Below are 40900 nucleotides of genomic sequence, written 5' to 3'. Positions count from 1 at the left end.
GCACCGCGACCGGCACATCCAACGGGTCCGGCAGGAACGTTCCCAACCAGCGCACCGTCACCAGTTGTAGGCCGTACCCGAGTTTCGAATAGTCACTGCGGCGCCGACTGATCAGCTCCAGATCGGCGTCATCCAGAAAGGCGAATCGGTCCAGGTCCTCACGGGTCGGAATCCCGGTGAACCGCCCAAACGCCCGCGCCTGTTCATCGGATAGGAACTCCACCGGCACAGCCGCACACCGTACGCCCAGCAATCAGGTCCTGGCGTGACTTTTCGTTCCGTTGTTCCTCACGGGCCGGGACGACACGAAGCGGCCCCGTTATCCGGGGCAAGCACCGACGAGGGGGATCCGATGGCCGCGACCGTCACCCGCCTGCGCGCCACACCGGCGCGCACCCTGCGCTCGGCCGCCGAGGCGTACCTGGACACCATCGCCTCGCCGAACACGCGCCGCTCCTACGGCATCGCGATCGTCAAGACCGTCGACCAGCTCGACGGCCGCGGCCCGAACGGGGCGACCGGTGCCAGTCGCGCCCTGGACTCGGTCGGCGACGACGAGGTCGGCGCCGCGCTCGAATCCCTGTGGGGCAGCGCGGCGGTCAACACCTGGAACGCGCGCCGCGCCGCCGTCGCGAAATGGTTGTCCTGGTGCGCCGAGCAGGGCTGGACCGCGCCGAGGGTGCCCGCGTCGGCGGGGCGGTCGACGCCGCCGGACTCCGACACCCCGGTCCGCTCGCGGACCGCGATCGACCGGCTCATCGGCCGCCGCGACGTCCACCTGCGGGAGAAGACGTTGTGGCGGATGCTGTACGAGACCTGCGCGCGCACCGAGGAACTGCTGCAACTCAACATCGAGGACCTCGACCTCGCGGGCCGGTGCGCGCCGGTGAAGTCCAAGGGCGCCAAACCCCGCACCCGCCGACGCGGCGCCGCCCACCACGAGCACGTCCTCGAGAACGTGTATTGGGACGCGGGCACCGCCCGGCTCCTGCCGCGGCTGATCCGCGACCGCACCCGCGGCCCGGTCTTCGTGGGCCACCGGCGTCCCGGGCCCGGCAAGTACCTCGCCGACCGCGACGTCTGCCCCGACACCGGCCTGGCCCGGCTGTCCTACGACCAGGCCCTCGACCTGCTCGACGCCGCCACCGCCGTCGACGGGCCCGGAACCGGCTGGGATCTGCACGAACTGCGCCACTCCGGCTTAACCCACCTCGGGGAATCCGGGGCCAGCCTGCTGGAACTGATGGCCAAGTCCCGCCACCGCAAGGCCGAGAACCTGCGCCGCTACTTCAAACCATCCCCGAAGGCGATGCGCGAGCTCACCGCGCTACTCGGCCCGGATGCCAACCGGCGCTGACCAGCAGCTACGCCATATCCGTTGATTTTTCGGCGGTTACTACCGGAACCCCAACCCCCCGCAAACACCTCGAGTCTGACCGCGCCCAGTTCACGCGCCAAAAGGTCGATTGGGTCGTCGATCGCCGCCAGGAGAGCACTTTGGGAACCTGCCGGCCCAGATAAAGCGACAGCGTCCAAGTAATCCTCGTCATCTGTAATCGCCGAATCAGTCTCTGCAGCTGCGAAGTCAGTGCCATCGACAATTCCGAGGAATTGTTTCCAGGCCCTTCGTTGATCACGGTGGCGCCGGATCCGCTGTTGCTTGCGCTGATCGGCCTCGATGGTGGTTTCGCCAAGCTGGCGAACATTGCGCCGGGTTCGGGCGGCCCAGCCGTGTCCTGCATCGACGAGTCCATGTTCGTTGAGGGCCGCCAACGCGTTGTCTACTGTGCTGAGACTTATTCGTGCGGCGGCCGCGATGACTCGCCGGGTCAGGCGGGCCCCAGGCTGCGGTTCGATCACTCGCATGGTTTCCCATACGTGCCATGCACTGCGTCCGATCTTCGCCCAAACTGGGTCAATCGCGTCCAAGCGACTCGCGTAGGCCTCCCATTCGAACGGCCGTACTGGTCGACCTCCGATTGTTGGCGTGACGAGTGCATATTCGTCACCGAGTTCGGCGGTGTGCCCTCGCACGAACTGAACTGGAGATCCTGGGATAGACCTCAGTTTCTGCAACATCGTCCACACCGATTCCTCGGCGATCATTCCGCCCGCCACCGATAGCCATCGCCCTCCCATCGCCGCAGTTGATCCGGTGTTGATCGCGACACCGTAAGCCAGAGCGGTGATCACGGCCAAGGCGGTGAATACCTCGTCTCGACTGAACTGGTCGCATAGGTGAACCCATTTCCGCGCGGCAGCTAATTTCCAGCGCAGTCCCCGTATCCCCCCCGTGTGGGTTAGTACGGGTTGATGCTCGGAATAGTGGGATTTCGCGACTCTTCTGGCTGATCGGTGCCAGGCATGGCTGTGCGCGAGTTCCCATTCGTGGGCGAACAGGCGGTGGCGGTCTTTACGTTCGGCGTAGGCCGCCCACATTGCGGGCCATTGCCGCTGCATGACGTTCCAGATCTTTTGGCCACTCCATCCGCGGAGGGCTAACTGTTCGAAGGTGCTCAGTCGTGCTTCGCTGGCGGTCCAGACACGCCCGTCCGGTCGCCGCTTCTTCGGCACGATTCCGTCTTTCTGGAATCGCGCGACCCACGCGGGCAGCGGCGCGGCAGAGATCCTGGTTTTCGGCAGCGTTGTGTCGAGTGACACCACCTGTACCGCGGCAGCTGGGGTGGGCGGGGTGTCGGAGCCTGTGCGGGGGAGTGGTTGTTGCGGGCCTAGGTATTCGATGAGCCGGGCGATGAGTCCTGGTTCGGATCGGAGCGCGAAAGCGTCTCGCGCCTCGTCGAGTGTGGTGCCGACGAGTTGTCGGTGCCCCCCGTTCTTGCAGACTGAGCCGGGCGGGGTGATGCAGGCTACGGCCGGGTGTGTCAGCATCGGCGCGGTATCGAGTGTGGGTAGGCGGGACGCCAACAGCTCGAGCAGCGGTCGCAAATTGGCCTGCCGGATGGGCGTCTGTGGTGCCAACGGCACCAGAACGTGCATTCCACCCGATGTCGATCGGTCGATGACGACTCGGCCGCCGGCGGCCTCGATCCACTCGACGGCCCGCTCTACGTCGCGTTCGACCTCGCCCGGAAATCCAGTCGCGGCGTCGAAGTCGAGCGCAAGGAGGGTGGTAGTGCCGTCGCGTCGAAAGATGGGAACCGCAGCGGGAAGGGTTGGAACTATGGCGGTTAACCGTGGTTGCGCGATGTCAAATTTGCGGGTGTGAGGTGACCGCAGCCGCATGGATTGTCGGGCTGCAACGCGGGGAGCCAACTGTCGCCAGATGAGCAACGGATCTGGGGTTGGCGGTTGGTGACGAGCGATGCGCGTGTCTGCGTGTGGCACATTTGGATATGCGCTACTGTGAGACCTGTCCACCAAGACAGTCCCTTCGGGATCTTGAAGCCCCCTAGCCGCCCGCTGGGGGGTTTCATAATTTTGTGGGCCTGTCGGATCCGGATACGCCGCCCGCGAACCGATCCGTTATGTGTTAGCTGTTGCTATGCAGCAGTGCCTTTCTGGTGGTCGCGATCTGTAATGACCGGCAACTCTGTTTGATTGAACCCCGACAACGCCGGTGCTTCTATTCCGAGCTCTTGACAAACTGCACGTTCGAAGAACGCGCGCTTGGTGCACCCCCGCTCTCGGACTGCGTTGTCGATTGCTTCGATCAACTCGAGAGACAAGTTCACACCAACCAACTTCGCCGGTGGTTTAGAAACTGGTCGCGCCATGCGTTTATTACTAACTCGAGCATCACGAGTAACGGGCGCGACACGCCGAGGTCTCGCTGAGGACTCGAGTCTTTCTGGGGAACTTCCGACCGGTGTACCAAGATGCGCTTCCTGGGGGCAGTCGCTTTGTGTCGGTATCAGTGCTGGTTGAGGATGAATTGGTGAAAGCCGGGGACGGTGAAGGCCAGCACTCCTCGTTCCGGCGCGTACACCAGTCCCTTTTTGATCAGTTCGTCACGTGGGACCGACAGAACGGACGCGTTTGGCTTCTTCATCGCACGGGCCAACTCGCGCACCATGACGCCTTCACCGTGTCCCTTGTTCGCGAGGGCGCGGAGGAGCTCTCTTTGGGCGGGAGTGGCGCGGTCCCATCGTGATTGGTAAAGCCCGGCGTTGACCTCTTCTCTTGCGATTTCGGTGCCGACCTTGGCGTCTTCGACGGTGAATCGCGGTCCGTCAGCGAAGTTCCAGACGGCCTTGCCTACTTCTTGCAAGAAGTAGGGGTAGCCATTTGCGGCGGCCATCGCGACTTCGAGCGCATCCTCATCCCAGACTGCATCGCGTTCGATGACCGGCTGCATCAGTGCCGCACGTGAGTTGGCGGCGTCGAGAACGGACAGCGTGCGGTACTGATAGAGCCGCTCTGCATAGCTGTTTGCGGTGGCAAGTTGGGAGGGAAGGGACGGTAAACCGGCGCCGACGAAGAACAGCGGCAGCATGGGAGAGGTCTGGCTGATCTGGTGGATCGCCGTACTGATGGCGGCCATTTCCTCCGCAGTCGCATCTTGCAGTTCGTCGACCAAGATGAGCCCACCGACGCCCAGGCCGCGCGCAGCTTCGCCCAGAGCGACGAAAAGGTCGGTCAGATCCGTTGATAACCGCCCGGTGTCGGCATAGCCGGCGGCCGGGGTGATCTCTACGCCGAGGTTGATTACGCCGAGCTTCAGTGACGCCGTGAAGGACTTGAACACTCTCAGTAGCGACTCAAGCTTCTCCGGATCGAAGCGTCGTTGTGCACGACGCAAACTGGCCGCAAGTCGAGTAGCGAGCTCGTCGGCTAGACCGTGCCCTTTCCTGACCTCGACCTTTGCGACAAGCCATTCGGCATTGACGGCCACGCGCTCGAGCTCGCCGATCAGAACGGTTTTTCCGACGCCTCGCAGACCGGTGAGAATCCAACTGCGATCACCTTCGCCCAGCTCTGTGATTCGGCGTCGGACGATGTCGAAGTCGTGGAGTAAGGCATCACGCCCAGCGAGAATGGGAGGCCGCTGGCCCGCTCCGGGTTTGAATGGGTTCAGGACCGGATCCATCCATCAGACTTTATCAGGATTTATAAGACGCTCTCTTATAGATCCTGATAAACGCGCCGGCAGGCGGTTCTATACGTTCCCAGCAAGTCGAGCCAGATACAGGCGCGTGGCGACGGCTTCGAAGGATTCGGTTCGCGGGTCGGTATAGGTTTGCGCGCCTGGCAGTTCCGCCGCGGCGGCGCGCGCGGCATCGGCGAGTGCGGCGAAGAGCCCGCTGCTGCGCTGGATTGGAGATTTCCGAGTCCAGGCGAGGTATGCGGCATCGGCGGGCAGCAACGCTTCACAGGCGATCCGCAACGCGGCTTTGTCGCACACATCCCCGTCCCGAGGGACGAACAAGGCTGGGGGAGCTAGCTGTTCACCGAGCTCCCAGAAGCGCTCGGTTTGGAAGACATGAATCAGTTTGTCGGCCTTGTCGCCGAGGATTCGTTCGTAGAAGTCGGGGATGAGTCGGTCCCGGACGAAGTTCTTGCCAACTTCGTCGCGGACTAGCTTGTCGAGTTCTATTGTCGCGTCGAGGGAGTCGACCGGCGAGGTAACCGGTCTCCCGCCGGCGAAGATGGCGTCAGCGCCGCTGCCGGTCAGAATCGACACGGGCCCGGCTTGTTCGGCTTCATGCGCCTGAATCGCGGACTGGGCAGCGAGAATTGGCATTGCCGCAGCGATCTCCCAGAGCTCACTGGTGTCGAGAGCAGATACCGCCTGCTTGGCGACGCGCACGACATCGGCCGGGCCAAGCGTAATGACGTCGTGGGTTATGTTGAGCGCCTGCGCCGCTGCCCGGGCCGGGGTTTCGTCGTCGGTTTCGCCCTCGGTGACCACGGTGATGGCGTGCGGTCTCTTACCCAGGTGAACGGCGGTGGCGGCCACGAGAATCGAGTCGACTCCACCGGAAAGTAGGACGGTGGGTTGACCGGGGTAGGCGTCGAGTACTGCCGCGATGCGGTCAGTGATCTCGGCGGTGACGGCTTTTGCGGCTTGATGTGGGTCTGTGGCGGTTCGCCGCGCTGTGCCATCGATGTGGATGTCGCGGTGGTCGGCGACGTACTGGAGGGGCGTCGCGGTCTGGGCTGAGGTGGGTTCGAGCATGGGTGGTCCTCCTAGTTGGCGCATGGGGGCTGGTAGTCCTGGCCGGGTAGTTCGCGGTTCCAGACGGTCTTGGTCAGGATTGCGTGGGTGTCGTGGCAGATTCGTTGTTCGGCGGGGTCCGGGGATAGATCCCACATACGCACAGAACCGCCTTCACCGCCTGCGGCCAGTGCATTGTTGTCGCGGGGGTTGAAGGCGACGTACCAACGGGTGGCGGTGTCGCTGGCATCGTTGACGGTGACGGGCGTTGCTGTGTCGGCGGTGTCCCAGAGCGCGACGGTGCCGTCATCGCTGCCGGCGGCGAGGGTGTGGCCGTCGGGGGAGAACGCTAGAGATCTGATGGTGCTCGTTTGCGCGAGGAGCGGGCCACCTCGTAGGTGCGGCTGACTCGGGACGGTGACGTCCCACAGCCGGATTGTCTGGTCGTCGCCTGCGCTGGCAAGAGTTCCGTCGGGGGCGAATGCAAGTGCTTCCACAGCTCGGGTGTGACCGTGCAACGTGGCGATTGTCCTCGGGTGATCGCGGTTGGTGATGTCAATGAGAGTGATGCCGCTGGTTCCTGTTCCGGATACGGCGAGGGTGTGGCCGTCGGGGGAGAAGGCGGCGTCGGTGAGTGTGTCTGCCCCTGCCGGGATCGGCGCGGCTATCGGCGTGGGATCGGTGATAGTGGTGACGTCGTAGAGCTGGATGGAGTGGTCGTCGTTCGGGGCTGCCAGGGTGCGGCCGTCAGGGCTGATGGCCAGCGCGTAGGAGTACCTGGCGCCCACCGGTAGCGGAGCTCGCAGCAGTTTGATGGATTGCGGGTCGGTGGCGTCCCAGAGTCGGATGGAGTGGTCGTCTCCGCCGGTGGTCAAGATGGTGTGGCCATCATGGGTGAAGGTGAGGTTGTCGATCTGTCCGTTCGGCGAGGTAGTGCGGCCGAGCGCGATGGGGTGGTGCGGGTCTGTGGTGTCCCACAGTTGCAGGGTGCCGTCGACGGATCCGGTCACCATGCGTGTCCCGTCAAGGCTGAATCGCGGTGTCATGACGCGGTCGGTGTGGGCGTCGATGACGGCCGTGGGGCGGTTCCACAGGCGTAGGACGCCGTCTTCGCTGCCCGTGATGAGACTGTGTCCGTCGGGGGCTATCGCGACGGTGATCACGCCTCCGTTGCTGCCGGCGAAGGGTTGTCCGAGGGCGCGTGGGTGCGCTGGATCGATGATGTTCCACATTCGGGCGGTGCCGTCCCAGCTGCCGGTGGCCAGCGTTGTGTTGTTGGGGCCGAACGCGATCGACCAGACGGCACCGCCGTCGACGACGACAGGCGGTCCGTAGGGGGTAGGCCGGCGTGGGTCGGTGACGTTCCACAAATGCATGGTTCGGTCGTCGCTGGCAGCGGCGAGCATGGTGCCGTCGGGGGAGAAGGCGACGCTATGCGCCGCACGGGTAAATCCCGGCAGTGGATCTGCTGCAAGGGTCGGATTGCGGGGGTCGCTGATGTCCCACAGCCACACGTTCTTGTCATCACTGCCAACGGCGAGCAGGCGGCCGTCGGGGCTGATCGCTGTGGTGCGCACGGCCTTTGCTGGGCCTGTGAGGGTGGCGAGTTCGGCGGGGTGTGCCGGGTCGGCGATGTCCCAGAGCGCCGTTGTCCCGTCGTCGTGCGGCGCCGCGAGGAGTCGACCGTCAGGACTGATCGAGGTCACGTAGATGGTTCCGTGACTGTGCGGGGCTCGCAGCGGGTGACCGATCCGGCGCGCCGCGGCGGGATTGCGGACATCCCATAGGCCGATGGTGCCGTCTCCACTGGAGGTGGCGAGCAATGCGCCGTCCGGTGACCAGGTCACAGAGGTAAGGAAGTTGGTGTGTCCGGTCAGGGGTGCGCCGAGTTGTTTGGGGTGGCCGGAATCGGAGATGTCCCAGAGCCGGGCTGTGCGATCACCGCTCGCGGTGGCAACGACTTTGCCGTCGGGCCGGTAGGCGGCGGTGTAGATAGGACCGGAATGCCCGATGGCTGGAGTAGCCATGGGCGCATCTTCGGTGCTAAGGAGTCGTGAAATGGAACTGGAGTCGCTTGGGCGCTGCTCATGTGCAACTAGCGCGAGCTGGGCAGACAGAGAGGGATCGGACGATCGAAGCCGGTCGGCAGTAGCGATGACTGCGCGGTATTGCGCATCGCTGCGGCTATTCGCGGCCCTGATCCACTGAACTCCGGCAAATACCGCCAGCACCACGACCGCCAGAACAACGCTGTTTCGCGCTGCCTGTCGTTTGCGCCTGCTTGAGGTTGCGGCGGCGAGAAACGCCGTTACAAGAGCATTGTCTCGGGTGTTTCGTTCCTGGGCGGCGGCCAGTCGCGCACCTGTGTAGAGGTGTTCGCTGGGGCGTCCGGAGCTCTCCCACTCGCGGGCGTCGCGTTCGAGTCGTTGACGAAGGATGTTGCCCTCGCGGTCCTGGTCGATCCATTCGCGCAGGCGCGGCCAGGAGTCGATCACGGTTTCGTGGGCGTACTCGATGTCGCCGTTGTCGTCGACGCTGAGCAGCCGGGCGCCGAGCAGAGTTTCCAGCGCGGTGTCGGCGGCTCTGTTTCCCCCGCCGGCTCTGCCCACTTGCAGCAGCTCGGCCCGGGCGATTCGTCGTCGGGTGTCGCGATGGTCTTCGCCGATCTGGACGAGCTGTAGCAGCATGTTGCGGGCGGCGGCTTGCTGGTGGGTGTCGAGGCGTTTCCACGCCTGTTCGGCAGTGTCTTGCACTGATCCGCGAGCACCACCTGCGGCTTTGTAGGCAGCGATGGTCAGCTGTCCTCGCTGGTCGCGGTGGCGCCACACCACCTCGAGAACGTGCGACATCAAAGGCAGCACACCGGCGTTTTGGGTGGTGTCGATGTCGAGGTCGCGCAAGATTAGTTCGACGAGACCTTGCTCGAGTTTCAGGCCGTTGATTCGGGCCGGTTCAGTTATCGCGGTGCGCATTTCCTCGACGGTCATGGGACCCAGAGCCATTGCCCTGTCGGAAATCGCTTCGCTGAGTTCGCTGTGATCGAGGCAGGGTCGGATGAAGTCGACGCGTAGCCCGAGGACGACGCGAACTGTCTCGGCAGCAGCTAGGTCGTTGAGGAGAGTGATGAACCTTCTCCGGGTGTCCCGGTCGGTGCAACTGGTGAACACTTCTTCGAATTGATCGACGATGAGCAGCAGCGCACTGTCGCCGAAGTTTTCCGCGAGAGCCGCCGCGAGATCGTGCGTGGCGCCGTTGCGGATCCAGTCGCGAAATTCGGGGATGCGGGCGATCAGAGCCTTGATCGGCTCCGGACCCGGAGTGAACAACCGTGTGGTGCACGCCCGTTGGGGCATGCCCGGTAGGCCCTTCTGCGTGGCCTCGGCCATGAGGCCGGCTTGCAGCAGGGAGGATTTTCCGGCACCGGAGGGCCCGAACAGAACGTGGATTCCCCCTGGAGCGGCTAGCTTCTCGAAAAGTTGCTCGAGACTGCGCCCTCGGCCGAAGAACCGCATGGCATCTTGCACGCGAAACGACTCCAGGCCGCGGTAGGGGCATACGGCGTCGTCATCGGCAGCGATCGCTTGGCCGGCCGCCGAGCTGGTGCGGGCCGTGCTCCATTTACGCCGCCATGTTCTTGGGTCGTACAGGCCGGGCTGTGGTGGTTGTTGGTGGTGCTTGCGGGCCTCGGCGATGAGCAGGGCGAGAACGCGTTCGAAGGCCGGGTAGCTCTCTTCCGAGGGCAGCCGTGCACCGCTGCGCCATTCGCTGAGACGTTTGTGCAGATGCATGCGCCCCGATAGCGGCGGCCCGGCGTTGACGCGTGCCTCGACTCCTTTCAGGGTCGGGTTCCCGGCCGCGTTCCACAAGATCTCGAAGTCGTTCGCGAACTCCCGCCGCGGCGACGATTCTTCGGTGATCGACACGCTCCCCCTTTGTCCGGTTTCCGCGCACTCGCCGGTTCCGCTGCGGAAAACTCTGCTCATATCGGCTGACCTGCGACGATAACCGTGCGGAACGCCGAAGTCGTTGTTCGTGTGGCACCAATGCCGACAACCTCACGGTTGTGAGTCACGACGGCAACCGGCACCACTGGCCCTATGCCGGGGTGTTCGGCGGCCGCGTTCTGGTCCGTACAAATGCTTCACGTACTTCGCTCTCGGCAACACCGAGGGCGTCCGCCAGTCGTGCAGCCACCGTATCGCTGAGGTTGGCTTCGCCGCGTTCGAGCTCGCCTAGCGCGGTCGTCGAGATGCCGATGCGGCGGGCCAATTCCGTCTGCGGCAACAGCGCCAGCACCCGCAGGTCGCCGAGGTGGCGGTCACCGACGGGGATATCGATGACATCGGCGATGTGCAGGCCGAGCGCATCCAGGATCCGCGCGAGGTTGGCGACTTCCGGGGTCGTGCGGCCGGATTCCCAAGACTTCACTGCACCGGTCGTCAACCCGGCAAGCCTTGCCAGCTCGGCCTGGGTGAACCCCTTGTCTTTTCGGGCAGCCACCAGCCGATCCACGCGGAACCCGCGAGTGATGCGCCGGGTCATGTGGCGGACCTCATGGCCTGACACTTTGCCGCACCCCAATCGCAACACCAACACTGTACCGGTTTGCTGTACCGGTTTAATGTATACTTCTGGAAGCGTCCGGTCGAGTAGCTCTAGCCGACCGCCCGACGGCCTTGCACTCGGCCGGACGCTCCAGATCCATCCAAGGAGAGGGACGGGACTGCAATGACCCAAGCAAGACCACATCTGCGACAAGGCCGCCGCGTAGCCGTCGGCACGTTGATGAGTTCTGCGATCGGCTCGCTAGCGGTAGCTCTGGCCGCCCCCGCGGCGGCGGCACCTGGACTGGTCCTGGCCGCGTCGCCACAGCCGGGTTTGACCTCACCAGATCCGTCGACCCCGCAGCCGGGGCTGACCTCGCAGGCCCCCGCCGCGCCACCGGCCGTTCCGGCTCCGGCTGAGCCGGAAGGTGGATATGCGGTGCCGAATCTGCCGTATCCGGTGGCGCCGATCACCGACAACGAGGTCGGAGACGGCGGCGGTGATTCCGGGTATGTGTCGCCTGATTCATCGAGCGGCGGGCACTCCTCGATATCTCGTGAAGAGAATGTCCCGTCGACGAATCCGGCGCCGACGTGGCATGCGCCGACTCCGGTGAAACCTGTGACGCCGGTGATCCCGGCCGACCCCCACGTGGTGCGGGTTGGAGATTTCCAGACCGGCCAGCCCGGCTGGATGCCCGACAACGTCAAGAACTCGATCAACGTCAATTCCGCGATCGCCGAGGCAGATGTGGAGAACGGCTGGCGGTCGATCGGTGTGCCTACCGACAGCGCGCAGCGCATGGCCGCGGCCGGACTGGGCGCGGGACTGGCGGGTGCGGCACTGGGCGGTGCGGTGGCAGGAGCGCCGTTCGCAGCAGGCGGCGCTGTCGTCGGTGGTGTTCTGGGCGCGGGGGCGGGCAACATCCCGGCCCCGCTGGTCGGGACTCCGGCGGGAGCGGCGGCAGGCGCGGGCATCGGCGCGGCGGTGGCGGGGCTCCCGGCGGCCGCGGTCGGTGCGGCGATCGGCGGCGCCGCGGGTGCGGTGGTGGGCACCCTCTACGGCGCGGGCGATCACGAGTCAGACCCAGCAAAGCTGCCACCGCTGCCGGTACCGCCAGCCCCGCAGCTTCCGTCGTTGCCGGCTATCCAGCTCCCGGGTGTCGGCCCGGCCGCGCCGCGCCGCTGATCGGGTGAGCGCGATGGGCGCGACGGACATGCACCCGCAGGAGCGGGAGACCTCGGAGTGGGCCACCTGGTACGAGACCGCCCCGGACACAGCCCTGCATGCGGCGGGGTCGTGGCGGCGTTGGAAGCGCCGCCCGCCGCGGCGCTGGCTGCTGCTGGCGGCGGGTTCGGGGTGTGTGCTGCTGGGCGCTGTCGTGGTGGTGACCGGCAGCGGTGACGAGTCGCCTGTCCCGGCTCCGGCTGCCCCGGCGCCCCGAGCTACCGCGGGTGCGTCGTCGTGGTGTGCCGATGCGGTGGCGGCTGATGGTGCCGTGACGACGGCCGCGGCTGGGGACACGGCGTCGGGTCCGGGGGTGATCGCGGCGATCGAGCACGCCTACTACGACATGCGCAGCGGTGCGACGGCGGCAGCGCTGGCCGCGCCGGGATCGACGCTGCCGCCCGCGCAGGCAATTCAGGCCGGGATCGACGCGGTGCCGGTAGGGACCAAGCATTGCCTGCTGATCCGCCCGAAGGGGGACGGCGTGTACAGCCTGCACATCACCGAACGGCACCCGGACGGCTCCCAAACCGCCCACGACAACCTGGCCCGCGTCGCCGAGACCGACGGCCGCTACGGGGTGGTGTCGCTGACCGCCGACCCCGCCCACCCGTAAACGACTCACGACGCGACGCGACAGGGAAGGGATTGCGCGGCCATGACGAAACTGCTGGCCAGCCGAGTGGCGACGCTCGCGGTGTTGAGTGCGGTCGCGGTCACCTCGGGGACTGCGGTGGCGGCCGCCGACGTCCCCACGGCCGCCGACGTCCCCACGGCCGACGGCGGCGGGTGCCGCCCGTATCTGGCGGTGCTGGTGCCGGGCACGTGGGAGACCAGCGAGCATGCGGACCCGAACGTGCCGGTGGGGATGCTCGCCCCGGTCGGCAAGGGTCTGACCACCAAGTACGGCAGCGACGTGCGGGTGGTTTTTCCGGCGTATCCGGCCAGCGCGTTCGACAAGGGCAAGACCTACGCCCAGTCCGAGACAGCGGGAGTCGCCGCCGTGCGGCGGGTGCTGTCGGGGCTCTGCTCGAGTACCAAGGTGCTGCTGGGCGGCTACTCCCAGGGCGCGCAGGTCGCCGGCGATGTGGCCGCAGCGATAGGCCACGGCCAGGGCCCGATCCAGGCGTCGCAGGTCGCGGCGGTGGGGTTGCTGGCCGACCCCAAACGCTCCCCGGATCAGGCCGAATCGGTGGGCCCGACACCGCCAGGTGCCGGCATCGCGGGGGGCCGTCCGGAGGGTTTCGGCGAGCTGACGCCGGTAGTGCGCGAGATCTGCGCCCCCACCGACCTGTACTGCGCGACCTCGACCGGACAAGACGGCATTCTCGGGGCGCTCGGTCGCGTCCTGGGCAACAACACCACAGCGACAAGCGGCTCAACGAGCCAAGGACCATCCGGCCCTGCGACCGCAGGAGGGTCGGGCGTTTCCAGCCCGCCCACTGATGGTTCGTCGGCACCGAGCGAGTCGGCCACCACGACCGAACAGTCCACCACGACCGAGCAGTCCACCACGGCTGAGTCGCCCACCAACCCGGACAACAGCGACCAAGCCGCCGCCGATGCAACCGCTGCGCCGGGTGGGGCGGGTTCGGGACTGGTGTCGGATTTCTCGGGCGCGGACCTGGGCGGGTTGTCGGCGACACCGAAGGCGATGACCGCCCAGGTCAGCGACCTGGCCGCCTCGCCTGCGGTGGACTCGACGGGGCGGGCCGAGCAGGTAGCCGGGGTGGGCGCGGCCGCGTCCTCGGTGGCGCAGTCGCTGACGCCGCTGGCGGACGTGGCCCGCTTTGCGGCAGAGAATCCGTCGGCGCGCAAACTGCTGGACTTCGCACCTGCGGGCTCGCCGCAGGCCGCTGCCGGTGAGGTACTCGACGCAGCATCGAAAATGAATCTGCCGCAAGCGATTTCGGCGGCGAACACGGTGGCCTCGACCGCCGGGGGAATGCTGTCAGGCACCACGGCCCCGCGGGCGGCGGGTTCGGTGGCCGATGCCCTGACGGGTCCTGTGTCGAGCCTGACCAGTGCGTTGGGGCCGCTGACCGGGCTGCCGCCGGCGACGCTGCAGACCGCGCAGTCGGTGTTGTCGGTGCTGAAACCGTCGACGCTAATCGACCAGGTCGTCGGCGTCGGGTCGAACCTGGGGGCGCTGGCGGCGAACCTGCCCGCGATCGGGGCCGATCTGGCGGCGCTGCCGGCTCGCATCGCTGCCCTGGATGTGGACGGCGCGCACAAACTGGCCGGGGACCTGAACAACCTGCTGTCCCCGATCGTGAAGATGGCCGCCGCGATCGACCTGCATGAGGCCGCACGGGTGGTGGGGGTGCTGCCCGATCCGAGCGGGTACTGCCAGATTGCGGCGCTGGTGCTGAACATGCTCGGCAATGTCGATGTGATCCGATTGGCCAACGATGTCGGGCGCGCCCAAGAGGTGGCGTGGGCGGCGCTGCGCAACCCGGCCGCGCTGGCCGGACTGCTGCCGATCGGGCTGGATCTGGCCTCGGTCGCGGCCGGGGTGCTGACCGGCGGCCCGAAAACCGACCCATCCCAGCTAGGGGCGATGACGGCGGCGGCCGGTCAGTCCGGTGACCTCGTGCAAGCCGCCTCGGGCGGGAACCTGGCCGCGCTGAGTTCCCAGCTGGGGTCGCTGGCCACATCGCAGGGCGCCCAGGATCTGGCGCAACTGGCCAAGCAGGGCCTGGACGCCGCGACGTTTTTCGCCTCCGGCTCGCACCAGTCCTACGGCAGCTTCCTGGTCGACGGCGCCACTTCGGCGATCGGCTGGCTGTTGAGTTTTTTCACCAAGGCGCTGGCCGGTGGGGTGAACTGATGAGCGCCGCAAAACTGTTGGCGGGCCTCCCGCTGGTGACACTGGCCGGGCTGGCGTTGATGATGCTGGGGTCGCGCTCACTGCAACAGCCGGGACTGGCCTGCCCTGCCGCGGCGGGGATCGGTTTGGCCGCGGCGGTCAACCCACCCGACCCAGCGGCGGCCACGGCGGGGTGCGCGGCGGTGCCGGGGGCGACGGGGCTGAACTTGGCCGCGCTGCTGCACGACTATCCGGCAGCGGCGGCGTTTGTGCCGTGGATTCTTAAATTCGCCGGGCGCTGCCGGGAAACCACCGCCCCGATCATTGCTGCCCAGATCCGAAACGAATCGGGCGGATTTCAGGTACAAGTCACCAACCCATCCAGCGGCGCGCAGGGCCCGACCCAGTTCCTGCCCTCGACGTGGGCGACCCACGGGATCGACGGCGACGGGGACGGGAAAGCGGACCCGTTCGACATCGCCGACGCGGTCGCCTCGCAGGTGAAATACGACTGCGACCTGGCGGAGCTGGCGCACAAGGATCTCGCCAGCGGCGGTGTGCACGGCGACCCCAGCCAGTTGATGTTGTCCTACTACAACTGCGGCCCGGCGGCGTCGAAGGCCGCGGGCGGGATCTGCGGTAACAGCGAAACCCGCGCCTACGTCACCGACATCCCGCATTGGGCACTGGCCTGGTCGGTGCCCGCCGCCCCGCTGGGGGTGGGCGGTCCGGCCGGGGAGGCGATCCTGACCGCGGCACGGAGGGAGCTCGGCCTGCCGTATGCGTGGGGTGGGGGCAACCAGTTCGGCCCGACCCTCGGCCATGGCGACGGTGGTGGGGCGGCGACGATGGCAGGGGACGCCAACAAGGTCGGATTCGACTGCTCCGGGCTGGTGCAGTACGCGGTGTATCAGGGCACCGGAGGCGGGGTGCTGCTGCCTCATTTCACCGTCGATCAGCTGAATTCGCCGCTGCTCGAGCCGGTCCCGCTCGACCAGGCCGCCCCCGGCGACTTGATGTTCCCGGCCGGGTCCTCGCCGCAGCACGTGGTGCTCTACCTCGGCGGCGGCCAAATCATCCAGGCCCCGGAATCGGGACAGTTCATCGACATCGTGCCGATGGCCGCCGCGGTCGGTGACCATCCCTCGGTCCGGAGAGTGAAATGATCCCTGCTGTAGTTTCCCGTTCTTCTTTGCGGTTGTTCCATCAAGATTGCGGCGCGCTTGCGGGGGCGCAGAATCGGTCGGGAAACCCGCAGCACAGCCCGATGCCGTCGGGAATTCTCGACGTCGGAGAACGGAAGAAAACGCAAAACCGATCGGATCGCGCCGCCGCAAAACACGTGGGACGAACCACGATCCGTGCACGTCGCGGCGAGCGGGGACGCAAAGAATCCGCGGAACCTACACCTGCTTCTGCGGCCGTTTCCCGTTCTTCTTTGCGGCTTTCCCATCAACATTGCGTCGAGAACGCGCCCGCGCCGCGCCGGTCCGTACGACGTCTGGCCGCAGCCGCGGCCGGGTGCGTGCTGGCGGTAGGACTGACGGCGGGGTGCGCGACCCGCTCCGGTGAGACCACAGCGCCGCCGTCGACATCGGCGCTACCGGGGGCGCAGGGCTGGAGCCCGCCCACGGCGCCGGTGTCGGTGACCCCGTCGCCGGCCCCAGCCGCGGCGGCGGTGCTGCCTCCGCAGTACGCCGGGCTGGACCGCAGCGACCCCGACGCGGTCGCGCGGGCCGTGCTGACGTTGTGGTTCACCTGGGATCCGGCCATCGACACCGACTCGACGGTGGCGCAGCTTCGGGCGGCGCCGCTGCTAACCGCCGCTTTGACCAACAAACTGCGCATCCCGGTCGACGGACAGGGCCAAGGCGGCGATCTGCAGTGGCACGACTGGGCGGCGGCGGGCATGCGGCTGGTGCCGACGATCAGTCCCGGGGTCGAACCGGTCCCGCTGTCCACCGACACCGCCGCCTACCGGCAGTTCGTGGTGGATCAGGCCATCACGGGCCCGGACGGGCGAGTGAGCGGCACCCAGCATCAGGTAGTGGACGTGGTACTGACCCGGCCCGATGCGGGATCGGGATGGGCGCTGGCGCAGGTGGACCAGCAATGACACGAGGAGGCTTGTGGTGAGCGAAATGTTCTACCCCGGTGAGGCGCCGGTGGATTTGACTCGCACCCGCAAGATAATCATTTCCGCCGCCCCGCCCCCGGCCCAGCCGGACGTGCTGGGGGAAGGCTTCGACGCCGACGAGTTCACCCCACCCGCCATCGACGACGGCGAACGCGCCCTAGCCGCCGCCTCGACACCGGCGACGGGTGGGGCCGAGCAGCTGCTCGACGCCGCCGGGCAGGAGCCGGCCAAGCGCGCGCAGTGGGGGCATCGGGGCCGGATCAACCGGCTGCTGGGCCTGCGGCTGGCACCGTCACAGGCCGAGACCGCCGACCGGCTGGCACACGCGGCGCTGACCGCGCCGCTGCGCGGGCGGCAGGTGGTGATGGTCGCCAACGCCAAAGGCGGGCAAGGCAAAACCACGACCGCGCTGCTGCTGGCCAACACCTTCGCCACCACGCGCCGGGCCGGTGCGGCGCCCGTGGTGTGGGACAACGCCGAAGCCGAAGGCACCCTGGGCTACCGCGCCAACGCGACCGGGTCGGTGACGGTATGGGACCTGCTGGCCGCGGCGGAGTCGCTGACCGCCCCGGCCGCGCAGGCTTCGGCGCTGTCGCGGCTGGTGCGCACCGAACCGTCCGGGGTGGAGATCATCGCCTCCGACGACTGCGCGCGCCGCCTCGAGCAGATCACCGCCGAGCATTGCCGCAGCATCGACGCGGTGCTGCGGCGCTGGCGGGAACTGGTCATCGTCGACACCGGCAACAACCGCCGCCGCAGCAACTGGTTGTGGACCGCGTACGCCGCCGACGTGCTGGTGATCCCGCTGGTCTACGACGCCGCCGCCGGGATGACCGTGCTCAAGATGCTCGCCGCCCTGCGCGAACACGGCCTGGATCGGCTGGCGGGCTCGGCGGTCGCGGTGATCACCGGCTCGCCGGCTCCCACGGATGCGGGGTTGCGGGCGCATCTGCTGGCCGCGCTTGCCGAGCACGGTATCGACACCGTCGCCGAGATCCCCTATGACCCGGTACTGGCCCGCGGCGGGCGCATCGACTACCAGCAGCTGGGCGCCCCGACACGACGGGCGTGGACGGTTGCTGCCGGACACGTCGCGGCCCGCCTGGCCGCAGCCGCGACTCGAATCGAAACGACCTCTGCTGCAGCCGAACCCGTGCACGAGTATCCCGCCGCGGCCGCCGAGGATGCGGCGGCGCGGATCGCCGAACTGGAAGCCGAACTCGAACGCGTCCGCCGTGACCGCTATGACACCGCCACACGGCGCACCGGATGAGCACCGCCATGCTCCAGCACACACAGCACAACCAGACCTGCAACTACGCCCGATCAGAAAAGGAAGCGCCGATGCCCTCGACCCCAACCCCTAACCGCGACCGGTTCGCCGAGCGCTGGACCGCCCGCGCCGCCGCGGTAGTGGTGATCCTCGCCGCCGCGCTGCTGCTGGGTACCGCGGCCGCGGATGCGGCCACCGTCGGTGTGCTCGCCGACGATTCCCGTAACCCATTCAACAACGTGGTGCCGAACTTCGATCTGTTCGGCATCCAGTTCAAGGCCGCGTGGCAGAAACTGCTCGCCGGGGTGTGGGGGCTCGGGTTCGTGGTGACCGCGTTCTCGGCGGTGCGCGCGGTGGTGAGCCTGGCCCGCGCCAAGCGCGGTGGTTACGGGGTCGCGGTGGCCGAGCAGACCGAGGACGCCAAATGGGCGGGCATCGCGTTCGGCGGACTGACCATGCTCGGTGTCCTCGTCGGCGGCATCGTCGCCATCTTCCCCTCGCACTGAGTACACCGGCCAGGCCCCACACAGGTAAGGACATTTCCGATCATGGGCAAGAACTTTTCCTCCATCACCCCCGACAACCCCGCCGGCACCAGCGCCGGCGACAGGCCCACCCGCAGCTCCGCGAGCAGCACCAACGGCGCGACCGCCGCCCAAGGCCCGCGCAGTTCGGGTCGGCGGCAGTGGCTGGTGTGGGGGCTGGCCGGTTTGGTGGTCGTAGCGATGATCGGGCTGGCGGTGGGGCTGGCCACTCGCAGCGGCGGCGATGACACGTCGGCGAGCTCGAGTGTCCCGCACGCCCCGCACGGCCCGTCGCGCATCGTCGACGGGGTGCCCTTGGGCTACACCCGTGACGCTTCTGGCGCCGCCACCGCCGCAGTGAACTTCATCCAGGCCTACGACCTTGCGTGGGGAGGGAAGCTGCCGCTGGCGGCGGTGCAGAACCACATGGTCGCCGCGCACCCCGGGGCAGGGCTGGTATCGGCGCTGAACGACGCCAAGGACCGCAAGGACACCGGGGAGGCGTTCGCGGACCTGCCGGCGATGACCACCGTGCTCTCCTCGACCCTCGACACCGCCGACATCTCGATCTGGGCCGTGACGGCCGGCAAGTCGACAATCGACAAGTCCGCGAACGGGGCAACCATCGCCACCTGGGGCACCAGCACCCTGCACCTGGTGTGGGAGGACGGGGACTGGAAGGTGGCCGACCAGTCGTTCCACGTCGGGCCGCAGCCGGGCCAGCCCGGTGCGGCCGACACCCCGGGCGCCCAAGTGCAGTCCGGCTACTACAGCTTCTTCGTCAACTAACAAGAAAGAGACTCAAGTGCTGCGCCGGGTGGTCGTGACCGTGCTGTTGTGGCTGGTGGGCTTGCTGGCCGGCGCGGGGATCGCGGCCGCGGACTGCGCGACACCGGCTGCCCCGCACGCCGGTACCGCCGCCGCGCCGGTGGACGCGTCGGGCCTGCCGCACGGGTTCCCCGCCGATCTGCGCCAGTTCGTCGCTGGGACCGAGGAATTCCGCAAGGGATCGTGGTTCACCGGGGCCTGTGCGGGCAAGGGCGGTGACCTCGGGGCCTACATCAATGCCGAACTGGCCCAGGAGAACCGGCTGATCTACTGGCGCCTGCCCGACGACAAGAAACTGTCGTTCCTGTCGTTCCACCAGTTCGGCGAGCTGGCACCGGGGGAGCAGACGAAGATCGCGCAGGCGATCAAGGACGGGGTCGAACCCGGCTCCGATGTGCTGCCGAAGGTGTTCCCCGCCGGTGACCCGGCGTATGCGATGCCGACCGGCATGTGCGCCAACGACCTGAAGGCCTGGGGCTCGCCCGCGGACAACCCGTGGGGATTCACGTGGTCAGCGGCCCCGGACTCGGACTCGCTGTCGGGCATGCAGGCCGCGGCCGCGGCGCACGGCACCGTTCCCGGCGAGGCCTGGTCGCGGCCGTGCTCGGCGGGCGCCCCCTACTGCATGCACGCCTTTTTCCTCGACTGCACCCACGCCGATGGGCACCTTTCAGCCGAAACCTGCGCGAAGTGGAATCAGGCGGTGGGCGCGATGTTCGGCGGCACCGCGAACTGGCTTGAGAAGAACAAAAGTTTCAGCGACCGTTTTTCCGGGTTGGTACAGGCGCTGCCGGCGTTTCAGGCGGGCAAGTTCGCGCTGGAAGGCATGAGTGCGGTGGCGAAAACCGAGGTCAAGGCCGCGAAGGCGATGGTCGATTTTGTGGCGAATCCGGGCGGCAGCCTCGCGGCGTCGTGGGCGAACGACATGAAAAAGGGCGCGGTGGACGTGTCCACTTCGACCCTGCAATCGATCACGTGCAGTCACCGCTTCGACCCGCTGGCACCGGATTTCCTGAAGGAGTATCAGGCGGCGGTGACGCTCGGGTTCGTCGTGATGGCGTTCCTGCTGGTGCACACGGTGGTGCGCTCGGGCACCCACGGCTCCCCGCGGGAGCTGGCGCAGTCACTGTTCCTGTACGCCCCGGCGGGGATCTTCGTGTCGATGTTCGCGCCGCTGTTCGCCTCGTTCGTGCTGGGGGTGACCGAGCCGTTGAGCGAGGGCGCGGCGAAACTGACCGGCCAATCGGTCGGCCAACTCGTCTCCGACGTGACCGGGTTCGGGTCGGCGACCTCGGACAACTTCCTCGGTGGCGCGATCGGCGGGCTGGTGCTGTTCTTCGTGCTGCTGCTCGCCTCGCTGATCTTGTGGGTCGGGATGATGTTTCACCAGTACGGGCTGCCGTTGAGTGCGTTCGTGGCCGGGATTTCGCTGCTGATGCTGGTCTCCCCGCGCTGGCGGCGCAAGGCACTGACCCCGGTGGCGGTGTTTTTGGGGATCGCGTTGAGTGTGCCGCTGCTGATCCTGCTGCTCGGGGTGGTGTACCGGGTGGCCGACGCCGGCTGGGTCGATCCCGCCGCGGGCACGGCCAGCAAGGTGCTGTTCGTGGCGGTGGGGTTCGTCATCGCCGCGGCGGCGCCGTGGTCGCTGCTGAAATGGGCGCCGATCCTGCCCGACCGCAACTCCTTCGACACCGGCGGTGGCGGTGGTGTGGGCGCGGTGACCCTCGGCGCGGCAGGGAACTATCTGATGTACGGCCGCGGCGGGCGCAGCGGCGGTGACATCGGGGTCGGCTCCGCCCAGCCGACGGTACGTGCCGACACTGCCACTGCCGCGCTGAGTCCCCCGGCCGCGGGCGCAGCGGCACCCGGCGGTCTCGCCGCCGCGACACCGCAGATGGGGCCGCTGCAAGCCGCCTACCTGCAGCGCCAGCGCGGCGACCTCGCCACCATCGGCGGCAGGTCCGGTGGTGAGCCGGTCGGTGCGCGCCCGCTTGTGCACGGCTCCGGCGAATCCGCGGCCCGTAGCGGGCAGGCCGGTGCCCAAGCGGGGGCCGGCGCAGCCAGCGGCGGTGTCGCCGTCGCTGCTGGGGTGGCCGCCAGCGCCGCCTCGGCCGCGATCACGAAAGCCAAAGCCGCCGCCGACGGCGCGGCCCCCGACCTGGACATCTGACACCCACACCCAACCGCTTAGGGACAACCGATGAGACTCACCCGCACAATCGCGCGCATCGCCGCAACAGCCGGGCTGGCCGTCGCTGGCGGCGCGGGCATGGCGGTGACTGGTCATGCCGGTACGGCGGCCGCTGCCACGTGCGGACTTCCCGACGCGCACAACGTGATTCAGTGCGACGACGGATCGAGCGAGTTCGTCGACACCCGTGGGCACCGCGTCATCGTCGACGCTCAGGGCGCCGTCGTGCGCGACGACCCACCGGGCACCGCCTGGTACTGACCGGGCCCAGTACACGCAGCGAGCGGACGACCCAGAGGAGGCGGGTATGAGCAGCACGGACAGCGGACTGGTCGGCGCAGGCGGCGGTGTGTGGTGAGCGGTCCGGCGCGCACGGCGACCCTGGCCGGAGAAGGTGTGGCCCGGCGCGGGCTGCTGGGAGTGGATCCGCTGCTCGCCGGGGTGTGGTCGCTTGCCGCAGCGCTGGCGGTGCTGTGCTGGTGGAGCGTGCAGGGCTGGGCTGGTGCTGTGGCGGGGGTGCTGGTGGGCGCGGCGGTCGCGGCCACAACGGTGTCGTGGGACGGGCGGGAGTCGTGGGCGCAGCGGCGGCTGCACACCATCCGAGAATGGTCGCGGCGCCGCAACGGTGAGCACGTGTTCTGGTCGGTCACCGATCGCGGTGAGCGCAGCGGTGTCCCGGCACCTGACTATGACCCGGGCGCGGACCCGGCGTGGTGCCGGCCGGTGTTCTGCGGGCGGGTGGAGCCGCTGCCGCTGGCCGGGACCGGGTTCGACCCACTGTTCGTGCTGCGCCATTCCAACCCGGGCGACAGGTTCGCCTACCTGTCGGTGGTGCTGGCCGTGCAAGGCGTGCAGTCCGGGCTGGGATCGGACGCCGACTACGCCGCGGCGTGGCGGGAATGGGGGTGGGTGCAGGCCGAGTTGGCGAAACGGTCCTCGTTCATCCGCGGGTTGCAGCTGTTGCACCGGTCGGTGCCCGCCGACATCACCCCGCATGTGCGCTGGTACCGCGACAAGCTCGCACCGGACGAGGACGGGCGACTGGAAATGCTGGTCGCCAACTACGACCAGTTGCTGACCGAGATCGCCCCGCTGGCCGAGGAGCACCGCACGTTCGTGGTGGTGAAGGTCCCGCTCACCCCGGAGTTTCACGCAGAAGCCGCGACCCGCGACGAGTTCGGCGGCACCCGCCGCGTCGAGGTGGGATGGGCGTCGGTGGTCAAAGACGAACTGGAACGCCTCGTGCGGCTGCTCGACGGCGCCGGGTGGGGACCGGTGCACGTGCTGGGGGAGCGGCGCACCGCCGCACTGATCCGGGCGCTGCAGAACCCCGACTACGCCCTCGACGACGACCGTGACGTGGACTGGGAATCGTGCTGGCAGTCCTACATCGGCGGCGCCGACGCGGTGGTGGTGGCCGGTAAGTGGCACACCCGCTGCGGGCAGGTACCGCCCGGGGCGATCCAGGGCGAGACGCTGGGCCCGTTGTGGCTGCAGCCGCTGCTGGTGGGGGTGGAAGCTGACGAGGGCCGCGAGGACCTGGCGCGCGCCTCGACCATCCGCACCATCTCGGTGCGCATCGATTTCGTCCCCGACGCCAAGGCCCGCGTCGAAGCCGTCAAAGACGTCACCCAGGACGCCGCCACCCGCCACAGGCACCGGCAGAAGGGCAAGATCTCCGACGGCACCGCTGAGGTCATGGAATCGGCCTCGGCGCGCCGCCGCGACGATCTGGCGCCGGGGCGCGGGGTGGCCGGCTCGGCGTATGCGATGTCGGTGTCGGTGACCGGCCGCGACAGCGAGGACCTGCGCCGGGCGTGCCTGCGGGTGGAGCAGGCCGCCGGATCCTCGGCGATCGGGGGAATCGACTGGCACACCGACCGCCACGACACCGCGCAAGTGCAGACCCTGCCGCTGTGCCGGGGCATGGCTGGGGTCAAACACGCCCGCACCAACTGACACACCCGATACACACGCACTTCGAGACACAAAAAGGCAGGGGAGGAGTTCGCGGCGATGACAGCGACCGTGCACAACGGCTCGGATGCGGCGGCACCGCGCAGTGTTGCCGGCCCGCTCGGCCGCGGAAAGGGATCGACGCGGAAGAAGGAAGGCGCATGGTTCCCGCCGCCGCGTCGCCCGCTGCCGAAACGGCGCAGGTTCCTCGACCGACACGGCTGGTACGAGCCGCGCCCGGACCCGGTGACATCGACGACGCGTCAGACTGAGGCGCTGCATCTGGCGATGACGCGGCGCCCGTCCGGCACCGAGGGCATCGTCAACGGCGTGGACGCGACGAATTCGTCGCTGGTGTGCGTGGATCAGTTCACCGCCTACGGCACCGATGTCACCAACATCAACGTGGCGCTGCTGGGCAGCATCGGGGTAGCCAAGACGTCGAATGCGAAAACGATCTACGCGATGCGGCAGATGCCGCTGGGCCGGCAGGTGGTGAGCATCGACCGCAAACGCCAATCCGGGCGCGGGGAGTACGGAGTGCTCGCCGATGCCGTGGGGGCGCCGTCGATCCGGTTCACCACCGGCGCCAACGTCGGACCCCGGCTGAATCTGCTCGACCCGCAGATCGCGTTGCGCGGGGTCCACGACGACGCCGAGGTCCGCCCCGCCGGTCAGACCGAGCTGCTGTATGCGGTGCTCACCGACACCATGGGCCGTGCGCTGAGCGAGATCGAACGCGCCGCCACCGCCAATGCGCTGCGGCTGGTCACCGACGACGCCCGCCGTATCGGGCGGGAGCCGGTGATCGGGAACCTGGCCGAGCGGATGATGAACCCGCAACCGGGCGATTTCGACTATGCCGGCATCTGGTCGAAGAAGGCCCAGTGGTGGGGCCGGGACGTGGCGCTGGCGCTGCGGCGCCTGTCGCGCGGGGAGCTGGCCGGGTTGGTGGATGCCCCCACGAGCGCCGACGTGCGCGAGGCGCTGACGCATCCGTTCGTGCATTTCGACGTGTGCGACCTGCCCGATTCCGGACCGGCGCTGCGGGTGGTGATGACCGTGATCAACACGTGGCTGGCCAACCGGCTCGCCGCCCGCTCGTCCCGGTATGAACAGACCGAGCTGCTCATCGACGAAGGATGGCACGTCGCCGACGGCTCCACCGGAGCGCTGTTCCGCGCGAACATGAAACTCTCACGCGGCCTTGGTCTTTCGACGGTGAGCGCGTTTCACCATATTTCCGACTTCGCCAGGGACTCCCCGGCCCGAGCGTTGATGCAGGAATCCTCAATCGTCTACCTGTACCGGCAGGAGCGCGCCGATGACGCCGCGGCGTGCGCGGAAATGTTCCAGCTCCCCGCCGGCACCACCGAAACCCTGATGTCGCTCGGGGTCGGCCAATGCCTGCTCAAGATCGGCACCAAGGACCCGATCCTGATGCGCCACATACGGTCCCCGCTCGAACGGGCCATCACTAACTCCGACGCCGCCATCAAGGGAATCGAGGCCCTGCAATGACCGCGCCCCTCCGCCGCGACCCCGCGGCCGCCCCGCCCGCGCCGCGGCCGCTGTTCGACCCGGTGCTGGCCAGCCTGTGGGGACTTGCCCTGCTGGTCGTGGTGGCGCTGGTGTGCGGGGCAGCGATCTCAGGGTGGCTGGCCGGGCACGGACTGGCCTGGCCGCATGGGCTGGCTGCCACCTTCACCGGCTGGATCACCCACCCCGGCGACCCGGCCGCGGGCTGGCCCGCCGACCCGCGGCCCGGGCCCGCGGTGTCGGTGTACGGGTGCGCCGCCGCCCTGGCCGCCGTGGTTCTGGTCGCGTGGATGTGGTGCTGGATCGTGTTCGGCGCCCGCCGCGACCGTGCCCGTCGCTATCCGGGGCTGGCCCGCACCCGCCAGGTCGCCGGTGTCCTCGACGAGGCCGGCGGCAAAGCCGAGGCGCTGCGGACCCGCCCGTCGCTGGCGGAGTACCGCCTGCGCGATCTGCCCGCCGCCGAACTGGTCGCCCCGCTCGGGCTCAACGCGATCGACGGCAAACCGATCGTGCTGCAGAACAAGGACAGTGTGCTCGTGATCGGCTCCACCGGCTCCGGCAAGTCCTGGCGGGTCGCGGCCGGCAAGATCGACACCGCCCCCGGCGCGTGCGTGGTGTCGTCCACCCGCGGTGACCTGCTCGCCGCCACCTACCTGACCCGCGCCGCCAAAGGTTACATGGCGGTGTTCGACCCGGAAAACGTCACCGGCTGGCCGCGCAGGACCCGCTGGTCGCTAATCGCCGGCTGCGAAAACCCGGACACCGCCGCGCGGCGCGCGACGGCGCTCGCGAGTGCCCGCCCGGTCAGCTCGACCTCCGACAACGGCGCGTGGTTCACCCGCCGCGCCACGGTGATCCTGCGCTCCTACCTCCGCGCCGCGGCGGTGTCGGGCGCGACGCTGGCCGACGTAGCGGCCTGGGCCAGCGACCCCCGCGCCAGTAAGCAGGTGGCGCGTATCCTCGGCGAGCGCGACCCTGTGTGGGCGGCGGCGTTCGCCACGGCGACGAATTCTGGGGATGCGCGCACCGACGGCAATGTGCGCTCGACGGTCGAGGACATCCTCGATCCGCTGTCTTCTCCGACGCTGCTGGCCGCGGTCGACGCCGACTCGGCCGATTCGTTCGATGTCACCCGGTTCGTGACAGACGGGGCCGGCACTCTGTTCGTGATCTCCGATGGCGGCAATGGGTCGGTGGCACCGTTCGCGGCGGCGCTGGTCAACGAATGCCACTACGTCGGCTACCGCGCCGCAGCTCGCCGGCCCGCGCGGCGGCTGGACCCGCCGCTGCGGATGGTGCTCGACGAGGCGATGAACGTCGCAGCCGTGCCGGAGCTGGGCAAGAAGATGACCGACTCCGGCGGTGTAGGGATCAACCTGTGGGTGTTCGTTCACAACATCAACCAGATCCGCAAACGCCTCAGCACCACCGAAGCCGCCGACCTGATCGGGTCGGCCACCGCGCGGCTGATCCTGCCCGGCCTGCTGTCCGACCACGACCTGAAGGAAGCGTCGAACCTGCTGGGCACCATCACCGACTGGCGCGCCAGCCACAGCGAGCACGGCCTGAGCCACAGCCAGGCCGAGCGGCCGGTGCTGTCCGTCGACGAGATCCGGCGCCTGCGCTACGACGAAGGCCTGTTGATCTACCGCAACCAGCCCGGGGTGCTGCTGCGCCTGCCCGCCTACTGGGACGGTGGAGACGGCGCCGACACCACCGCCCGCTCGATACGGTTGTGCGAGAACGTGACCGAAGTCGCCGCCCGCGTTGAGGCCGCCGCTGCCGAGACCGAACGGGTCACCACCGAGCGGGGCCGGCTGGCTCGGCGGCTGGCCACCATCGACCTCGACAGTCCCGAGTTCGCCGGCCTGGAGGGCGACGTGGAGGCGCTGCAGGCCGCGGCCGCGCTGGCCGAGGCAGAGGCGACCGCCGCCGACACAGAGCTAATGGATGCGCTGGACGCCCTCGACACCGAGGTGGCCGATCTGTCTATCCGGTCGGTCATGTCGACGCGGCGGGGCCGCAAGGTGTGGCCGTGACCGCCGCAGGCCAGGACGGGTCCGATGTTGAAAAGTTCGACATCGTCTGGTCGTGGCGGCATCTCGACGCCGAGCGCGCCGCGGCGCTGTGGGAGGAACTGCTCGACTGGGTCGACTGGCTGCGCCGGCGCTACCAGTTCGACTACGGGGCACTACCAGGATGCTGGTGGCGCCACGGCGGCGCCGTGGAGGAACTGACAGCGTTGATGTGCGCGCACAAAGCCGCCTACCACGCCGAATCCAAACCTACCGACTACCGTGCCGACCTCGCGGCCTGGCATCGCAGCTACCTGTGGCCGTGCATCGACCGCCTCCACACGATCACCACCGGCTGCACCGGCCACACCTGCCGCGCTGCCACCGACGCCCCTGACACCTACCCCGGCCTGACCGACCACGTGGCCGCCGACCTCGCCGCCCGCGCCTGCCCGGCCCGAAACACGGCCGTGGGTGCCGCGGTAGAGGTCGTCATGAGCATCGAGGACATGCTCGACGCCATTTCGACCGGCGACGCCCAACCGGTCGACCCCGCCGATCCCCGACGGCAACTGCGGCGGCACGGCCATACTTGGACCTGGCAGAACCCACCCGGCCACTACCGACGCGACCACGACCCACCCAGCTGAGGCCCCGATCGCCGACACGAAGGACAGACTCTATCCGGGTCGCTCGACAAGAGCCCGTCTCTGCCGTGGCCTGCATCTTTGGAGCAACCCTGTCCTGAGCGCGCTCGGAACCGGTTTTGAAGCTGGAGCGGTCATCGAAAGGGATCCCAATGCAGCCTGAAGGTTCAGCTAGGCGGCGCGGAGCGCGAGCGGTGACCGGATTCGCGCTTTGCGGACACGCTACTTCCCAATCTGCCGCTCCCGGTCGGCGAAGTAAGTAGGAATCGCGATCGTCGAAGAACTCGACCGCGACGGGTCCTGTGTCGTGCACCAAGGTGTGACCGCATTGGGTTACCCCCGGTATAGACTTTAATGTACGCCGGGTTTGGAGGAGTACGCGCGGGGGCTCGGGGTCGAGCGCACACTGGCATATCTGCGTTCAATCCCCGATCCCATTCAGCGAGCACATGAGTGCTCGACGGCTGCTGACGATGCGCGTCAGATCCAGGGCCAGATCGCGGATATACGTCGCCAGGCCCTTTACGAGGCGACCTTAAGACCAGGAGCTAACGGTGAATCTGTCGCAGCCGAGTTAGGAGTCAGTCCTAAGGCCGTATCACAGGCGATCTCGCGGTATCGGCGGCACGACCTCGAATACCTGAAGTCGGCGTTGTCTGAATATCGGAAGCAAGAACTTGATGACGTAGCCCGCCGGGATCTCGACACTGCCTTGAATTCCCGCGACGTCGTGTACGTGGCTCGGACGGTTATCCGAGCTGGGCACGACAAATACGATTGGAATCTAACGGAGGACGAAGGCCTGTTTCTTTATGAGGCCGAGGACCGAGCCCGGGCAATTCTGTCAATTGCTCACGTACCAGCCGATTACCCGAATTATTCCCCATCTCCGTTGGGTCGACCCGAACGGGGCGACTACTCCGCGATCGACCCCGAAGTGCGCTGGGCGGTACAGGTCTTCGACAGCTTGCCAGGGATTAGCGTCACTGGATGGACAGATCGGATTCGGGGGCGCGACCCTCGAGGAAACCCTGAGGGATGGGCGCTTTCCTGGACTGTTCTGTCAGCAGAACCGTATGCGACTGTTTTCGAGGCTGGACCGCACCGGCAATGTCGCTTGCCAGCTAAAAGGGGCCACTGGTTTGCCATGAGCATGGGACCGGATCAGCCGGTCGTTGGGCCGTAGGGTGATCCTGTCCCAGGGGCCCTTTATCCGTCAACAAATAAGGGTCCACTGAGGCCGTGCCCGATCAGTTCGGCGCATCGCCTGTCGTGTCGGCCTGCCTAATCATGGCGCGAGCCTGGCCGCATTGTTTCCAGCCGGGTCGGCAATCCGATCGATGCGTCAAGATGACACTGTTTCGGCGGGCCAGGGACCCGTGTCGATGACGGATCGAACAAGCGCAGCTCGAGGATTGGGTCCGAATCCCGTGAGCCACCACGTCGCTCCAGCCTGCTGGTAAGGCCGCGGGTCGTCACCTTGTTCGCCGGATGCGATTACCTCGAATTCGTTGTGTCGGTTGGCGGGCCGGTGCCGTTGGAGTTCGGCGATACCGATGTCGAGGTCGTCGGGATTGAGAATGCCGACCGGGAACCAGCCGTCCCACCGTGCAGCTCGTCGTAGGGGTTGCCGGTGCGGCCATTCTGACCCGACCCATATCGGGATACGAGGGCGTTGCACCGGAACCGGTTGATAGTCGCCTGACCAGCATCGGGTGATGCGGTCCAGACCGGCGTCGAGACTGCGGGCTCGCTCTTGTATGTCGGTAGGTGCTTCGTGTCGATCGAATTCTGCGATGCTGCCGCTGCCCAGTCCGACGCCAAGGACCAAGCGGCCGCCGCTGAGTCTGTCGAGGGTCGCGGTTTCTCTGGCGAGTTTGTAGACACGTCGCCGCGGTACGGGAGTCACCAGTGTGCCGATTTGGATCGATTTTGTTCCCGCAGCAATGGCGGCCAGCGCAACCCAAGGATCGGCAATCGGCGTTGCTGGTGAGCCGTATTCGACGTGATCCCATAGGAAAACACCGTGCCATCGAGACGCTTCGGCGCGGCGAGCGAGATCGACGAGCAGCACGGGATCGGCGAGTTGACCGAAGGGCGCCAACCACAATCCGTGACGCATGTGATCAGTCTTCACCAAACGCGCGCCCCGAGCGGGGTGTCGAATAATCTCATTCGCTAAGTGCCGGTTTTTGTCGTTGCCGGTAGGAGGGGCCTTCGACGATGAGCTCGAAGGCCGCCGATTGCAGCCTGTCGATCGCGGACTGGGCCAGCAGCGGATCGGCCATCATCGCCAGGATTTCGTCGGGTGCCCTGTTGCTGGTGACGATCGTGCTGGCCTGCTGGTGGCGCTCCACGATCAGCTCGTAGAAGTCGCTGGTTTCGGTGGCCTCCAACCGGTGCAGGGCGAGGTCATCGAGCACGAGTAGATCCACCCGCTGCAGTTTGCGCATTTCCTCGTCGTAGCTGCCGTCGAGGTGGGCGGCTTTGAGGCGTTTGAACAGTTTGTCGGCGCGTTCGGCGTGCACACTGTTACCGCGCCGAACCGCGATGTGCCCCAGCGCATTCGCGAGAAATGTTTTCCCAACACCCACTGGCCCCATGACGAGAACGTTGTAGGCGTCGGCGAGGAACCGCAGCGAAGTCAGCTCGGCCCACAACGCCCGGTCGTAGCGGACCTCACTGGTGTCGTCCCAGGCCTGCAACTGCATCGCCGGGTCCAGATGCGCGATCTTGGCCCGGCGCACGGCGGCTTCGCGGTCGCGGCGGGCGACCTCATCGGCCAGCAGCAGTTCCAGAAAGTCGTGGTGGGGCAGGTGATTCGTCCGTGCCAGCGCGAGCCGTTCGGGCAGCGTGTCGAGCAACCGGCCCAGTTTCAGCCGGCGCATCAACGCTTTCAGTTCCGCAGACACCTCCACCGGTTTGGTCGCATCGCCGGTTCGTGGCCTGATTGTGGTGGTGCTGGTGGTGGTTCGGCGGCTGGTCATGACGGCAGCCTCCGAACCGCGAAATCGGCGCTGTCACGCACGAACCGTGACGCCGCACCCGGCGGAGAAATCTTCGCTTCGGCGGTGCTGTTGCGGGTGAGCATGCGCTCGATCAGCCCGACGTTGATGGCTTCGGCGTCCAACGCGCGGCGGCAGGCGTCGTCGACCTGCTCGGCGCTGTGGCGGCGCACCAGTCCGAGCAGGCGGTAGACCTGGCGCATTTTCGTCCACGGCAGCGGATGTTCGAGCACCGCGGCCGCGTACGCACCGACATACTCGCCGTGGGCGAAGGCTTTGCGCTGCAACGCCTCCAGGTCCCGCATCGCGTACGCGGTCAACTCCGAGGGCAGATCCGCGGGGTCGGTGCAGCGCCGCCCGGCCGGCACCCGCGGGTGCACTTTGATCAGCTGCCCGCGCGCATACAGTTTCACCGTGCGCGAATCCGCGCGGGCGGTGATGCGTTGCCCGATCAGATCACCCGGAACGCTGTAGAGCGCTCGCGCCACCTGAACGTGGCGGTCGGGCGCGACTTTCGGTGCCGAATAGGTCGGCAGATCGAACGGTTCGGTCGGTGCCGGACCCAGCCTTGAATGTTCTTCGGCAGTGAACACCTCGGCCGGGCGTTGCCGGGTGGTGCCGTGAATACGCTGACCGGCCACGTCACGACACCACGCCTCCGCACTGGTGCGGCAGTCCTCGATGTCGCGGAAGTCTTCTCCGGCAAAGAAGTTCGACCGCACATACTGCACGCACCGCTCCACCCGAGGCTTGTCCTGAGGGTGGCGCACCCCGGGCAGGGTCGATGACGAAACCACGTGCCTGGGCGTATTCACGGAAGGCGTCGTTCAGGCGTGGCTCGGTCGCGTCGGCGTGGTCGACGATCGCTTTCATGTTGTCCGGGATCGCCACCGCAAAGACCCCGTCGAAAAAGGCCCAGGCACAGTCGAATCCGGCGATCACCTCCTCCAGGGTCTGCTCATGAGTCGGGTAGACGAACATGTGCCGCGAATACACCGCGGTGAAGATCAGCCCATGGACTACCCGTCGTTTGCCGCTCACCGGATCGGTCACCAAACCGAGCTTGCCGAAATCGACCTGCACCTCCGAACCCGGATCACCGTCGAGCACCGGCACCGTCGCGCGTCTGCGGCCGAACCCCAACTCCGTTGTCGCATACCGATGCAGCGTGCGGTACGACACGACGATCCCGCGCCGGCCCAGCAGTACATGGACCTTGGTCAGCGTCAGCCCGTCCTCGACCCACAGCTTCAACTGCTCATGCTGACCGGCCAACGCCTGCCAGGAAGCGCCGCGCCCGTACGGGCGTTGCGGGCGGGCTCCGCCAACCACCGCCGCCAACAACTCATCGGTCAACTGGTCGACACCACCGCCGCGGTCCACCCCGCAGGCCTGAGCCGTTTCGACGTAGCGTCGGACAGTTTTGCGGTCGACCGTGGTCAGCTTGCTCACGTCACGCTGTGAGCGGCCCTGCAGCCACAGCCGGAGAACCTCTTTGATTTCGATCATGCTCAGCTCCCGGTAACTCATGCGGCGAATACAGCGGCCGCACGACCGGAAGCCCCGAAGCCACGCCGAAGTGGCCCCATAAATGGCAAACCAGCGGTCCCATCACTGGCAAACCACTGGCCCCATACATCTGGCAAAACCGGCGTTCAGGTGGTCCCTTACATCTGGCAAACGACACCGGCAAGGATGGGCGGTCACCGAGTGGCTGGTCTGGTTTGCGCGTGATCTGAGTCGGGCTTGTCAAGATGTCCATACCACGGTGACCAGCCCTCCGCCGTATCTGAACCAGCCTGGAGAGTCGATGAGCTTTCAGGTATTCGGGACATTCGGCGAATCTAACTCGCTTTCCCCCCGGCAGTTTGCTGAGCAATTTATTGATGCATGGGATTCAATTCCTGGCTATTTCCGTATTGATTGGCCCGGCGGCGCGGACGGCACCGAACGACTATGAGATCAGGGAGGTCCTCCGTTGTCGCCGGATGAACGTTCACGTCGCAACCGTCGCGCGCCGAAGAGGCGAGCCGCTTTATCGGCCGCCAGACCGAAGCCGTCGTCCGATGACATCCACGATGTCGTGTACTTTCGGCGCCCAGACTCGGGAGTCATGCCGGGACGCGACTATCTGAAGACACTGCCCACCAAGGTGAGGGCCACGATGGTCGCCTGCCTCATGGCGGTAGCCGAAGCGCCGCCCAAACGGTTCGCGGGCGGTGGGTACTGGGAAGCGATGCATGGGGAAATGACGGGCTGGTTCGAGGTCCGCGTCGACGGCAAAGACCGAATGCATCACCGGCTGTTTTGCCGCCTTGACTACGAAGCGAAGGGACATGACAAGCCGCTACTCGTCGTGATCGCGGGCATGAGCAAGCCATTCCGAACACGTTTCGCGACGAGCGACTACGCCTCGGTGCGGGAACTCGGCGAAGAGTACTACGCCCAGAACCCGCGTTCGATCGGCTAGCAGCGGGCCTTGTCGAATTCCTTGACCGCTTCCCGAAGGCTACCGCGGTCGCCAGCCTCACCTGCTATCAATGCGTCTGATAACGCTTGCCGGTGATGCCCTTCAAGCGGCTGCAGAGTAAGTCGGAGCCCGAGAGCCGCAGCCAGTTCCGATACCGTACCCAGCGTCGGATTCACAGCATGCGCGCCGAAGAGGCGGCGTACCGAAGCGGGTTCTATCGAAGCTGCCCGCGCGAGCGCCGCCTTGGACAAACTCGCTGCCTCACGTGCATCGTTCAATCCGTTCACGATGGCGTCGATCGTCTTGATTCGAATCGATTCCAGCAGGAAAGTACGCAAGAACTCGGGATCTTCGAAGTCCGCGGCCAGATCGTCCCAGAAAACGCTTTCACCGCTCATAACCAGCGCCTCCTTTGAAACTCCACACAAGGCCGAGTTCGTACCATACATGTTACGCACCTTGTGCAACAGTGGGTAGGACTGATCGTTCCCAGACATTGGCCAACCCGGGTCTGAGTGTCACAAGTAGGGCGGCCATACCCAACGGCGGCGGGCCCGAGCACCTGTTGCAGCGTTAATTGCCGCAGGCAGCGGCGCGTTCGAGTCGTGAGTCTGTCAAGGTCGAGTGGCCCCGGCTGATCAGGTTTGGATGGCCCCACCCGGCGGGCCTGTTCGTCGCGGATGTGCGGGTGTTCGCGCGGTTGGACGGCCGATTCGGCGGTTATGCCGATGCGGACCGGTGCCGCCCGCCGGCAGTGTTGGCGGGCTGGGCGCGGTTGTTGGGGTTGGACTCGGCTACCGGGTCGCCGTGATGCGCCGGTTCGGTGCGGGGTCGATCAGTGCGTCGTGTGTTCGGTGGGGGTGAGGTCGGCGAGGTCGTCGGCGACTGCGACGTAGTGGTCGGTGAAGTAGTCGATGAGTTCCTCGGGGGTGAGGTCGAGTTGGCCGGTGATCCAGCTGCCCATGATGTCGACGCTGCCGGCGATGAGTAGGTGTGCCGCGAAGCGGGCGCGGCTTTCGCGCTCGGTGCCGAGGCGGTAGAACGTGCGCATCTGTTCGAAGACCAGGGCGGCGATGGTTTCGCGCGCTTGGCGCATGAGCGCGCGGATCGTCGGGTGGTAGGGCGCCTCGACGAAGGCAGCGCGGACGATCGCCGGGTTGGCTTCGCCGTAGCGGATGAACGCACTGATCGCGGCATGGGTTTTGGCCCGGACGGTGGCCGGCGCCTGCTCGACCGCGGTCACCACCTCGGCGACAACCACGGCCAGTGCCTCTTCGAAGACCGCCCGGAGAAGGGCGTCGAGGTCGTCGAAGGCCTCGTAGAAAAACGGCCGGCTCACGCCCGCCCGATCACTGATCTGCGAGACGGTCGCCGCCTGCACTCCACCCGCGCCGAGCAACTCGACAGCGGTGGCCATCAGCTTCGCGCGCCGTTCCGCACGGCGCACTTCCGGAGACCGCCCGCCGTACGGACGCCCGGTCCTCGCCGTCTCACCTGACTTTCGTTCACGGGACGCAGGCCTTGACACCGGCCCCATCCTAGCTGCAAGCTCAAAACCCAAAATATCGATTTTAGAAATGTCGAGACGGGGAACGGAGGCTACGAATGCCCGTCAATGCGCCCACTCATCATCCGATCGTGATCATCGGCGCCGGGTTCGGCGGGATCGGCCTGGGCGTGCGGCTGCGCGAGGCCGGCATCGACGACTTCGCGATTTTGGAGCGGGAAGCCGGTCTGGGCGGCACCTGGCTGCGCAACACCTACCCCGGCTGCGCCTGTGATGTGCCCTCGCACCTGTACTGCTACTCGTTCGCGCCGAACCCGGACTGGTCACGCACCTACGCGACGCAACCGGAGATTCTCGCCTACCTGCGCGACGTCGCTCAACGCTTCGACGTCGTACGACACATGCGGTTCAACACCGACGTGCGCGAAGCCCGCTGGGACGAACCAGCAGGCCTATGGCGACTCGACACCACCGCCGGCCCGGTCACCGCCACCGTCCTGGTCAGCGCGATCGGCATCTTCGGACACGCCGCCATCCCGGACATCGCCGGACGTGACACCTTCACCGGAACCCAGATGCACACCCTGCACTGGAACCACGACCACGACCTGACCGGCCAGCGCGTCGCCGTCGTCGGCACCGGCGCCTCTGCCGTGCAGGTCATCCCCGAAATCCAGCCACACGTGGCACACCTGGACGTGTTCCAGCGCTCGGCTCCCTGGATCGTCCCGCGCATGGACCTCCCGACCAGCACCACGCAACGCGCCCTGCTGCGCCACCTGCCGCTCGCGCGCAAAAGCATGCGCGCCGCCTGGTACACCGCGATCGAGGGCTTCGGCCTGCCCAGCTTCGTCAACCCCGGCTTCCGCCACCCCTACGAACTGCTCGGCCACCTGCAACTCCGGCGCCAGGTCCGTGACCCGGACCTGCGGCGCCGACTCACCCCCGATTACGTGATCGGCTGCAAACGCGCGATCTTCTCCGACGCCTACTACCCAGCGCTCACCCAGCCGAACGTGTCCGTCGTGACCGAGGCCATCGCGGAGATCCGTCCCCACGCGATCGTGACCGGCGACGGTGTCGAACACCCGGTGGACACCATCATCTGGGGCACCGGATTCGCGCCACCGACCAAGGGCGCCGACCACATCCGAGGCCGCGACGGACGCTCCATCGCCGACGTCTACGCCCAGCGACCCACGTCCTACCTCGGCGCGGCCCAAGCCGGATTCCCGAACCTGTTCACCCTGCTCGGCCCGTTCGGCGCCGCCGGCAACCAGTCGGCCATCTACATGATCGAGTCGACCGTGACCTACATCGTCGACGCCATCCGCACCATGCGCGCCACCGGCACCACCCGAGTCGAGGTCCGACCCGACGTGCAGGACGCCTTCGTCACCGAGATGGAATCCCGCAGCCGCACCACCATCTGGTTGACCGGCGGCTGCACCTCCTACTACACCACCGCCACCGGACACAACGCCGGCCTCTACCCCAACTGGTCCTTCGACTACCGGCGCCGCACCCGCCACTTCGACGCCCGCAACTACGCAATGAGCCGCTGATGGACCTCCTCACCGACCTGAAACACCTCCTCCCCGGCCTCGGCCACCGTCCCCGCTACGAGCTGTCCGGCACCGTCGCGCTCGTCACCGGTGCAGCCGACGGCATCGGCCTCGCCGTCGCCCACGCCCTACGCCGCCGCGGCGCCAAGGTCGCCGCCGTCGACATCGACGCCGACAAGCTCGCCGCCACCGCCAGCGGCCGCCCCGAAACGCTGCCCATCGCCGCCGACGTCCGCGACCGCGCCGCGATGAACCAGGCGGTCGAAAGCACCGTCGCCCACTTCGGGCACCTGGACATCGTCATCGCCAACGCCGGAATCACCCCACCCCCCGCCACCGTGCGCAGCATCCACCCCGAAGCGTTCGACAACGTCATCGACGTCAACCTCACCGGAGCGTTCAACACCATCCACCCAGCGCTCGACCACATCATCGCCGCCCGCGGGCACGTCGTCGTCGTCGCCTCCTGCGCCGCCTTCTCCCCGGGCGCCGGCGGCGCCGCCTACATGATCAGCAAGGCCGGCGCCGAACAACTCGGCCGCGCACTGCGCCTCGAACTCGCCCCCCACGGCGCGAGCGCAACCACCGCCTACTTCGGCATCGTAGACACCCAACTCACCCACACCGCGCTCGACAACGACCCCCTCGGCCCCAGCCTCGAAGCGAGCCTGCCCGCCCCGTTCCGGCACCGCATCACCGCCGACGACGCCGCCCGCACCATCGTCGACGGCATCGAACGACGAGCGGCACGCACCATCGCCCCCGCGATCTGGCAGACCTACGCCCTCACCCGCGGCATCATCAACCCGGCCATCGACCACTACCTCGCCAGCCACCCCGACCTGCACCGGCTCATCACCGACATCGAAACCCGATCACTCAAAACACCGCCCGCAACCGACCGACCCCACACCGAGGAGACCTCATGAGCCGCACGCCCAGCGCCAACCCAGCCACACCCGCCTCCTCGAGCACACTCACCGCCGACATCACCGACTACCACGACCGATTCATCAGCCATTTCGACCAGCGCCTCACCGAGCTCGCCCCCCGATGGCAGCACCGCGCCGAACCCCTGCGAGCCTGGGCACACGGCTGGATCACCGACGGATACCTCACCCACAACCTGGAATCCATCGTGTCCTGGGTCACCGACGACTTCATCAACATCGACCCCGTCAACTACGGCCGCGACCGCGTCGGACCCGCCGAATTCCTGACCGCGCTGCAAGAAACCTCCGCCGCCTTCCCCGACTACACCTTCCTCCCCGCCGGTCCCCCCGCGCTGAGCCTGGAAGGCGACGTCATCGTCATTCCGTGGCGCGCCATGGGCACTTTCGCCGGACCACTACGCGTCCCGACACCCGGCAAACGGCCACTCGTCCTCGCCCCCACCAACCGCCGATTCAACTTCCGCGGCGTCGACGTCTACACCTTCACCGGGGACAAAGTCAGCCGACTCCACAGCCACTACGACGCCCTCGACGTCCTCACCCAGATCGGGCTCCTCCCCACCCTCAGCCCACTCGCCCACGCCATCGCCCTTCCCCAACACGCACTCGCCCGCCTCCAACGCCACTTCACCCGACGCTGACGGCCGCCTCGATCAAGGCGACGAACACGTCGATCGTCAGGCCGTGGCTTGCCGATTTCTGGTGTGCGCGAGACGGTAGGATTCGGTGCCGGTTTCGATGATGTTGCCGCCGAACGTCAACCGGTCGACAATGGCGGCGCACAATCTGGGGTCAGTGAATGTTTTCGTCCAGCCGCTGAAGGATTCGTTCGATGCGATCCCGACCGAATTCCGTTCCTCACGTTCGGTCAACACCTGGAACAACAGTTCGGCGCCACGCTTATCCAACTCCATGTATCCCAGCTCGTCTATGCACAACAAATCCACGCGCCCGTATCGGGCGATCGTTTTCGCGAGGATCTTCTCGTCGGCGGCCTCGACCAACTCGTTCACCAATTTTGTCGCCAACGTGTATTTCACGCGGAAACCGGCTTCGGCGGCGGCGGTGCCCAACCCGATCAGCAGGTGCGATTTGCCGGTGCCGGAATCGCCGATCAGACACAAGGGCTGCCCGGTGCGGACCCAGTCGCATTTGGCGAGTTGATGGATCGTGGCCGCATTGATGTTCGGGTTGGCGTCGAAGTCGAAGTCGCTCAACCACTTCGGACGCGGGAACCCGGCCGCCTTCACCCGCCGGATCGAGCGGCGCCGGGCGCGGTCGTCGCATTCGGCGAGCAGCAGTTCGGCCAGGAACCCTTGATAGGTGAGTTGTTCCTTGGTCGCGGCGACCAGCGTGTCGCCGACCAAGGTGCGCACGGTCGGTAACCGCAGCTGTCGGCAGGCCTGGTCGATCGCGGCCTCGGCGGCCTGATCGGTCAGCCCGCGGCGGCGGCGTTGTGGCGTGGTCATGACACGTTGCCCTTCCTGGTCAGGTGCAGCAGCTCGTCATAGGCATCGACCGACGGCAGCGGCCGGGTATCGGCCGGCAGGCCCGCGATCACCGCCGACGGATCGGTCAGCCGCCGCTCGGTCAGACTGACCACGCGCGACGCATCCACTGTGTTGGACGGGGCCGTGTCGTCGGGTGCGCTGCTGTCGCAACCGGTTTGGTTCGCGTGGCGGCGAGCCTCCACGGCGACGACATCGGCGCGCACCGAACCGACCTCCATTGCCGCGCGCAGGCCCGCGACGACATCGGCGTGACGCATGTGCCGGTGCAGCAGCAGTACGTCGATCAGCTCACGTGTGCCGTGCTTGTCGCCCAACGCTTTGCGCGTCGCCGCCCAGAACGCGTCGTGCACCGCGGTGAACGAGCCCGCCGCCCTTGCCTGCACCAGCGCGGTGGCGCCGGGCAGCGCTCCCGGTTTGAGTTTGAGGACCTCCAGATAGTGGTCCAGGTCGAGCACCTCCGCACCCTTGTTGATCGACCGAACATGCTGTGCGACCATCGTTTTCCCGTCGAACACCAGCAGCTCGTCCGAGCGCAGCAGCACCCGCACCCGCCGGCCGATCAACCTCGCCGGCACCGAATACCGCGAGCTGCGCACCGTGATCCGGGCATGCCGATCCACCCGCGGGGTCAGGGTGAGTCCGGGCTCGAACCGTTCCACCGGCAACGGCCGCAGCAGCGGCCGTTCGGCCGCGAAATCCTCACCCACCGTGCGGAACCGGTTGCCGATCCGGCGGGCATCGTCGGCGCGGTCGGCCGCGGCCAACAGTTCGTTGAGCGCCGCCAGTGACGCCACCCGTGGCACCGGCACCAGATGATTTCGGCGGAACCGGCCGCCCTCACCCTCCACCCCGCCCTTCTCGTGAGCGCCCCCGACGCCGGGCAAACAATAGAACGCCTCGAACTGATAAATGGATCGAAACAGAATCCAGCGTTGATTTTCCACGCGGTCGCGGTCGCCGAACAACACGCGCGTGACCGCAGACTTTAAATTGTCGTAACGGATATGCCTGGTCGGGACACCACCCAATTCTTCGAACGCGGCGATATGTCCCTCCAAGAATGATTCCTGCGACTGTGTCGCAAACGCCCGATGCACGGCGCGACCGGACTTACTCAGCCGCAGCGTGAACAGAAACACCTTCGTGCGGCCGTCCGGGAAATCGACATAGAATTCCGCGAAATCGACCTCGGCCTCGGCGCCGGGCTCGTGGGTCTGCGGCACGAACGCGTCCACCAGCACCCGCCCGGATTCGGCCTCGATCTGCGGTTTGCGCACCGCCACATACGCCAGCACCGTCGAATACGACACCTCGGCCATGCCGTGCTCGTCGAGCAACCGGGCATAGATCCGGCGCACCGTGTGCCTCTGCTTGACCGGCGCCGTCAGATCCGCGCGCAGCATCGCGTCGATCGCGTCGGTGAACGGGTCGATCTTGCGGGCCTTCCACCGCCGCTCCCCGCGGGGCGGCGGTGTCGCCGACATCAACGCCTGCCGAACCGTGCGGCGATGCACCCGATGCCGCTTCGCCAGCGCACGCACCGACAGGCCCTCGACCCGAGAGTCGCGCCGGATCCGCTCGAACAACTCCACCCTCGACCCCAATCGCGGCCTCCTCGCCTCGTCGCTACAACGACGATGCGCTGGGGCCACTCAAACTCGAGACAACCACATCCGGCGAGTCGAGGTGGAGCCACTCAAACTCGAGAATCGACCATCACCGGGGCCATCCAAACCTGACACACTCAGAGTCGGTGCCGGTGAGCGCTTCGTAAAGGTCGAGGGGGGTCCGTACAGTGAACGGTGTAACTCCAGAGAAATAAGGAGGCTACCGTGACTGCTGTGACTGAGGATTCTTTGGTCGAATCACCTTCGTCCGTGTTGTCGCCGTTGAGCAACGACGAACTGATCGCCCAGCTTGTGGCGCGTGCTCGGGCCGACGGGTTGAAGTTGACCGGCCAGGACGGGCTGCTGGGGCAGTTGACCAAGCGGGTGGTCGAGTCGGCGCTGGAGGGCGAGCTGGACGATCACCTCGGTTACGACCGCCACGAGCGCGGCGGCAGCGCGGACGGGAACACCCGGAA

35 protein-coding genes are annotated in these 40900 nt (G+C 67.2%); 21 read left to right on the top strand and 14 right to left on the bottom strand.

Translation table 11 applies throughout. The features are described from left to right. Positions 1–229, bottom strand: a 229-nt coding sequence (locus FOS14_RS23550) for a DUF4158 domain-containing protein (protein ID WP_185981917.1), incomplete at its 3' end; no start/stop codon positions are given. A 123-nt stretch (positions 230–352) separates the two neighbouring features. On the opposite strand from FOS14_RS23550, the gene FOS14_RS23545 reads away from it, so the two are divergent. After that, positions 353–1357, top strand: coding sequence for a site-specific integrase (locus FOS14_RS23545; protein ID WP_143773293.1), 1005 nt, complete (start codon positions 353–355; stop codon positions 1355–1357). Here FOS14_RS23545 and FOS14_RS23540 read toward each other — a convergent pair. The 5 genes from FOS14_RS23540 to FOS14_RS23520 form a co-directional block, all read right to left on the bottom strand. Continuing rightward, positions 1285–3243: a hypothetical protein gene (locus FOS14_RS23540; RefSeq protein ID WP_143773292.1), complete on the bottom strand. Its 1959-nt coding sequence runs from the start codon at positions 3241–3243 to the stop codon at positions 1285–1287. The genes FOS14_RS23545 and FOS14_RS23540 overlap by 73 nt on opposite strands. A 628-nt stretch (positions 3244–3871) precedes the next feature. Beyond that, a complete protein-coding gene (locus FOS14_RS23535) occupies positions 3872–5047 on the bottom strand; it encodes an ATP-binding protein (RefSeq protein WP_143773291.1) in 1176 nt (391 codons plus the stop codon). A 69-nt stretch (positions 5048–5116) separates the two neighbouring features. After that, entirely contained in the window at positions 5117–6136 is a 1020-nt protein-coding gene (locus FOS14_RS23530) for an asparagine synthase C-terminal domain-containing protein (RefSeq protein ID WP_185981916.1), read from the bottom strand. Between the two features lie 11 nt (positions 6137–6147). Next, entirely contained in the window at positions 6148–10098 is a 3951-nt protein-coding gene (locus FOS14_RS23525; protein ID WP_143773289.1) for a WD40 repeat domain-containing protein, read from the bottom strand. Between the two features lie 112 nt (positions 10099–10210). Further along, entirely contained in the window at positions 10211–10657 is a 447-nt protein-coding gene (locus FOS14_RS23520; RefSeq protein ID WP_185981915.1) for a helix-turn-helix domain-containing protein, read from the bottom strand. Between the two features lie 186 nt (positions 10658–10843). Here FOS14_RS23520 and FOS14_RS23515 point away from each other — a divergent pair, with 186 nt between their 5' ends. From FOS14_RS23515 to FOS14_RS24895, 14 genes are all read left to right on the top strand, one after another. Further along, entirely contained in the window at positions 10844–11848 is a 1005-nt protein-coding gene (locus FOS14_RS23515; RefSeq protein WP_185981914.1) for a hypothetical protein, read from the top strand. 13 nt (positions 11849–11861) lie between these two features. Next, positions 11862–12503, top strand: a complete 642-nt coding sequence (locus FOS14_RS23510; protein ID WP_143773286.1) for a hypothetical protein — start codon at positions 11862–11864, stop codon at positions 12501–12503. A 42-nt stretch (positions 12504–12545) separates the two neighbouring features. Then, positions 12546–14717 carry a cutinase family protein gene (locus tag FOS14_RS23505; protein WP_143773285.1) on the top strand — a complete coding sequence of 724 codons (2172 nt, stop codon included), beginning with the start codon at positions 12546–12548 and terminating at the stop codon, positions 14715–14717. After that, positions 14717–15862 (top strand): bifunctional lytic transglycosylase/C40 family peptidase, encoded by a 1146-nt coding sequence (locus FOS14_RS23500; protein WP_143773284.1) that lies wholly within the window; start codon positions 14717–14719, stop codon positions 15860–15862. Before FOS14_RS23505 ends, FOS14_RS23500 begins: the two co-directional genes overlap by 1 nt. A 272-nt stretch (positions 15863–16134) precedes the next feature. After that, positions 16135–16812 (top strand): hypothetical protein, encoded by a 678-nt coding sequence (locus FOS14_RS23495; protein ID WP_143773283.1) that lies wholly within the window; start codon positions 16135–16137, stop codon positions 16810–16812. A 16-nt stretch (positions 16813–16828) separates the two neighbouring features. Then, positions 16829–18106 (top strand): hypothetical protein, encoded by a 1278-nt coding sequence (locus tag FOS14_RS23490; RefSeq protein WP_143773282.1) that lies wholly within the window; start codon positions 16829–16831, stop codon positions 18104–18106. A gap of 71 nt (positions 18107–18177) precedes the next feature. Next, positions 18178–18612, top strand: coding sequence for a hypothetical protein (locus FOS14_RS23485; RefSeq protein ID WP_221936760.1), 435 nt, complete (start codon positions 18178–18180; stop codon positions 18610–18612). 42 nt (positions 18613–18654) lie between these two features. Continuing rightward, entirely contained in the window at positions 18655–19419 is a 765-nt protein-coding gene (locus tag FOS14_RS23480; RefSeq protein WP_143773281.1) for a hypothetical protein, read from the top strand. A gap of 16 nt (positions 19420–19435) precedes the next feature. Further along, positions 19436–21628: a hypothetical protein gene (locus FOS14_RS23475; protein ID WP_143773280.1), complete on the top strand. Its 2193-nt coding sequence runs from the start codon at positions 19436–19438 to the stop codon at positions 21626–21628. A 30-nt stretch (positions 21629–21658) separates the two neighbouring features. After that, positions 21659–21910 carry a hypothetical protein gene (locus FOS14_RS23470; RefSeq protein WP_143773279.1) on the top strand — a complete coding sequence of 84 codons (252 nt, stop codon included), beginning with the start codon at positions 21659–21661 and terminating at the stop codon, positions 21908–21910. 90 nt (positions 21911–22000) lie between these two features. Beyond that, positions 22001–23608, top strand: coding sequence for a hypothetical protein (locus FOS14_RS23465; RefSeq protein ID WP_143773278.1), 1608 nt, complete (start codon positions 22001–22003; stop codon positions 23606–23608). A gap of 57 nt (positions 23609–23665) precedes the next feature. Next, positions 23666–25126, top strand: coding sequence for an ATP/GTP-binding protein (locus FOS14_RS23460; protein WP_143773277.1), 1461 nt, complete (start codon positions 23666–23668; stop codon positions 25124–25126). After that, positions 25123–27183: a type IV secretory system conjugative DNA transfer family protein gene (locus FOS14_RS23455; protein ID WP_143773276.1), complete on the top strand. Its 2061-nt coding sequence runs from the start codon at positions 25123–25125 to the stop codon at positions 27181–27183. Before FOS14_RS23460 ends, FOS14_RS23455 begins: the two co-directional genes overlap by 4 nt. Next, positions 27180–27809, top strand: a complete 630-nt coding sequence (locus tag FOS14_RS24895; protein WP_185981913.1) for a hypothetical protein — start codon at positions 27180–27182, stop codon at positions 27807–27809. The genes FOS14_RS23455 and FOS14_RS24895 overlap by 4 nt, the downstream gene beginning before the upstream one ends. A gap of 1342 nt (positions 27810–29151) precedes the next feature. Here the strand turns inward: FOS14_RS24895 and FOS14_RS23445 are convergent. The 4 genes from FOS14_RS23445 to FOS14_RS25350 are packed head-to-tail and all read right to left on the bottom strand — an operon-like array spanning position 29152 to position 32320. Further along, positions 29152–29928: an LLM class flavin-dependent oxidoreductase gene (locus FOS14_RS23445; RefSeq protein WP_143773274.1), complete on the bottom strand. Its 777-nt coding sequence runs from the start codon at positions 29926–29928 to the stop codon at positions 29152–29154. 49 nt (positions 29929–29977) lie between these two features. Next, positions 29978–30793: an ATP-binding protein gene (locus FOS14_RS23440; RefSeq protein WP_143773273.1), complete on the bottom strand. Its 816-nt coding sequence runs from the start codon at positions 30791–30793 to the stop codon at positions 29978–29980. Further along, positions 30790–31452, bottom strand: a complete 663-nt coding sequence (locus FOS14_RS25355; protein WP_255450556.1) for a hypothetical protein — start codon at positions 31450–31452, stop codon at positions 30790–30792. The genes FOS14_RS23440 and FOS14_RS25355 overlap by 4 nt, the downstream gene beginning before the upstream one ends. A gap of 1 nt (position 31453) precedes the next feature. Further along, the gene (locus FOS14_RS25350) at positions 31454–32320 is read right to left on the bottom strand and encodes a hypothetical protein (protein WP_255450555.1); all 867 of its coding nucleotides are present in this window, start codon (positions 32318–32320) and stop codon (positions 31454–31456) included. 301 nt (positions 32321–32621) lie between these two features. Here FOS14_RS25350 and FOS14_RS24890 point away from each other — a divergent pair, with 301 nt between their 5' ends. Both FOS14_RS24890 and FOS14_RS23430 read left to right on the top strand, forming a co-directional pair. Next, positions 32622–32771 (top strand): hypothetical protein, encoded by a 150-nt coding sequence (locus tag FOS14_RS24890; protein ID WP_185981912.1) that lies wholly within the window; start codon positions 32622–32624, stop codon positions 32769–32771. 153 nt (positions 32772–32924) lie between these two features. Beyond that, on the top strand, positions 32925–33281 hold the full coding sequence (locus FOS14_RS23430) for a hypothetical protein (protein WP_255450554.1): 357 nt from the start codon (positions 32925–32927) through the stop codon (positions 33279–33281). Here the strand turns inward: FOS14_RS23430 and FOS14_RS23425 are convergent. After that, a complete protein-coding gene (locus tag FOS14_RS23425; RefSeq protein WP_185981911.1) occupies positions 33278–33679 on the bottom strand; it encodes a helix-turn-helix domain-containing protein in 402 nt (133 codons plus the stop codon). The genes FOS14_RS23430 and FOS14_RS23425 overlap by 4 nt on opposite strands. Before the next feature lie 437 nt (positions 33680–34116). After that, the gene (locus FOS14_RS23420; RefSeq protein ID WP_185981910.1) at positions 34117–34698 is read right to left on the bottom strand and encodes a TetR/AcrR family transcriptional regulator; all 582 of its coding nucleotides are present in this window, start codon (positions 34696–34698) and stop codon (positions 34117–34119) included. Positions 34699–34886: 188 nt separating this feature from the next. Here FOS14_RS23420 and FOS14_RS23415 point away from each other — a divergent pair, with 188 nt between their 5' ends. From FOS14_RS23415 to FOS14_RS23405, 3 genes are read left to right on the top strand one after another with little or no spacing between them, the layout of a single operon-like run. Next, a complete protein-coding gene (locus FOS14_RS23415) occupies positions 34887–36353 on the top strand; it encodes an NAD(P)/FAD-dependent oxidoreductase (RefSeq protein ID WP_143773270.1) in 1467 nt (488 codons plus the stop codon). Then, entirely contained in the window at positions 36353–37282 is a 930-nt protein-coding gene (locus FOS14_RS23410) for a short-chain dehydrogenase/reductase (protein ID WP_143773269.1), read from the top strand. Before FOS14_RS23415 ends, FOS14_RS23410 begins: the two co-directional genes overlap by 1 nt. Further along, positions 37279–37947, top strand: a complete 669-nt coding sequence (locus FOS14_RS23405; RefSeq protein WP_143773268.1) for an ester cyclase — start codon at positions 37279–37281, stop codon at positions 37945–37947. Before FOS14_RS23410 ends, FOS14_RS23405 begins: the two co-directional genes overlap by 4 nt. A 36-nt stretch (positions 37948–37983) precedes the next feature. On the opposite strand, the gene istB is transcribed toward FOS14_RS23405, so the two are convergent. Next, complete coding sequence (gene istB, locus FOS14_RS23400; protein WP_143773267.1) at positions 37984–38775, bottom strand: IS21-like element helper ATPase IstB; 792 nt, start codon at positions 38773–38775, stop codon at positions 37984–37986. Further along, positions 38772–40421 (bottom strand): IS21 family transposase, encoded by a 1650-nt coding sequence (istA, locus tag FOS14_RS23395; protein ID WP_143773266.1) that lies wholly within the window; start codon positions 40419–40421, stop codon positions 38772–38774. Before istA ends, istB begins: the two co-directional genes overlap by 4 nt. A 228-nt stretch (positions 40422–40649) precedes the next feature. Between istA and FOS14_RS23390 the strand changes: the two genes are divergently transcribed. After that, positions 40650–40900: transposase (locus tag FOS14_RS23390; protein WP_185981909.1), on the top strand; the 251-nt coding region annotated here is incomplete at its 3' end.

This window comes from Skermania sp. ID1734, from assembly GCF_007489285.1.
GTDB lineage: Bacteria > Actinomycetota > Actinomycetes > Mycobacteriales > Mycobacteriaceae > ID1734.
This window is presented reverse-complemented; position numbering and strand designations above follow the sequence as displayed.

Bases quoted from the DNA above. Each gene is read 5' to 3' on its own strand.
- FOS14_RS23545 (WP_143773293.1), top strand. From the start codon at position 353: ATGGCCGCGACCGTCACCCGCCTGCGCGCCACACCGGCGCGCACCCTG.
- FOS14_RS23540 (WP_143773292.1), bottom strand. From the start codon at position 3,243: ATGCGGCTGCGGTCACCTCACACCCGCAAATTTGACATCGCGCAACCA.
- FOS14_RS23535 (WP_143773291.1), bottom strand. From the start codon at position 5,047: ATGGATCCGGTCCTGAACCCATTCAAACCCGGAGCGGGCCAGCGGCCT.
- FOS14_RS23530 (WP_185981916.1), bottom strand. From the start codon at position 6,136: ATGCTCGAACCCACCTCAGCCCAGACCGCGACGCCCCTCCAGTACGTC.
- FOS14_RS23525 (WP_143773289.1), bottom strand. From the start codon at position 10,098: ATGAGCAGAGTTTTCCGCAGCGGAACCGGCGAGTGCGCGGAAACCGGA.
- FOS14_RS23520 (WP_185981915.1), bottom strand. From the start codon at position 10,657: ATGACCCGGCGCATCACTCGCGGGTTCCGCGTGGATCGGCTGGTGGCT.
- FOS14_RS23515 (WP_185981914.1), top strand. From the start codon at position 10,844: ATGACCCAAGCAAGACCACATCTGCGACAAGGCCGCCGCGTAGCCGTC.
- FOS14_RS23510 (WP_143773286.1), top strand. From the start codon at position 11,862: ATGGGCGCGACGGACATGCACCCGCAGGAGCGGGAGACCTCGGAGTGG.
- FOS14_RS23505 (WP_143773285.1), top strand. From the start codon at position 12,546: ATGACGAAACTGCTGGCCAGCCGAGTGGCGACGCTCGCGGTGTTGAGT.
- FOS14_RS23500 (WP_143773284.1), top strand. From the start codon at position 14,717: ATGAGCGCCGCAAAACTGTTGGCGGGCCTCCCGCTGGTGACACTGGCC.
- FOS14_RS23485 (WP_221936760.1), top strand. From the start codon at position 18,178: ATGCCCTCGACCCCAACCCCTAACCGCGACCGGTTCGCCGAGCGCTGG.
- FOS14_RS23480 (WP_143773281.1), top strand. From the start codon at position 18,655: ATGGGCAAGAACTTTTCCTCCATCACCCCCGACAACCCCGCCGGCACC.
- FOS14_RS23470 (WP_143773279.1), top strand. From the start codon at position 21,659: ATGAGACTCACCCGCACAATCGCGCGCATCGCCGCAACAGCCGGGCTG.
- FOS14_RS23460 (WP_143773277.1), top strand. From the start codon at position 23,666: ATGACAGCGACCGTGCACAACGGCTCGGATGCGGCGGCACCGCGCAGT.
- FOS14_RS23455 (WP_143773276.1), top strand. From the start codon at position 25,123: ATGACCGCGCCCCTCCGCCGCGACCCCGCGGCCGCCCCGCCCGCGCCG.
- FOS14_RS23445 (WP_143773274.1), bottom strand. From the start codon at position 29,928: ATGCGTCACGGATTGTGGTTGGCGCCCTTCGGTCAACTCGCCGATCCC.
- FOS14_RS23440 (WP_143773273.1), bottom strand. From the start codon at position 30,793: ATGACCAGCCGCCGAACCACCACCAGCACCACCACAATCAGGCCACGA.
- FOS14_RS25350 (WP_255450555.1), bottom strand. From the start codon at position 32,320: ATGATCGAAATCAAAGAGGTTCTCCGGCTGTGGCTGCAGGGCCGCTCA.
- FOS14_RS24890 (WP_185981912.1), top strand. From the start codon at position 32,622: ATGAGCTTTCAGGTATTCGGGACATTCGGCGAATCTAACTCGCTTTCC.
- FOS14_RS23430 (WP_255450554.1), top strand. From the start codon at position 32,925: ATGCCGGGACGCGACTATCTGAAGACACTGCCCACCAAGGTGAGGGCC.
- FOS14_RS23425 (WP_185981911.1), bottom strand. From the start codon at position 33,679: ATGAGCGGTGAAAGCGTTTTCTGGGACGATCTGGCCGCGGACTTCGAA.
- FOS14_RS23420 (WP_185981910.1), bottom strand. From the start codon at position 34,698: ATGGCCACCGCTGTCGAGTTGCTCGGCGCGGGTGGAGTGCAGGCGGCG.
- FOS14_RS23415 (WP_143773270.1), top strand. From the start codon at position 34,887: ATGCCCGTCAATGCGCCCACTCATCATCCGATCGTGATCATCGGCGCC.
- FOS14_RS23410 (WP_143773269.1), top strand. From the start codon at position 36,353: ATGGACCTCCTCACCGACCTGAAACACCTCCTCCCCGGCCTCGGCCAC.
- FOS14_RS23405 (WP_143773268.1), top strand. From the start codon at position 37,279: ATGAGCCGCACGCCCAGCGCCAACCCAGCCACACCCGCCTCCTCGAGC.
- istB (WP_143773267.1), bottom strand. From the start codon at position 38,775: ATGACCACGCCACAACGCCGCCGCCGCGGGCTGACCGATCAGGCCGCC.